Origin of the sequence: Streptomyces botrytidirepellens, from assembly GCF_003721215.1 — a bacterium.
Classification (GTDB): domain Bacteria; phylum Actinomycetota; class Actinomycetes; order Streptomycetales; family Streptomycetaceae; genus Streptomyces; species Streptomyces himastatinicus.
This window is the reverse complement of the sequence record NZ_RIBZ01000015.1, coordinates 1-50,519: the sequence shown is the minus strand read 5'-3', so window position 1 is coordinate 50,519 and position 50,519 is coordinate 1. Positions and strand designations below refer to the sequence as shown.

Below are 50,519 nucleotides of genomic sequence, written 5' to 3'. Positions count from 1 at the left end.
GTGCAGGGGGCGGAGCCCCCGCCACGGGGGCCCAGCCCCTCCGGCGCTTGAGGAGCGGGGGCCGGGGCAGAGCCCCGGTCCGGGAAGGGGCGGGGTGGGGGCTAGATCCCCGTCAGGACCAGGGGAGGGATGAGCGCGTGCGCCAGTACGCCTCCGGGGGCTCCGCCAGGTCTTCGAGCTCCGGGAGACCCAGTCCCGCCGCGCCCAGGTTCGACCACAGCTGGGCCACCGTCGCCGCGCCCGACAGGGCCACAGTCACCCACGGCTGCCGCAGGACCGCCGCCAGGGCGATGGCGTCCGGCGTGGTGCCCAGCTCCTCGGCGGCATGCCGGAGCACCTCGGCCCCGGCCAGGCGGCCATTCGCCATGGCCTCCTTGACGATCACGGCCCGCCCCGCCGCATGCGCCTCCGCCAGCGCCGCCCCGGCCGACGGCTCCAGCAGGTTGTACGTGCTCTGGACCGTACGGAACAGCGGCTCCCCATCGGCCTCGACCTCCAGCGCGGCGCGAATCGCGTCGCCCTGCGCGGGACCGCTGGTGGAAATGCCGACCGTGACGCCCTCCGCCGCGAGCCGGGCCAGTCGGGCGTGGAGGGCGGGGTCGGTGAGCGCGGGGGAATCCGGCGTCACGGAGTGGATCTGGTAGAGGGCGAGGTGGCCGCCGAGGAGGGCACGGGTCTCCTCACGCTGACGCTCGTACGTCGCGACCGAGTGGTCCTTGACCTCGTGGGCGTCGGCGTCCATCCGCCAGTCGGCCACATACGTGTAGCCCCACTTGCTGCCGACCACCACGTCCCCCGCCGCCTCCGGCCGGGCACGCAGCCAGTCGGCGAGGAACTCCTCGGCAAGCCCGTACGAGCGGGCCGCGTCCAGGTAGCGCACCCCCGCCGCGTACGCGGCGTCCAGCAGCTCGTGCGAACGGCGCCGCATCGCCTCGACGGTGCGGTCGGCCGGGAGGTCCCGGTCCCGGCCGAGGTTGATGTAGCCGGGGCGGCCGACCGCGGCCAGGCCGAGCCCGATCCGGGACACCGGCGTGGCGGCGGCGGCAGCAGCAAGGGAGCCGGACATCAGCGCTTCGCGTCCGCCCACGCCCGCTGCGCGGCGAGGTCCGTCTTGACCTCGGCCAGCTGCGCGGCCACGGCCGACGGGGCGGTCCCACCGCGCCCGCTGCGCGAGGCCAGCGCGCCCGGCACGTTCAGCACGCTGCGCACCTCGGGAGTCAGATGCGGGGAGATCTTCGCGAACTGCTCATCCGTGAGCTGGTCCAGCTCGATCCCGGTCAGCTCGCACTCCTTGACGCACGCGCCCGCGACCTCGTGCGCCACCCGGAACGGCACGCCCTGCCGGACGAGCCACTCGGCGATGTCGGTGGCCAGCGAGAACCCGGCGGGGGCCAGCTCCTCCATGCGCTCCCGGTTGACGGTCAGCGTCGCCATCATGCCGGTGAAGGCGGGGAGCAGGATCTCCAGCTGGTCGCAGGAGTCGAAGACCGGCTCCTTGTCCTCCTGGAGGTCGCGGTTGTACGCGAGCGGCAGGGCCTTCAGCGTGGCCAGCAGCCCGGTGAGGTTGCCGATGAGGCGGCCGGACTTGCCGCGGGCCAGCTCGGCGATGTCCGGGTTCTTCTTCTGCGGCATGATCGAGGAGCCGGTGGAGAAGGCGTCGTGGAGGGTCACGAAGGAGAACTCCTTCGTGTTCCAGATGATGATCTCCTCGGCGATCCGCGACAGGTCGATGCCGATCATCGCGGTGATGAAGCCGAACTCGGCGGCGAAGTCGCGGGCGGCCGTGCCGTCGAGCGAGTTGGCGGCCGAGCCGTGCTCGAAGCCCAGGTCGGCGGCGACGGCCTGCGGGTCCAGGCCCAGCGAGGACCCGGCGAGCGCGCCCGATCCGTACGGCGAGACGGCCGTCCGCTCGTCCCACTGCCGCAGCCGCTCCGCGTTCCGGGACATCGCCTGGACGTGGGCGAGGACGTGGTGGGCGAAGAGCACCGGCTGGGCGTGCTGGAGGTGGGTGCGGCCGGGCATCGCGACGTCCGGGTGGGCCTCGGCGAGCCCGACCAGGGCCTCCTGGAGGTCGGCGATCAGGCCACCGATGATCCGGGCGTGGTCGCGCAGGTACATCCGGAAGAGGGTGGCGATCTGGTCGTTACGGGACCGCCCGGCGCGCAGCTTGCCGCCGAGGTCGGGGCCGAGCCGCTCCAGCAGTCCGCGCTCCAGCGCGGTGTGCACGTCCTCGTCGGCGATGGTGCCGGTGAAGTCGCCGGAGGCGACGTCGGCCTCCAGCCGGTCGAGCCCGGCGAGCATCCGCTCCAGCTCGTCGGCGGTCAGCAGGTCGGCCGCGTGGAGCACCCGGGCGTGGGCACGGGAACCGGCGATGTCGTACGGCGCCAGGCGCCAGTCGAAGTGCACCGAGGCGCTGAGCTTCTCCAGTGCCTCGGCGGGCCCGTCGGCGAAGCGGCCGCCCCAGAGCCGGACGTCGCCGCTGTTGCCGTTGCTCACGCTGTTGCTCCTCAAGGCTGTGGGTGTGCGACCGCCTCCCCGCCGGGTGGCGGGAAGGCGGTGTGGTTACGTCTGCTACGCAGGTTACTGCTGAAGGTCCCGCTTCGCGGCGATCTTGCTGGACATCCCGAACAGCTCGATGAAGCCCTTGGACAGCGACTGGTCGAAGGTGTCGCCCGTGTCGTAGGTCGCCAGGTTGAAGTCGTACAGCGACTGCTCCGACTTCCGGCCGGTGACGACGGCCCGGCCGCCGTGGAGGGTCATCCGGATCTCGCCGGAGACGTGCTCGTTGGCCTCGGCGATGAAGCCGTCCAGGGCCCGCTTGAGCGGCGAGAACCACAGACCGTCGTAGACCAGCTCGCTCCACCGCTGCTCGACCTGCCGCTTGTAGCGGGCCAGCTCGCGCTCGACGGTGACGTTCTCCAGCTCCTGGTGGGCGGTGATCAGCGCGATGGCGCCGGGGGCCTCGTAGATCTCCCGGGACTTGATGCCGACCAGCCGGTCCTCGACCATGTCGATCCGCCCGATGCCCTGCGCCCCGGCCCGCTCGTTGAGCTGCTGGATGGCCTGGAGGACGGTCACCGGCTGGCCGTCGATGGCCACCGGGACGCCCGCCTTGAAGGTGATGATGACCTCGTCGGCGTCCCGCTGGGTGGCCGGGTTCGAGGTGTACTCGTACACGTCCTCGATCGGCGCGTTCCAGATGTCCTCCAGGAAGCCGGTCTCGACGGCCCGCCCGAAGACGTTCTGGTCGATCGAGTACGGGGACTTCTTGGTGGTCGCGATCGGCAGGCTCTTCGCCTCGCAGAAGGCGATGGCCTTGTCCCGCGTCATGGCGTAGTCCCGGACCGGGGCGATGCACTTCAGGTCGGGCGCGAGGGAGGAGATGCCCGCCTCGAACCGCACCTGGTCGTTGCCCTTGCCGGTGCAGCCGTGGGCGACGGTCGTGGCGCCGTGCTTCCGGGCGGCGGCGACGAGGTGCTTGACGATGGTGGGCCGGGAGAGCGCCGAGACCAGCGGGTAGCGGTCCATGTACAGAGCGTTCGCCTTGATCGCCGGGAGGCAGTACTCGTCGGCGAATTCGTCCTTGGCGTCCGCGACCTCCGCCTCGACCGCCCCGCAGGCGAGCGCGCGCTTACGGATGACGTCCAGGTCCTCACCGCCCTGGCCGACGTCCACGGCAACGGCGATGACCTCGGCGCCCGTCTCCTCGGCGATCCAGCCGATGGCGACGGAGGTGTCCAGGCCGCCCGAGTAGGCGAGTACGACGCGCTCGGTCACGGGTTTCTCCTTACGGTCCATGCACTGACTGGCATAAGTATGCACTGGCCCGTATGTTTCGTCAACGCCAGACCGACACGAGGCCACTGCGGGACATCGCGACGGCGCTCCGACGCCACCACCAGGGCCCGCGCGATCACTGCCAGGTGACACGCGCGCATCACCCACCGGGACGCCGACGGCCCCCACGAGTCGCTCGTGGGGGCCGTCGGCGCATTTCATCGGCAGCGATCTCACGCCAGATTTTCAGTCTCCATCAAGACGCAATTCCATTTCGTCTCGATCTTGACATTCTCGAGCCAGCCTGAGCACCCCTTGCAAAATCTCCTGCACTCCATGCTCTTCCGTTCGCGAGAATTCGGCATTGATTTCTGAAATGAATTGACCCATCTCGCGCGAACCCAACTTCAGGGTTCCGTAGGGATCCACACGACTGAGCATAGGTAGCTCGCTCGATTCACAAAGACGGGCGAACTCATCGCGAAGATCGAGGACAACGTCCACCTGCCTCACCCGGCGCCGCCTCGGACTGCTCCCGTTCTGCTCTACGCACACGAGAGCAACATCTACACCCATGGAGCCTCCTTGAGCGGGGATTCGATGTCACGTCTACACATCACTCTGGCCCCTCAGACGGGAAGGCTGTGATCAGTTTTCGATCGCGAACTATGACTCGAATGTTGTACTGATCATTCCCAGCCCCGTCCCTACCAATCGGGTTCGGGAACTTGTAGTAGTAAGCCCCGTCGCGGGTTTGTCCATCGAGCGCACGATTGATCATCTTCTGGATCTTCGGCTTGCTCGTGGTGAAGAACTTGCTCTTATTGGGGAATTCGCCACCGCGAACAACATGCCGATCCCATATGTGATCCCAGCGCCCCTTGGAGATCGATACAGGGCAGCTGGAGTTGTGCACGAGGACCGGCGTCTCGTCCGCCAGCACATAGTACGTGTGGGTGCTGCTGACCGTGAGGTCGTAGGTGCGCTGCGTCTTGGTGAAGTGGCGCGCGGCGGTGACCGTGACGGCCGTGCCCTTGGCCGTGCGGAGCTTCATGCCGGTGATGACGTCACCGGCGTCCACCCAGCGGGCCTCGCTGGTCACCCAGAACGGGTGGGTGTCGGTGGCGATGATGGACGCCGAGCCGTCAGCGGTGTTCACCGTGAGGTCGGTGAAGTCCTTGTCGTCTTCGGTGACAATCGTCGCGACGACGGGACGGGCTTCGGTTTTCCCGGTTTCGGGATCGGTTGCAAGTACGTTGTCGCCGACCTTGACGTCGTCAATGTCACGCTGCTCGCCGTCCGCCAGTTCTACCTGGGTTTCCTCGGTGAAGCTGTGGCACTTCTTGGCCGTCTTCGCTGCGTCGGCCGCGTCGTCGGCCTTCTCCTCAGCCTTTCTGGCTTTCTGCCAGATCTTGATGCCCTTCAAGCCCTTTCCGGGGCCGGGCAGATCAGCCGCGGCCCAAGCACAGCCGGAGAGTTTGAAATCTTTGCACTTCTTCCACTCCGCAGGGTCAGGCGCAAGGATTTCGACGGCTATTTTGACGATGCTGAAGAATCCCGTACCCGCCTTCTCGTCATACGGGCCCGGCACAGGCGCGGGGCCGGGGCTCGGCGCGGGGGTCGGGTAGGACGACGAGGTGGAGGCTGTGCCTCCGCCGCCGCCCCAGCCACCGCCCCAGCCGCCGTGGCGACCGCCACCACCGCCACCGCCTCCGCCGCCTCCACCGCCGCCACCGCACGGCTTGAGCGGCGGCACTCCGCAGGTGGGCCCGGCACCGCCGCCCGCACCGCAGGTGTCGAAGATTCCGCCACGGCAGAGCATCAGGCCGGTCGGGTCACTGAACGAGACAGGGTTGTTGGCCGAGTAGGCGTAGCCGTTGAGGGACTGGGGCTCTTCGGGCGCGAGGAGCGGGTCGACGCTGATGAACTGCCCGATAGCGGGGTCGTATTCGCGAGCGCCGATGTGCGTGAGACCCGTGACGGTGTCCGCCGGCTTGCCGAGGAACGCCTTGTCGTCCGGCCACGCGGTGGGCTTGGTGCCCCGGGGTGCGCCGAAGGGGGTGGTGTAGCGCTTGGTGACCCCGCGGGTGCCGGCGTCGACGGCCAGGGTGCCGGTGCCGTGGTTGTCGGCGGCCAGGAAGATCAGCTTGGTGGTGGACTGGCCCTTCGTCCCCGTCCGCTCCGCGATGGTCTGACCGGCACCGGTGTAGTAGCGGGTACCGGTCAGGGTCTTCGCTGTCCCGCGGACGCTGAGGCGGACCTCGGTGGCGCCCAGATAGAGAACCGTGTCGCCGTCGGCCGTCGTGGCCCGGCGGATGAGGAGTTCGCCGTCGGCGTCGTAGAGATAGCCGGTTCCCGTGGCCGCCTTACCGCCCTTCGCCGGTTCCGAGGACGCCGCGAGTTTGCCCTCGGTGTTCCAGACCAGTGACTGTTCGGCCTGGGTGCCCGGTCGCGTGGTGGTGTTGCCCACGGCGTCGTAGCCGTACGTGGCGGTGACGGGTGATGTGCTGCCCGGCTTGGTGGTGCGGGTCTCGGCCAGCGGGTGCGGCTGGCCCTTGTCCGTGCCGTATGTGTAGCGGGTGGTCGTATCGCCCGCCACCGCGTGCTGCGTTTCGGATTCGCGCTGATCCGAGGCGTTGTAGGAGTAGGACGTCCAGTACGGGGCGGCGCCGTCGAGGTTCGCGGTGGTACGGCCGGAGGCCGCGCAGTCCGCCGTCCTCGGCGTCCATGCCTCGGTCAGGCGGCGATGGCCGTCGTAGCCGAAGCACTGGTAGTCGGCCTTGCCGGTACCGCCGAGGTTCGTGCTGTCGAAGATCGACGTCACGTTGCCCGCGTCGTCCTGGGCGTACCTCAGATCCTGCAGCAGGTACCCATAGGTCTCATCACGGGTGAAGCCCCGGGTCAGGCGCCGGGTGCCGTCCTCGTACTCGTAGCTCGTGTAGAGCTTCTTGCTGTCCGAGGCGGGGGACGTGCCCAGTTCCAGCTGACGCAGGTCGCCGACGGGGGCGTAGACGGCGCTCAGGAGGTAGTTGGACGCGCCCGACGCGCTGAGCTGCTGGCCGGTCGCGTTGTACGTGTAGGACACCGCCTCGCCCGGCAGCCCGCCCACGGCCGGTTCTCCGGTCTTCTTGACCGTCCCGTCGAGGCCGTAGTCGGTGGAGAAGGTCAGCGTGGCGGGGACGCCCGCTTGGACCAGCGCCTCGTTGCCCGGCAGGACGAGCTGGGACTCGGTCGGCTCGTACAGGCTGTTGTAGCGCGTGACCTTACGGGTGTACGCCTTGCCGTCGGAGCCGCCTTCATAGCGTGTGGACGAGTCCTGCAGACCCTTGGCCAGGGTGTCGAAGGACCATGACGCCAGCTTGGTGGCAGCCGTTTTGGACGACTGCCACATCCCGGTCTTGCGGCCCAGCTCGTCGTACTCGTACAGCAGGGTGTTCTTGTTCGCGTCCTCGGTGGAACTGATGTGGTCGAGTTCGTCGTACCGCGTGGACATCTTGCCCTTGTCGGGGTCGTCAGCGGTGCTCAGACGCCCGAAGAGGTCATAGGTATAGGTCCACGTGGCCTTGTCCGGGCCGACGATGGTCTTCTGGTCACCGTCCGGTGTGTAGGTGAGCTTCGTGGTCGTGTACGTGGCGCCGGTCGGGCTGGTGCCCGGGTACTCCCGGCGCTCGGTGACCCGTCCCAGGACGTCGGTGACCTCGGCGGTGGCGGTTCCGCCCGCGGGGGCGGTGGTGGCGGTGGTGTCGCCGGTGTAGGTGGTCGCCGTGCTCCACCGGTCGGTGCCGCGGACCTTGGTGACGGCCTGGACCGGCCGGGCGGCGCCGTCGTACTTGGTGTCCGTCTGAAGGGGCGCCTGACCGCCGTCGGTCTGCACCGCCTCGCCCGACGGCCCGTTCTTCTCGTCCCAGATGCCGTCCTGGGAGGAGACGGCCAGCCCGCGGTCGTCGTACAGGGTCTGCGAGATGACGCGCCCGCCGACCGGAGAGGGCTTCTGCACCTGACGGGGCCGCAGCAGGCTGTCGAAGATCTCGTAGGTGGTGTTGTAGCCGGAACCGTCGCCCTTGAGCGTGCCCGTGGAGATCCACGGAAGGGACGAGTCGCCGACCTTGTAGGCGAATACGTAGTTGGCCTTCTCGTCGAGCGCTTCGGAGCGGTTGGGGAGCCACACCTTGGTAGTCCGGCCGAGGCTGTCGTACTCGGTCTGGGTGATCTTCTTGTTGGGGTCGGAGACCTTGAGCGGCGAGCCCCGCGCCGGATCGACCGTGGTGGTGGTCTTGAAGCCCTTGGCGTCGGCGGTCTCGCTGGAGGTGAGCGGACCGGCCGCCGCGGGGACGTAGGTCGTGGCGGCGGTGGTGCGGTCCAGGGCGTCCTTGACCGTCTTGGGCCGCCCCAGCGTGTCGTAGTCGGTGGTTTCGACCTTCTGCCAGACGGGGGCGTTGGCGTCGGTGTAGCCCTTCGCACGGCCGGTCCAGCGGATTTCGCCCTGGGTGGGGTTCTGGTCCGCCGACCAGGTGGTGGTGTCGTAGGCGGTGGCGGCGTCGGAGACGACGTCTCCCCGGCGCGAGCTGTCGGCGGGGAGGTCGAGATCAGTGGCCGTGACGGAGCATTTCCGCGACACGGTCTGCGTGCGGGAGATCAGTGAGTTGATGCCCGCCTTGTCGTTGCGCGCGTACCACTTGCGGGTGCACGTCTCGTCGCCGCTGACCGCGTTGTCGCCGCCGTCCTCGACCGTGACGGGCATGCCGAAATCGTCGTAAGTGGTGGTCTGGCTGCGGACCCGGTCCACCGGGGTGACGCCGCTGGTGATCCTGGCGCGGTCGTGGGTGGCCTTGGTCCTGACGTAGTACGCCTCGGTGTCCGCGTAGGACTTGTGCTGGGTGGCGGTGCGCTTGGACCACGGGTCGCTGATGGTCCCGGACACCTCGGCATCGCCGTTGTACGTCACCGACTCACGGGTGAATCCGGCGTACGCGTCGGAATCGGTGATCTCGGCGGCCTTGACTCCGGTGACGGTGGCCGTCTTCCGCTTGTCCGGGTCGACGGTCTTGCCGTCGGACTTGAGCACACGGTCGCCGTCCATGCCACGCAGGTAGACGGTCACGGTCCTGGACTGCGTGTTGCCGCCCGCCCCGGTGCGATGGACGACCTTGCCGAAGCCACGCCACTCCGACCAGGTGCGCTGCTTGGCCGGGGTGAGCGGATCCTCGTTGTAGTGCCAGGCCGCGCCTCCCTCGTAGCTGTAGGAGTGCGCGACGGCGTCGGAGCCGCCCTTGGGGTCGGTGGTGCGCACACCGGTGACCGGGTACTTCTGGAACCAGTCGAGCTGTGGGTCGGCTCCGCCGTTGGGCGACCAGTACACCGGGAAGCAGCGCTTGGTGTTCTCATCCGCCTTCGGCATGGTCCGGCCCGCGACGCAGTCGGCTTCGGCGTAGTCGACGATGGTCTGGGCGCCGGCCTCGGAGGTGATGGTCTTCACCCGCGGCTTGTCCAGCGACAGGATGTCGTCCGTCGCGCCATCCACTCGGTTCGTGAGCCAGGTGTGGGTGAACCTGACCGGGTCCAGCGCGATGTCGCTGCCGCGCTTTCCGGTGCGCTTGATCTCGTCCAGCCACAGGGACTGGTCGGACGAGTCACCGGTGTCACCCGGATCGAGATAGGTCTGCTTGAGCGCCCAGGAGTCGACGGTTTCATAGCCGGGCGTGGCCGCGGCCGCGTTCCAGAAGGAGGTGGTGATGTCCGTCAGGCGCTTGCGTGTGAAGAAGGAAGGGCCGACGTTGCCGGTGCACTTGTCGCCGTCCTTGCACACCGCGTCGAAGGGCACGTCCGGCCAGTTGTCGTGGTGATCCTCGTTCAGCGTGTCGCAGCCGCTGCCGGAGGCCATGCACCGTTCGGCGACCGTGAAGGTGACCTTGTTCGACGCCGCGGGGGTCGCGGAGAAGAGGGCATCGGCGCGCTGCCCGTACCGGATCTCCTTAAGATAGCCGCCCCGTATGTAGTCGGTGCCGGGGTCGTCCTTGCCGTTCTTGGCGTAGTTGTTGTGCTCGGCCTTGTACCAGTACGTCATGGCGCTGTCGTGGGTGTCCTCGACGTAGTCGAGGTTCCAGCGCCATGCCTGCTTCTTGTGCCGCTCGCCAAAGGAGGATCCCGAGGAGTAGCCGGGTTCTCCTTCGTCGTCGCCGAAGACCGGCACGGTCCACACCGACTCCGTGCGGTCGTCCGCGCCCGCGCCGTCCAGCTTGTTCAGCCCGAAGACGTATTTGGTGCCGTCGCCCGTGGTGACGGTCCAGTGCTCGCCGTTGTCATCGCCGTTGTCGGCCCCGGTGGAGTGCTGGACCGTCGAGGCGTCGTCGTTCCTGAGCCGCCACGTGCCGGTGGTGTCATCCTTCACCAGCTCCGTGGCCTTGCCGTTCAGCACGAGCGAGGCGTTCTCGTACTTCCAGCACAGGTCGAACTTGTCGTCCTGCCCGTCGTCGTCGCAACTGCCGTACTTGCGCTCGATGTACGACGAGGTGAGATCGAATCCCTCGCCGATCCAGGAGCCCTGGTTGTTGGTGTTCGCCGTCCGGCCGTCGACGCTGCCGGAGTCGTACGCGATGGACAGGTCGGGCGCGGGTCCGGCTGCCGCCGGAGGCAAGGTGAACGGGTAGGTCCAGGTGAAGGAACCCGAGGAGCCTCCCGCTTCCCAGGTGGACGACGAGGAGAGCGGCGTGGCCTTGTAGTCGCCACGACCGGACTTGGCGGCGGCCGCCACTGCGAGGACCTTCGCCTCACCCCCCGGCTTCGCGGCGAAGGTGAGCGGTGTGGACAGCTTCTCGTCGTGCCGTTTGTTGACGGCCCGCAGCGGGGTCTGCGTGCGGCAGGCGGCTTTCTGCGGTGTCGTCAGCACACAGGCCGGAAGTCGCACGAGGTTCAGACGGCCCGCCCAGTCGCCGCCGTACGCCGCGGCGAAGTCCGCGTAGCCGATGTCGAGTCTCGCCTGTCCGCCCTCTGCCGGGGCGACGGTCTTGAGCAGTACGCCTCTGACCCCGGCCTCGCGTGCGCTGGCCTGGTCCATGACCTGGACGCTCAGGCCATCGGCAGCGCGGGACTTCCCGCCCACCGCGGCGAGAGTGACAGGCAGACCTCCGGGACGCGCCGTGGCCGTTCCACGGCCGGAGACCGACAGACGCGCGGTCCCCGCCTTCGGCCACGTCACCTTTCTGGCCTGGTCGCGGCGGGCCGCATCGGCGGCCGCGCGGTCTGCCGCCTCGCCCTTCTTGACCAGGGCGGCGGCCTTGCGGTCCAGCTTCGGTGAGAGCGGTACGACCTTGTCCGCACGTGGTGCGTCCAGCTTGGGCCTGCCGACTGCTTCGGCTTCCGACTCGAAGACGACCGGCGACAGCAGTCCCGGCAGCAACGACAAGCCGGCCACCGCTGCGACGCGCCCCAGCCAGCGGCTGCGCCGGGATGCTGTACCTCTGCCTAAAACACCACTGCCCAAGACACCACTGCCTAAGACACCACGGGCCGACACGATCCGTTTCACTCCCCATCTCCACCGCGTGCGGTCCGAGCCGCGTCCGCTGTCCCCATTCACCGGCCGTCCAACTGGGCGGCCGGGCATCACTCGTTCTCCAGCGGGCCCGCGTCCAGGACCTGGGAGCGGATCTGTTCGGCACTCATGGCCCCCACCCAGATCCTGAGCTCTTCCACCGCGCCGGGCAGATAGTGAGACGTGCTGCCGCCCTCGGTCCCCCGGCCCAGGGAAAGCTCACCGGCGCCCTGCTGCTCCGCCGTGAAACCGGACCGATCCAGGGACGCCTGGTCGGAATCGCCGACGTATAGGTGAACCTTTCCGTACCGGGTCTCGGTCTTCTCCGGGTCGTCCGGATCGACCCACTCCCAGGGCTCCTGGGCGTCGAAGACCCCCGTCACCTGCACCCAGGTGTCCAGCTCTGCGTTTTCCTCTCCGGGGACGAAAGCGCTCTGGGTGACCTTGCCGGTGCCGGAGACGCCGGTGCGCGTGAAGCGCCATCGATAGGTGTCCTCGGCGGGCTTGGTCACCCACAGTGCCCAGGACGACTCGGCTCCCGTCCGCTGCCCGGCCACCTGCGCTTCGTAGCCGACGGGCTTGCCCGCGAGCTTGACGCTGTCGAGGCGTACGCGTACCGAGGCCGTGAAGGATCCGTTCTCATCGAGCACCGGTCCCGCCGTGGCGGCGTAGCCCGAAGCTCCGTCGAGCAGGAGCGCGTTGTCGTCCTCGTTCAGCGCCGCCCCGGAAGAGGACAGTTTCATGGCCGCGGGCGGGTACGACGTGCCTTCGGCGATCTCGGTGCCCTTCGCGGCCGAGGCGTCCCACATGGCCACCAGTTCGTTGGGCGGCGCCTCGCCTCCCAGGAAGCGTGCCTCCACGCGTATCTCGTCGGGCGTCAGCGCACGCTGCCACACCGCCGTTTCATCGATACGGCCGCGAAAGTACTCACCGTACGTGCCGCCCACCTTGGATCGGCCGAACTGCAACCCGCGGTCCGCGGTCCACGGCTCATAGCCGGAGGCCGCCTTCGACAACACCACCGGATCGCCCTGTGGCCGCCCGTCCACGAACAACTGGATGGTGTCGTTCGACTTGTCCGTATCGCCCTGGGTGTCGAACACACCGGCCAGATGTGTCCAGACCTTCAGCGGAGGGTTCTGCGCATTGGCGAAGGAGCGGATGTACGTGGGATCGGCCTTGTCCTTGTCCGTACGGTTGAAGATCCATTTCTTGTACGCGGACGAGTAGTACAGGGTGAAGCCCGATCCCTCCTCCCCTGGCTCGGTCAGCACCACCCTGTTGTCAGCGGTGTCACTGAGGTACGCCCAGGTTGAGACGGTGAAGGAATCCTGTGTGTTCACCGCAGCCGAAGAGGTGGCCGCATACCCATTGGTGGCCGACGTGTCGTTCAGCCACAACGAATAGTCGGTGTCGCCCCGGCGCCCGAAGGTCGACCAGCCCGTTCCCGCCTCGTCGTGGAGGGTGGCATCATGCCGGGTCCCCTCGGTGGCGCTGTCCACGGCCTTGGTCACGCCCGAACCCGGCGCCCCGTCCCCGAAGCGCCATCGGCCGACAGGTCCCGCGGCCGGTGCCACGGCGAAGGTGAACTCCGCGGGGGTGCCCCAGCGATTGCGCACGTCCTTGGCTTCCACGGACAGCACCTGGGTCCCGGAGAGCGGCGGCGTCACGTTCAAGGTGACGCGCGCGCCCGTGCTCTGCTTGGTGTTCGCGGCCGTCGAGGTCAGCAACCGCCACCGATAGCCGGTGATGTCCGTGTCAGCGCTGTTCGGTTTGACGGAGAAAGTGCCGGCCGTACCGGGGCCGCCTTTGCCCACGCACTGGTTCGGCAGGCACTCGGTGTAGGGCTTGCCCGCCGTGATCTGCGGTGCCTTCGGAGCGGTGGAGTCGATCTTCAGATAGCACCAGGAGGCGTAGGACGAGAACAGGTTGCCCGATCTGCCGCTGTAGGCCCAGTGTGATTGCGTCCGTGCCTTGTAGCGGTACAAGCCGCCGTCGGCACGATCCGTCGTGCGCATCTTCTCCAAGGTGCCGTCAGGGTCCCAGCCGCTGTCCGGCCGGTAGCCGCTCCACACCTTGTCCCATGACCCGTCGTCCTGTTTGCGCTCCATCCAGAACTCGGCCTGGAGCGAGCCCTTGTCCTCTCCGCTCCTCGGCTGTGTCTTCGTCTGGACGCGTGCCTGGACCATCGGGTCCCTGCGGGTGACGATCAGGGGATCCGAGGAGGAAGACTTGCAGTAGGCGGAGGTCCCGTCCCCTGGTATCACCCCCACCGATGTGGGCACGCCCGGCCGGGGAACGTACGTGACCTTCAAGGTCGCGTTGTCCTCGAACCGCTTCCACGCGGTGGCGTCGGTTTCGTCCTTCGCCCGCAGCATCAGCGTGAGCCGCGAGATCTTGCCGTCGGCGAACGACCTGACCGTGCGCGCCAGGTTCTCGTCCCCCTCGTCAGGGTTGTCGTTGAACTCGATCCACGCGTCCGGCTGCTCCGGACTACAGTTCTTGCCGCGCCCCGCGGACACGTAGCGGTCGCCCATCTGGTCGAGCTGCCGCGGCCCCGGCCAGCGCGTGCCCTCGGAGATGTTGTCCGTACGCTCCAGGTCCACCCAGTGCGGTTCGCAGTCGAACGACCAGGTCTCGTGGGCACGGAAGGTGGCGTCCAGTACGTACTTTCCGACCAGCTTCGACGGCGCGAACTCGAAGTACATCCGGTCCACATAGCCGGAACCGCAGTAGTAGCCGTTGGCAGTGCCGCACTTGCCGACCCCGAGGCTTCCGTCGAACTGCCAGAACCTGTCCCCGTCGGACGAGAGCTTCGTACGCTCCGAGGCGCCGAGGCCAACTGGCGGATCGATGTAGACGGGATAGACGGTCTTGTCTCCGCGCAGCAGCCCGAGGTCCGGTTTCACGATCACCGCACCGTCCTGCACCGTGACGGGCAGCAGAGCGCTGACATCACCGGCACCGGGCCGTGTCTGCGTGCCCGCCTCTTCCGGCACCGTCGCCGTCGGGGATCTCGGAACGTTCGGACCACGCGCGGCGACGCCCTCGCCGCCCTCGGCTCCTCCAGCCGAGTCCCACATCTGCCCCGCCGGGCCCTTGAACACCGCGTTCCCGTCGTCGTCGATCGCGCGCAGACCGCCACCCGCGCCGGGAGCCACGTCGAGCCCGGTGCCGGAGACGGACAGCTTGACCTGCTCGAGGTCGGGATTGGCGGCCGCCTGAGCCGTCCGCACCACGAGAACCTGCCGGTAGCCCTCCGCCGTGGCGGTGAGCTGGAGGTCCACTCCCTCCAGCACGTCCGGATATGTCGCGGTGGCCCCGTCCAGCCTGGGCACGGGCAGTCGCTCAGGCCATGAGAGGCGAAGCGATTTATCCGCCGTTCCCAGGCGCAGGAGGTCCTTGCCGTCGCCTCCGCCGGAGAACGCCACGTCGACCACCACGCTCCTGGGCGCGACGCTCCCGTCGGAACGGCGCTCCAGCGTGGTGTCCACGGCACGCCATGTCCCGTCATCCGCCCTGACCCGTTGCGGTACCGACGACTGTTCCAGCGTGAACGTCCCGTCCGGATTCGCGAACGTCTGCGAGTACTCGGCTCGCTGGGCCGTCACCTCCACCGGCTCGCCTGATGCGGCCGCTCGTTCCGATGCGGTCATCGCCTTCGGTACCGGCGACGCGTCCGCACGTGCGGCCGGTAACAAGACCAGCGATGCGGCGATGATCGCCCCGACAGACGTCCCCGCCACGGCGCGGCGCGACGCACTTGTCCCGCCGTCGCGCACGCGACGGCTCCACCCCAACCCCACAGTCCCCACCCCGGAGTCACAGAATCTTCGATTATGCGGCGAGTAAATCGAACATAAACGCACAGCGTCAAGGGTGATTCGTGTGCCTCGTGGTGCCCATGGGCGATTTCCGGCTACCCGCAGTCACTGGCCGGGTGTCCGGCGCGAGGGTGAGCGGGACCGAGGTGCCGCCTTACACCTCACGTGCCACGCATCAGCCGTGTCTCACGGCGTGGGCCCTGCTGATGGCGGTGTTGGTGGCCCAGCGCCGCCCCGACCGGCCGGTACCGCCCCCCGATGGCCGGTACCGCCGCGATCGGGGCGGTTGTGGCGGCTAGCTCAGATGCCGGGTGAAGAACCGGGCCGCGGCGTCCCCCGCGGACTGCGGGACGCCGGTGTGCCCGCCCATATTGGCGTTCAGCGTCTTCTCCTCGGAGCCGAAGGCGTCGAACAGGTCCAGGGCCCGCTGGCGGTCGTTCCCTTCGTCGTCCCACTGGAGCAGGACGTGCAGCGGGATGGTGACCTGCCGGGCCTCCTCGAACAGGGCGCGCGGCACGAAACTCCCGGCGAACAGAACGGCGGCCGAGATGCGCGGCTCGACCACCGCCAGCCGGACCCCGATGGCGATCACTCCCCCCGAGTACCCGACCGGGCCGCCGATCTCGGGCAGCGCAAGGAGGGCGTCCAGGGCGGCCTGCCATTCCGGGGCCGCCTTGTCGACCAGTGGGAGGACGAGCCGGTCCACGATCTCCTCGTCGACCGGCTCACCGGCCTCCAGCGCCCGGCGCAGGTCGGCGCGGGCCTGCTCGGCGGCGGGGGAACGGGGCCGGTCACCGCTTCCGGGGAGCTCGATGGTGGCCGTGGCGAAGCCCTCCGCCGCGGAGTGCCGGGCCCGGGCCACCAGTCGGGGGTACAGCTTGTGCAGTCCGCCGGGGTGGCCGAGCAGGATCAGCGGCGCCGGTGCGGACGCGGACGCGGATCCGGGCGTCCACAGGATGCCGGGGATCTCGCCGAGGGTGAATGCGCGTTCGAGGACGCCGTCGTCGAGGTGCTGCTCAGAAGTGAATCGCATGGTCGTGCCTTTCGGGAGTGCGCTTGAACAGCGCTCCCGGACGACCTGCCTATCGCCCGACCGTGACCCCGGAGGGGAGCACCCATGTCGATACGTTCACGGGTACCACCTCCTCGTTCTCTCGCACGGCCTCCGGAAAACTAGCAGTGGCCCGCCGTGGTCCGCCAACGGGTTTTTGCGGAGGCTCCGTGGCCGGATGCCACGGAGCCACTCGCCTGAAGGCCGAGGCCGTCAGGGCTGAATGTTGACCCAGAACTCGTCCCTGCCTCCCAAGAGGACGCGGTCCTTGCGATAGAACTCCTGGAGCCGATTGCCGGCGATGCGGTTCTGCTCGCCCTCGACCCAGTCCACGGAGGCGTCCAGGATGCCGTCCTCGGCGCGGGCCTGGGACAGTCCCTCCTCGGTTGACGCGAAGGGGTACTCGTCGGCCTGCATGTCGGGATATTCCTTGGGCGGCAGATCGTCGGGGCCGTTCCACTCGCCTTGGCGGTCGCGGATGGCATCCTTCATCCGCCGGTTGGCCTCGGCCACTTCCGAGTCCGAGGCGACGCGATGCAGGCCGGGGCTGGACTTGCTGCCGGTGTATTTGCCGGGGATCGACTTCGCCGAGCCGAAGTTCGGGAAGGTCTCGCGTGGCTTGTTGAGGGCGTGGTCGATGTGCTGGGCGACATGCCATTCCCCCGGGTCGCTCTTCTTGTAGGTGATGAAGGGCATCACGTCGTCATTGATGCAGGCCTTTGGTGTCCAGTTGCCGTATCCCGGAGCCAGACCGGCCGAGTCGCAGCGGACGCTGTGCTCGGGGAGGGCGAACTCGTGGTCGTCGCTCAGTCCCGGCTGTCCTTCGAGCGTGCCCTGGAACTGCCACAGGTGCTGGAGCATGTGCTCCGGACCGGACCCGGTATCGGGAGAGGTGATGTCCCAGACCGCCCAATTGGGCTGGCGGGCGGGAAGGTCTCTGGAGGGGACCCGCCAATCCGCCAGGGGCTGGGACTTGTCAGCGTCGTCGTTGCCGATGACGCCGCATTGGTTGTCGCAGGTCAGGCGCATCCGCAAGGTTCTAAGGCCATTGATCCACGGCAGGTTCGCGAGGTCCGTGTTCCAGTCGTTGACCCGGTAGAAGACCCGTACCCGGCGCGCGGCGGGGTCGGCGTAGGCGGCCGCCGTGATGTCCAGCGTGGCGTTCCCCTGTGCGGTGGGCAGTTCGACCTCGGCGGTCTGGCACCACACGCCGCGGTGGTAGACCCTGCCCTGGAGGCTTTGCGCCTCCGGGTCGGCCTCGCACTCCTCGATGAACTTAGGGTCGGGCTCGCCCGGTGGATGAGTGCCCTGTGGCGGTACGTGTGTCGTCCCCTCCGCAGCGGCGGAGGGTTGGGGCTCCGGCTGCTGTGGTGCCGCGGAAGCCGATTCGGTGGCGGAGAGACATAGCAGCACCATCGCTGCCGCTACCGCGCTGTATCTCCTGAGTCTTGCGTGAAGAGGCACTGCATTCCCCGTTGTGCTGTCGATTGCATGACAAGCCTGGCGGGGGTGCGCTGTGCGCGGGCGCACCAGCGCACGCCCGGGGGTAGGCGGTGTGAACATCCTCCGTTGCCCGGTGCGGTCGGGCAAGACGACCACCATTCGAGTCCGGGCCGGATTGATAGCGTGACGGCTATGGCGGATACGAGGGGCACGAGCTACCCGGGCATACGCCAGCTGCGGCTTTTCCTGTTACTGGCCGAGGAGTTGCACTTCGGCCGCGCGGCACGGCGCGCCTACCTGGCCCAGCCGACGTTCTCACGCCACATCCGTTCCCTGGAGCGTCAGTTGGGGGCGGAACTGGTGGACCGCACCACGCGCAGGACGGAACTCACCGACGCCGGACGGGCCCTGCTGCCCCGGATACGTGAGGTCGTGGACGCGGCCGAGCGGCTGCGTACCTCGGCGCGGCATCACGCAGCCGCCGGGCGGATGGTGATCGGCTCCTTCGAGGCCGTCACCTCCATGGACCCCGTACCCGCCATCATGGACGAACTCCACCGGCTCATACCGGACGTGGACGTTCAGGTCCTGCGGACCGGCTTCGACTCCGCGACGGCGATCCTCCGCGGCGATGTGGACGCGTCGTTCGTCTTCCTCCCCGTACCCGAGGGCATCCAGACCTGCACCCTGGCCGCCGGTGCGCGGTGCGCGGCGATGTCCAGCAGCGACCCCCTGGTGTCCGAAGGACCACTGCGGCTCTCCGACCTGTCCGATCACGAACACATCGGCTTTGGTCCGGACATCCCCGCAGTGTGGCGGGACTTCTGGTCGGTCAACCCCCGCCCCGACGGCACCGCCGTGCGCTACAGCCCCCACGCGGTGACCGACTACGAGAGCGCGCTGGTTCTGATCGCCATGGGAAAGGGGATCCAGCTCCCGCCGGAGAGCGCCCGCTGGCTCTACCCACGCTCCGGCGTCGCCTACGTCGATGTCGTCGACCTCGAGCCGTGGCGGTTGGCCCTCGCCTGGCTGCCCAAGAATCGCGACAAGCCGACCGTCGCCGCGCTCAGGCAAGCGACGCGAACCGTCCTGCGCCGACAAGCCGACTTATGGCCCTGGTCGGCGCCGGTGCGGTGGTGTCACCATGGCTGGCGAGCGGGGGAGGCTCATCTGCGGACCGAGGGGGAGTCGGTGGCGGATAGGAAGAACCAGATGATCGTGCTCGGCGTGGTCGTGGTGGGGGTCCTATGGATCAACGGCCGGGGCGATGTCGAGACGGATGGCGACGGGAAGTCACCCAACCCGCGTCAGACCGGGCGGTATCCCGTTCACTTCCAGAACGACGGCGGGAAGAAGGACACCGGGAAGAACACCAAGAAGCCGGTGCCGCGCTCCACGGTGTCCTATCCGATCAAGTTCGACCGCAAGTGAGGTCGATCTCGGCCCAGACCGTCTTGCCCGGCCTCTGCCGTTCCGCCACGCCCCAGCGCGCGGCGAGGCCCGCGACCAGCAGCAGGCCGCGGCCGGTCTCAAAGAGTCGGGCGGCGGCGTGGCCGGTGTGTCCTCGACGGGCGGCCGCCCCTCGGTACGGGTGTCCGCCACCTCGACGCGGAGAACGGTGACGGTGCGAGCGAGCCTTACTTCGAAGTCCCGGCCGGGAACGCGACCGTGGGTGANCCTCGACGCGGAGAACGGTGACGGTGCGAGCGAGCCTTACTTCGAAGTCCCGGCCGGGAACGCGACCGTGGGTGACGGCGTTGGCCGCCAGTTCGGCGACGACCGCGGCGACGAGGTCCGACACCTCGCCACGGTAAGGGAACCCCCACTCGTCCAGCTGCTGGAGCACCAGCAGCCGGGCGAGCCGGGCGCCGCGGCGGGTGGAGCTGAAGCGATGAGTGAACTGGTCAGAAGTCGTGCGTGGATGCGCTGGGATTGGCATGGCGTCACCGTTCCGGCTCGGCGTATGACCGGACCAGATCGGCTTCTCGTACGCTGCGTCACTGTACGAGTACGCGTGGTGGACTGTACGAATAACGGACCGTGACCATGGCCGAGTTGGGCCGATAGTCAGGTTCAGTACGTACGGCACCACCGGAGGTGGCCGCAGATGGCGGACAACACGGGCAGCACCAACAACGCACCGGAGTCCTCGGAGAGCCTCAAGACGTTCGGGGCGGTCGTCAAGGTCTTCCGAGAACGAGCGGGCTACACCCAGGAGCAACTGGCCCCGCTGCTCCGGTACTCGGTCCAGACCCTGGCCTCGATCGAGCAGGGTCGGCGGTTCCCGCAGCGGGAGTATGTGGAGCGGGCGGAGGAAGTGCTCGAAGCGTTCGGGGTTCTGCGGGCGGCGGCGAAGTATCTGGTGCGGAAGCCGGGGTTGGCGGCGTGGTTCAAGCAGTGGGCCGCACTGGAGGAGCAGGCGATCAGCCTGTGCTCGTACGAATGCCGGTTGATCCCGGGGCTGTTGCAGACAGCGAGGTACGCCCGGGCGGTGTTCGAGAGTGGCGTGCCGCCGCTGGCCGATGAGCAGATCGAGATCCAGCTCACCGCTCGCCAGGAACGACAGCGTCTGCTCCGGGACAGGCCGAACACTGCGTTCAGCTTCATCGTCGAGGAGGCGCTGTTCGTGCTGGAGTGCGCGGGGCTTCGCAACATCGAGCTTCAGATCATGCCGCTGGTGCAGGAGCACCACGCGGGGCTGAACGGCCCTATCCGGCTGCTGGAGACTCCGGACCACGAGTGGCTCGGCTACTCAGAAGGCCAGCGTGGCGGTTTGCTCATCTGTGACCGTAAAGACGTCAGCGTTCTTCAGATGCGCTATGCGAAACTGCGCTCACAGGCTCTTACCCCTGAGGACTCCGTGAGCCTGCTGAGGCAGATCCGAGGAGCGCTATGAGCAGCGAACTGGCCTGGTTCAAGAGCAGCTACAGCGGAAGCGACGGCGACGACTGCGTCGAGGTCGCCCTCTCCTGGCACAAGTCCACGTACAGCGGGGGCGACGGCGACAGCTGCGTCGAGGTCGCCACCTGCCCGGAGGACACCGTCCACGTCCGGGACTCCAAGGACAAGCAAGGGCCCCAGCTCGCCTTCTCCCCCACCGCATGGGCCGCGTTCGTCACCCACACGGCGAACCGCTAGCCTAACCGCCATGTCCAGTCCCGAGGCATCCAGGCTCTAGCCACCGGTCGTTCGGTGGCGCCTTCATCACCGGGCTACCGGTCTCCGCATTCTCTCCGTCTTTCACGCCGGTGTGTGGAGTCTTCATGCCTTTTGCCATCTATGTGCTCGGACTGGCGGTCTTCGCCCAAGGCACATCCGAATTCATGCTGTCCGGCCTCGGGCCGGACATCGCCAGTGATCTGAACGTATCCATCCCCGCCGCGGGCGCGCTGACGTCGGCGTTCGCGGTGGGGATGATCGTGGGGGCGCCGCTGATGGCGCTCCTCAGTATGCGGTGGCCGCAGCGTCGCGCGCTGCTGGTCTTTCTGACGGCCTTCATGGCCGTCCATGTCGTCGGCGCCGTCACCACCAGCTTTGCCGTGCTGCTGGCCACCCGGGTGCTCGGGGCGCTGGCCAATGCCGGGTTCCTGGCCGTGGGGCTCGCGGCGGCGACCGGGATGGTCGAGCCCGGTTCCAAGGGGCGGGCCACGTCCGCGCTGCTGGGCGGGGTCACGCTCGCGTGTGTCGCCGGGGTTCCGGCGGGTGCGCTGCTGGGGCAGGTCTGGGGGTGGCGTTCGGCGTTCTGGGCGGTGGCGCTCGTCTCCGTACCGGCCCTGTTCGCCATCGTGCGGTCGGTGCCGCGTACCGAAGCGGTGGAGGTGCCGAGTGCGCGCGGTGAGCTGCGGGCGCTGCGCAGCCCGCGGCTGCTGGTGACGCTGGCCCTGGGGATGCTGGTGAACGCCGCGACGTTCTGCACGTTCACCTATCTGACGCCGCTCGTCACGAACGTGAGCGGCTTCGGGGAGTCCTGGGTGCCCGCCGTGTTGGCGCTCTTCGGGCTCGGGTCGTTCGCCGGGGTGACCGTCGCCGGGCGGTGGTCCGACGCGCGGCCGATGCTGGTCCTGGTGCCGGGCGGGGCGGCGCTGCTCGTCGGCTGGCTGCTGCTGTCGGTGGGCGCGGACCGGCCCGGAGTGGCGGTCGTGCTGGTGCTCGTGCAGGGGATGCTGTCGTTCGGTGTCGGCTCCACGCTGATCACGCGGGCGCTGTACGCGGCGGCCGAAGCGCCCGCGCTGGGCGGTGCGTTCGCGACCGCCGCCCTCAATGTGGGGGCGGCGGTCGGTCCCGCTCTGGGCGGGCTCACGCTGGGCGCGGGCCTGGGCTACCGTTCGCCGGTCTGGGTGAGCGCGCTGCTGGTGGCCCTGGCGTTCGCCGTGGCGGGGCTGGCAAGCGCGGCCCCGTCCGGGGCGCTCGCTAGCCGCCGCGGACGATGAGGAACAGGAACCAGAGGATGGGCAGCAGCGCGACGTAGGCCGCCGGGCGCTGAAGCACGGACTTCCCGGGGTCGGGGCGCGTTCCGTACGGAACGGGTCCCGGCTCCGGGAGCTTGTTGAGCTTCCCGCGGACCACCAGGTTGCTGATGATCGTGTACGGGTTGAAGATGAACAGCGAGAACGGGCTCCACCAGCCCTGCCACAGCGTGTTTGTGGTCGCCTCACGGCGCATCGCCGTGCCGCACGTACGGCAGTACGGTCCCTGCCACTTCTGGAACCGCATCATGATCAGCATGCCCACATGGCTGCGGATGGTGACCTCCGCCGCCGGATACGACGCGCACACCCGGCAGGCGGGCACCTGCGGCACCCCGGCCATCGGCTGGCCGTAATCGGACGGGTGCGGGTGTTGGCAGTAGTGGGGCTGCTGCTGCGGCTGACCGTACGGAGCGTGCGGTGTGGCGTACGGATTCCCCTGGGGCGGCGCGGAGGCGTACGGGTTCCCCTGCGGCTGGGGCGGCATCGACATGACGTTCCTAACCAAGAATGACGTGGTCAGCGATCATACGAAACCGAAACCTATGAATTCCGTCGGCCTTTGAGTCATCGCCCGCTCCCGCCCGTACCCCTGTGCACCGGAGCCCATAGGAAGGGGACGGGCCGTGACGACGCTATTGAACAGCCGGGCCGGTCGACGGCTGGCCTTGCGCCAGATTCGGCCACGGCGCTCCCCCGCCGTGCCGCTGGTGCTGCTGAGCTGGGCAGGGGCGGCAGCGGTGCTGTCCCTGTGGTGGTTCAACACCCCGAACGTCACCGGCAACGCCGCCTGGCTGAACGGCGCCGGGCGGCTCAGCGGGCTGCTCGCCGGGTACGTCCTGGCGCTGGTGGTGCTCCAGATGGCGCGGGTGCCCGCGCTGGAGCGGCGGGTGGGCTCGGACCGGGTGGCGCGGTGGCACGCGATGAGCGGGCGGTACGCGCTGTGCCTGATCCTCGCTCATGTCGGCCTCATCATCGCGGGGTACGCGACCCAGGGCGGCGTCTCGTTCGTCGAGCAGACCGAGACCATGGTGCTCACCTTCCCCGACATGCTCGAGGCGACGATCGGCACGGTGACGCTCGTGGTGATCGGGCTGATCTCGGCCGGGATGGTGCGCCGCAGGCTGCCGTACGAGGTCTGGTACTACCTGCATCTGCTCACGTACGCGGCCGTCTTCCTGACGTTCTGGCACCAGCTCAGCAACGGAGCCGAGTTCGTGGGCGACATGACGGCCCAGACGGCGTGGTACGTGCTGTACGGCGCGGTCAGCGCGCTGGCGATCTGGTACCGGCTGCTGGTGCCGCTGCGGTTGAACATGCGGCACCGGATGAAGGTCGAGGCCGTCGTCCAGGAGGCGCCCGGGATCGTCTCGGTGCTGATCAAGGGGCGCAAGCTGCACCGGATCGGCGCGGAGGCGGGCCAGTTCTTCCGGTGGCGGTTCCTGGCCCCGCAGCTGCGGTGGGGTTCCCACCCGTACTCGCTGTCCGCCCCTCCCCGGCCCAATCTGCTGCGCATCACGGTGAAGGCGGTGGGCGGGCACAGCACCCGGCTCGCCGAGCTGAAGCCGGGGACCAGGGTGTGGGCCGAAGGGCCGTACGGGGCGATGACCGCGTCCCGCCGCAGCCAGGGCAAGGTGCTGATGATCGCCGGTGGGGCGGGCATCACCCCCATCCGCGCCCTGTTCGAGACGCTGCCCGGCAAGGGCGGCGACCTGACCCTGCTCTACCGCGCCCGGACCGTCGAGGACCTGGCGCTGTGGGGCGAACTGAAGCAGATCGCGACCGAGCGGGACGCCCGGCTGCTGTACGCCGTCAACGGGCCCGACGGGGCCCGGCCGGAGATCAGCGCGGAGCGGCTGCGGGCGCTGCTGCCGGACATCGACGAGCACGACGTCTATCTGTGCGGGCCCCCGGGCCTGACCGAGCACGCGTACGAGGCGCTGCACGACGCGGGGGTCCCGGACCGCCGTATCCATCATGAATCCTTCGAGCTGTGACCTGAGGTGGAGCCATGAAGAGGAAGCATCCGCTGCGCCGTATCCTGCTGGGCACCGCCGCCACCGTGGCCGGTGTCGTGGCGCTGCTCGCGCTGAAGCAGCCCGCCGGCGGCCAGAACGTCGCCGGACCGCCCGCCGGGCAGGCGCCGCCGCCCGTCGCGGCCACCGCGCCCTCGGGGGCGGCCGGGGGGCAGACCCTGACCGGTGACGTCGTCGACACGCAGTACGGGCCGGTGCAGGTCAGCGTCACCATGAGCGGCGGGAAGATCACCGCCGCGCAGGCCGTCAAGACGCCGAACTCCGGGCCGCGCAGCGAACAGATCGCCAAGGACTCCATCCCCCAGCTCAACCAGCAGGCGGTGTCCGCCGCCAAGGTCGACACCGTGTCCGGTGCGACGTACACCAGCGAGGGCTACGCCAAGTCCCTCCAGAGCGCTCTCGACAAGGCGGGTACCAAATGACGTCCTACGACGAGTACGGCGAGCCCGAGCCGCTGCGCCATGTCGAGCACGTCATGGGCACCGTCTTCTCCTTCGACCTGCGCGAGGTCCACGACGCCGACCGGCCCCGGGTGCTGGCCGCGCTGGACGGGGCCGTGGTGGGGCTCCACCGGGTGGACGAGCTGTTCTCCACGTACCGCCAGGACAGCCAGATCAGCCGTCTCGGGCGCGAGGAGCTGACGCTGTCGCAGTGCGAGCCGGAGGTACGGGACGTACTGGAGCTGTGCGAGGAGTTCACGTACCGCAGCGACGGCTGGTTCACCCCGCACTACGCCGGGGGGCGGCCCGATCCGACCGGCCTGGTCAAGGGGTGGGCCGTCGAACGCGCCGCCCGGATGCTGGCCTCGGCGGGCGCCGGTTCGGTGTGCGTCAACGGCGGCGGCGACGTGCAGGTGCACGGCGGCCCGTGGCGGGTGGGCATCGCCGACCCGATGCGGCGCGGTGAGCTGCTCGCGGTGGTCGAGGCGCACGGCGAGCTGGCCGTGGCCACCTCGGGCCCGGCCGAGCGCGGCTGCCACATCCTCGACCCGCACACCGGCCGCCCCCCGGCGGACGGCCTCGCCTCCGTCACGGTGGTCGGCACCAGCCTGACGGAGGCGGACGCCTGGGCGACGGCGGCCTGCGCGATGGGCGCCGAACGCGCCCGCCCGTGGCTTCAGCGCCAGCCTGGCGCGGAGGCGTTCGTGGTGACGGCGGAGGGGACGACGTGGCAGACGAGCGGTTTCGCGCGTTTTTCGGCTGAGCTGTGCGTGTCGTGAGAGGCCCGCTGGCCCGCTGTTCAGCGGTGGCCGCGTACGGCGTCGGCCAGGAGTCCCGCGTGGCCGTAGCTCAGGTCCTTCACGGCCGTGAGCAGCGTGAGCGTGCCGTGTCCGGCCAGCTCGCGCAGATGGTCCACGGCCTCGCGGTGCTCCGGTTCGGCCAGCTCCGCGCGGTACCGCCGGGCGAACTCCGCGTACCGCTCCGGCTCGTGCCCGTACCAGCGTCGTAGCTCGGTGGAGGGAGCTGCGGCCTTGGCCCACTCGTCCAGCCGGGCGTCGGCCTTCGCCAGGCCGCGCGGCCAGATCCGGTCCACCAGGACGCGCGTGCCGTCGTCCGGCTCCGGGGTGTCGTACACGCGGCGGACCCGGATCCCGGGGCGGTCCCGCCGACCGTTTTTGTCTGCCATGTCTCCATCGAACCATCCCTGTGGCCTCGACCTGGGCGGATAATGCGCCACATGGGAAAGGTGCATGAACGTATCGACGGCAGACTTCGCACATTCATCGAACAGCAGAAGATCTTCTTCACCGCCACCGCCCCGCTGGCCGGGGACGGGACCGTGAATCTCTCCCCCAAAGGGGTGTCCGGGTCGTTCGCCGTGCTCGACGAACTGACCGTGGCCTACCTGGACTTTTCCGGGAGCAACGCGGAGACCATCGCCCATCTGCGCGAAAACGGCCGCATCACGCTGATGTGGTGCGCCTTTGACGGGCCGCCGAACATCGTGCGGGTGCACGGGCGGGGCGAGCCGGTGTTCCGCGACGACCCGCGCTTCGCCGAGCTGGTCAAGCACTTTCCGGCTGTCGATGTGCACACGCACGGGCTGCGGGCCGTGATTGTGGTGACCGCTGAGCTGATCCGGGACACGTGTGGGTACGCGGTGCCCTTCATGGACTACCGCGAGGACCGCACGCTGCACGCCCAGCGGTTCCGGCGCGAGGACGACGAGACGAAGCTGACCGCTTACTGCGAGCGGAAGGACCATGTCGCCAGCAGCCTGGACGGGCTGCCGGGGTTGCCGCTTCCGCTGCCGCCGCTGTCGTTGTGACGGCTTCCTTGTAGCGACCACATAACGAGACGGTCTTGCGGAACGGGGCTCGCGCGGCGTTCCATCGCGCGGTGCGATCCGAATCCAAGAGCCCCGCGACGGACTCCGCAGAGTCCGGTCCCGGGCCCGCCGACCGGGCGGCCCGGCGGGCCGTCACCGTCTTTCCCCTGCTCGTCCTCGCCGCCGGAGTGGCGGGCCTGAGTACCCCCGGCACCTTCACCGGCTGGGCGCCGCAGGTGCCCTACCTGCTCGGCGTGATCATGTTCTGCATGGGGCTCACCATGACCCCGCAGGACTTCACCGGTGTGCTGAAGCGGCCCTGGGCCGTGGCGCTCGGGCTGGTCGCGCACTACGTGATCATGCCCGGGCTGGGGTGGCTCATCGCCCAGGGGCTCGGGCTGTCGCCGCAGTTGGCCGCCGGTGTCATCCTGGTCGGCTGCGCGCCGAGCGGGACGGCCTCGAATGTGGTCACGTATCTGGCGCGGGGTGATGTCGCCCTGTCCGTCTCGGTCGCCACCGTCTCCACCGTGCTCGCCCCGCTGATCACCCCGCCGCTGACGCTGCTGCTGGCCGGGGAATTCCTGCCCGTCGACGCGCAGTCGATGGTCACCGACATCCTGAAGACGGTGCTGCTGCCGGTGGTGGGCGGACTGGTCGTACGGCTGCTGGCCGGGCGTTACATCGGGCGGGTGCTGGGGGTGCTGCCGTGGCTGTCGGCCGTGACCATCGGGTTCATCGTGGCGGTGGTCGTCGCGGGCAGCGCGGACGCGATTCGGTCGGCGGCGGCGTTGGTGCTGGTGGCCGTCGTGCTGCACAACGGGCTGGGGCTGGCGCTGGGGTATGCGGCGGGGAAGGTGGCCCGGCTGGGGGCGCCCGCGAGTCGGGCGATGGCCTTCGAGGTCGGCATGCAGAACTCCGGCCTCGCGGCGTCGCTCGCCACGGCGCACTTCAGCCCGTTGGCGGCCCTTCCGGCGGCCGTCTTCTCCGTGTGGCACAACGTGTCGGGGTCGGTGGTGGCGGCGTGGATGGCACGCCGTGGGCGCCGGTCGGAGGCGGAGTAGCCCCCACCCCGCCCCTCCCCGACCCCGGGGCTCCGCCCCGGCCCCCGCTCCTCAAGCGCCGGAGGGGCTGGGTAGTCCCCGAACGCCGGAGGGCTGAGCGGTGGGACTCCGCGCCGTGGTTGCCCGTGCGTTACCGCCTCTACTGAACGGTTCCAGCGGAGCCGCCTGGAGAGACAAGCCCTGTCTCGTAGGCGAGGACGACGGCCTGGGCTCGGTCGCGCAGGGTGAGTTTGGCGAAGATCCGGGCCACATGGGTCTTCACCGTCGCCTCACTGAGTGTCAGCGTCTGCGCCAGCTCGCTGTTGGACAGACCCCGGCCCATGAGCGTCAGCACCTCACGCTCCCGCTGCGTCAGGACGGCCAGGTCGCGGTGGACGGTCGGGGTCCCGGGCCTGGGGGCTCCGGCGGAGGCGCTGGGTCGGTGTTCGCGTCCGGCACCGTTTCGTCGTTCACCCCCGGCAAAACGCTCCACCAGGCGGCGGGTGATCGAGGGTGCGAGCAGTGCGTCGCCGGTCCTGACCAGACGTACGGCGGAGGCGAGGTGTTCGGGGGTGACGTCCTTGAGGAGGAAGCCGCTGGCACCGGCGGCGAGGGCGGCATAGACGTAGCGGTCGAGGTCGAAGGTGGTCAGCATGATCACCCGGCAGTCCGGGACCTGCGCGAGTACGCGGCGGGCGGCCTCCAGACCGTCCATGCCGGGCATCCGGATGTCCATCAGCACAACGTCGGGTCGCAGCCCGCACACCGCTGCCACCGCCGCCGCCCCGTCGGCGGCCTCGCCCACCACGTCGATTCCGCGGGCGGTCAGGATCAGCCGGAAGCCGGTGCGGACGAGTTCCTGGTCGTCGGCGACGACGACGCGGGGGGCGGGTTCGGCGGGCGTCATGGCCGGTCCAGGGGGATCCGGGCGCGGACGCGGTAGCCGCCGCCGAGGCGGCGGCGGGCGTCCAGGTCGCCGCCGTAGACGGCGACCCGCTCCCGCAGCCCGAGCAACCCGCGTCCGGCTCCGTCTGCCCGGTCGGCGGCCGGGCCGCTCGGAGATGCGGAGCCGCCGGTCGTCAGGACGCTCGGCCCGCTGTTCAGTACCTCGACCCGCAGGTAGTGATCCGCGTACCGCACTGTCACCTCGGCCTTCGCCGTGTTCCCGTGTTTGAGGGCATTGGTCAGCGCCTCCTGGATGATCCGGTAGGCGGTGACATCGATTCCGCCCGGCAGCGGGCGTGGTTCCCCGGAGATGCGTACTTCTACGGGCAGTCCGGCGAAGGCGAACCGGTCGATCAGCGGGCTGAGCCTGCTCAGGCTTGGCTGTGGCGACAGATCCGTACCGCAGGGCTCGTCGTCGCCGTTCTGTGCGGGGGCGAGGAGGCCGAGCAGGTGCCGCAGCTCGGTCATCGCGTTCCGTCCGGCGCTCTCGACCGCGCTCATCGCGGCCGCGGCCTCGTCCGGCATGGTGGCCAGCACCTCGCGAGCGGCACCGGCCTGGACCACCATGAGGCTCACGTTGTGGCTGACGATGTCGTGGAGGTCCGCCGCGATCCGGGCTCGCTCGGCGTCGACCGCGGTCCGTGCCGCGCTCTCCCGCTCCCGCTCCAGCAGCCAGCCGCGCTCCTCGATGGCCGATCGGTGGCGCCGCCGCACCCGGATGAGGGCCGCGCCCAGCCAGGCGGCGGCAGCGCACACCGCCGCCAACGCGATGACCAGCCACCCCACCCCTGAACTCCACACTCCGTCAGCCTCGCAGCCCCGCCCCATGATCCGCATCATTCCCAGGGCGCAGCTCCGTACATCCCCGGGATGACGGGCCCGTACGGTTACATCCGGGGAGGGACGCCGCCCCGTCCCGCCGATCCTAGGTTCGTGCCATGACTGATGATCCCGGCAGTTCGCAGCAGGCCGTCGTACGGCTGGACGGCGTACACAAGGAATACGGCGACGCCAAGGCCCTGGACGGCATGTCCCTGGAGATCCGCGCGGGGGACGCGGTCGCTGTGATGGGGCCCTCCGGCTGCGGCAAGTCCACCCTGCTCAACATGGTCGCGGGCCTGGACCGGCCGACATCCGGCACCGTCGAGGTCCACGGCCAGGACCTCGGCAAGCTGAACGAGACCGGGCTGGCCCTGTTCCGGCGGCGGAACATCGGCATCATCTTCCAGTTCTTCAACCTCATCGACGACCTTCCGGCGCTGGACAACGTGGCGCTGGCCGCTCAGCTGACCGGGACCTCGGCCCGGCAGGCTCGCCGTCGTGCGCTGGAACTCCTCGACGAACTCGGCGTCGCCGACCGCAAGGGCACCTATCCGGCCGCGCTGAGCGGTGGGGAGCGCCAGCGGGTCGCCGTGGCCAGGGCGCTGATGAACCGTCCGGCCCTGCTGCTGGCCGACGAGCCGACCGGTGCCCTGGACAGCCGCTCGGGCGAGCAGGTGATGGACCTGCTGATCGACCTCAACCAGATCGGCCAGACCCTTTTGATCGTCACCCATGACCCGCATCTGGCCACCCGCTGCGCCAGCCGTCTGATCGAGGTGGCCGACGGCCGGGTGGCCCGCGAGAGCGCGCTGGAGCCGACCGCATGAGCGCCGTCTGGGCGGCCTCGCGCGCGGTCGTGAAGCGCCGCAAGGTCCAGACGGCCGTCATAGGACTTGTCGTGCTGTGCTCCACCACGACCATCCTGCTCACGCTGGCACTGCTGAGCGCTGCCTCGGCACCCTTCGAGCGGGCCTTCGGCCAGCAGCGCGGCGCCCATGTGGTGGCGGCCTTCGACCGGGCCAAGGTCTCGGACACCCAACTGGCGCGCACCGCCGGGCGGCCGGGTGTCCAGGCCGCCGCGGGTCCGTATCTCCAGGCCGTCGTCGACCTACCCGAACAGTGGCTGTGGGTCCCGTCCGGCCCCCTGACGGTTGTGGGCCGGTCCGACCCGGCGGGCACCGTGGACCGCATCCGTCTCCTGGAGGGCCGCTGGGCCACCAAGCCCGGTGAGATCGTCGTCAACGTCCAAGGCACCCCCGGCCCGGACAAGCTGGGTACGCAGCTCAAGGTACGCGGTGCCCCGGCACTCACCGTCGTCGGCTTCGCCACCAGCATGAGCAAGTCCGCCGGAGCCTGGGTCGCGCCCGAACAGATGGCCGCGCTGCACCCGGCCTCCGTCCAGATGCTCTACCGCTTCACACAGTCCTCCACCGACCGGCAGATCCGCGACAGCCTGTCGGAGGCCACCGCGAGGCTGCCCACGGGCTCGCTGACCACCACGCAGTCCTCCCTCACGCTCAAGCGAGCCTTCTCCGCAGGGGTCGATTCCTACCTCCCGTTCTTGACGGTCTTCGGCATCCTCGGCCTGCTGATCTCCGCCCTGATCGTCGGGAACGTGGTCAGCGGAGTGGTCGTCTCCGGGTACCGGCACATCGGGGTGCTCAAGGCGCTGGGCTTCACGCCGAACCAGGTGGTTGCGGTCTACCTCACGATGGTCTCCGTACCCGCGGTCGCCGGCTGTGTCGTCGGCACCCTGATCGGCGACGCGCTGTCGCAGCCCATCCTGCGGGACGCCTTCAGCGGAATCGAGACCGGCAGTGCCGCCATCGGCGTCAGCCCCTGGGTGTACGCCGTCTGCCTGCTGGGCATGCCTGCCCTCGCCATCCTCGCCGCGCTGGTCCCCGCGCTCCGCGCGCACCGGCTCTCCGCGTCCCGGGCGATCAGCGCGGGCAACGCACCGCGGACCGGGCGCGGGCTGCGTATCCAGCGGGGGCTCAGCGGCACCCGGCTGCCGCGCGCCGTGAGCCTGGGCCTGGGCCAGCCCTTCGCCCGCCCGGGCCGCACCCTCATGACGATGGGGGCCATCGTCCTCGGCGTCACGACCGTGACGCTGACGACCGGTCTGACCAGCACCATGGTCGCGTTCGGGAAACACGGCCAGAGCAACGGCGCCGCCTGGGTGAACGTGGAGGCGGGCAGGCCCGGGCTCGGGCAGAAAGCCCCGAAACTGAGCGACCGCCAGATCGAGGAACGGCTGCGGTCCCTTCCCGGAGCGGATCTGGTGACCGCCCGCGCACTCACCAAGGTGCGCCTGGCCGGGTACACGCAGACCGCCTTCGCGAACTTCTACCGCGGGGACACCCAGATGTACGACTCCGAGATCGTCAGGGGGCACTGGCCGCACGGACGGGGCGAGGTCGCGGCCGCGCCGGCGTTCCTGAACCAGCACGGGCTCGTGGTCGGCGACCGGATCACCCTGTATCTGAATGGCAGACAGGCACGCGTCACCGTCGTCGGTGAACTCATCGAAGGCAACCCCCAGGCCGTGGAATCCACCTGGCAGACCCTGGCCGAGCTCGCCCCGGACCTGCGGGCCGTCGAGTACACGGTCGCACTCGCCGAGGGCGCCGACGCCGAGGCGTACGCCAAAGCGGTCAAGGCATCCGGCCCGGGCCTCTATCTGCTGCCCGGCGGCTCGACGAACACCACCACCGCGACCGTCGTCAGCTTCTCGGCGGTGTTCACCGTGCTGCTGACCATCGTCGCGGCTCTGGGCGTCTTCAACACGGTTCTGCTGAACACCCGGGAACGCCGCCGCGACCTGGGCATGCTCAAGTCGATCGGCATGACGCCGCGCCAGGTCACGGTGATGACCGTGACGTCCGTGGCGGGGTTGGGCGCGGTCGGCGGGCTGCTGGGGATACCCCTCGGGATCGCCGCGCACCGGCTGCTCGTGGACCACGTGGGAGTGGTTGCGTTCCCGGAGTCCATGAAGGACGTCTGGCACGCGCCGCAGTTGGCCGTACTGGCCCTGGCGGGGGTCGTGATCGCCGTCCTCGGCGCGCTGATCCCGGCCCGCTCGGCGGCGCGGCTGACGATCGCCAAGGTGCTGCACAACGAGTAGGCCGTCCGTACCCCCGGGGCAGCGGGGGCCGGACGGGCCCCGGGCTCAGCGGGCCTTTTGGGCCAGGCGTAGGAGGTGGTCGGCCAGGGCCTGGCCGCCTGCTGGGTCGCGGCTGATGAGGAGCACCGTGTCGTCACCCGCGATCGAGCCGAGGATCACGTGCAGCTCCGCCGAGTCGATGGCCGAGGCCAGGAACTGGGCCGCGCCGGGTGGGGTGCGGAGGACGACGAGGTTGGCGGAGGCCTCGGCCGAGATGAGGAGTTCGGCCGCGAGGCGCGCCATGCGCGCCTCGCTCGCCGACTCGCCGAGCGGGGCGCGGGGGGTGCGGTCGCCGCCCTCGCTGGGGACCGCGTAGATCAGCTCACCGCCGGTGTTGCGGATCTTGACCGCGCCCAGTTCGTCCAGGTCGCGGGAGAGCGTCGCCTGGGTGACGGAGAGCCCGTCGTCGGCGAGGAGCTTCGCGAGCTGGCTCTGGGAGCGGACCGGCTGCCGGTTCAGGATGTCCACGATCCGGCGGTGGCGGGCGGTGCGGGTCTGCGGCACGGACGGTCCGTTGTGGTTCCCGTCGGCGTCGTGGGCGGTGTCGTTCGCCGCGTCGGTGTGCTGCGCCTCGGTCATCGTCTCGTCAGTCTCCGGATCATCGTTCCCCTTGGCCCTCGTGCGCGGCGTTCAGGACGGCCGTCAGGACGCCGGGCAGCTCCCGGAGCAGGGTGTCCACCTCGTCGTCGCCGACGACGAGCGGCGGCGCGAGCCGGACCACGTCCGGCCCGGTCGCGTTCACCAGGAGTCCCGCGTCCTGAGCCGCCTGCTGCACCTGCGGCGCGAGGGACTCTGTGAGCACGATACCGAGCAGCAGGCCCGCGCCACGGACGTGGCCGATCAGAGCGTGGTCGAGCGATTCGATTCCGTCACGCAACCGCTCCCCCGCCCGCTTGACGCGGTCGAGGATTCCATCGGCTTCGATGGTGTCGAGGACGGCGACGGCGGCGGCGCAGGAGACGGGGTTCCCGCCGAAGGTGGACCCGTGCTGACCTGGGGTCAGTAGGTCGGCGGCGGGGCCGAAGGCGACGGTGGCGCCGATGGGGAGGCCGCCGCCGAGGCCCTTGGCGAGGGTGACGACGTCGGGCTCGACGCCCTGTGCCTGGTGCTCGAACCAGTGTCCGGTACGGCCGATTCCGGTCTGTACCTCGTCCACCACGAGCAGCGTGCCGGTGGCCCGGGTGATCTCGCGGGCGGCGGCCAGGTAGCCCGCCGGGGGGACGATGACGCCGTTCTCGCCCTGGATGGGTTCGAGGATGACCAGCGCGGTGTCGGTGGTGACGGCCGCGCGCAGGGCCTCGACGTCGCCGTACGGCACATGGGTGACGTCACCCGGCAGCGGAAGGAAGGGTTCCTGCTTGGCGGGCTGGCCGGTCAGGGCCAGGGAGCCCATGGTGCGGCCGTGGAAGCCGCCGGTGGTGGCGACCATATGGGTACGGCCGGTCCGCCGCCCGATCTTGAAGGCGCCCTCGACCGCCTCCGCGCCGGAGTTGGAGAAGTAGACCCGCCCGGCGCGGCCGAAGAGCTGGAGCAGCCGCTCGGCGAGGGCTACCGGGGGCTCGGCGACGAAGAGGTTCGAGACGTGGCCAAGGGTGGCGACCTGGTCGGATACGGCCCGTACGACGGCGGGGTGGGCGTGGCCGAGGGAGTTGACGGCGATACCGCTGACGAAGTCGAGGTATTCCTTGCCGTCCGCGTCCCACACCGTGGCGCCCTCGCCGTGGGTGAGCGGCACGCGCGGGGTGCCGTAGTTGTCCATCATCGCGCCCTGCCAGCGCTGCGTCAGCTCCGCGTTGCTCACTGATTCTCCCCCTCGTGCTCCGCGTCCGGCACGACCATCGTGCCGATTCCCTCGTCGGTGAAGATCTCCAGCAGGATCGAGTGCTGCACCCGTCCGTCGATGACGCGCGCGGTGGTGACGCCGTTGCGCACGGCGTGCAGACAGCCCTGCATCTTGGGCACCATGCCGCTGGCCAGCTCGGGCAGCAGCTTCTCCAGCTCGCTCGCGCCGAGCTGGCTGATCACCTCGTCGCTGTGGGGCCAGTCCGCGTACAGGCCCTCGACGTCGGTGAGGACCATCAGCGTCTCGGCGTTCAGGGCGGCGGCGAGCGCGGCCGCCGCCGTGTCGGCGTTGACGTTGTAGACGTGGCCGTCGTCGGAGCTGCGCGCGATGGAGGAGACGACCGGGATGCGGCCGTCGTCCAGCAGCGCCTTGATGGCGCCGGTGTCGATGTCGGTGATCCGGCCGACCCGGCCGATGTCCACCTGTTCGCCGTCGATGTCGGCGAAGTGCTTGGTCGCGGACATCAGGTGGGCGTCCTCGCCGGTCATGCCGACGGCGAGCGGGCCGTGCTGGTTGAGCAGCCCGACCAGCTCGCGCTGCACCTGCCCGGCCAGCACCATCCGTACGACGTCCATCGCGTCGTCGGTGGTGACGCGCAGGCCCGCCTTGAACTCGCTCACCAGGCCGTGCCGGTCGAGCTGCGCGCTGATCTGCGGGCCGCCGCCGTGGACGACGACCGGGCGCAGCCCGGCGTGGCGCAGGAAGACGACGTCCTGGGCGAAGGCGGCCTTCAGCTCCTCGTCCACCATGGCGTTGCCGCCGAACTTGATGACGACGGTCTTGCCGTGGTGCCGGGTCAGCCAGGGCAGCGCCTCGATGAGGATGCGCGCCTTGGGCTGGGCGGTGTGCTTGCGGGCGGTCGGCTGGTCCGCCTTCTGGGACTGGTCCGCCTTCTGGGACGCATTCGGCTCGCTCATGATGAGTACGCGCTGTTCTCGTGGACGTAGTCGGCGGTCAGGTCGTTGGCCCAGATGACGGCGGATTCGCTGCCCGCGGCCAGATCGGCGGTGATGCGCACCTCGCGGTAGCGCATGTCGACCAGCTCGCGGTCCTCGCCGACCGAACCGTTCTTGCAGACCCACACGTCGTTGATGGCCACGTTGAGCTGGTCGGGCTCGAAGACGGCGGAGGTGGTGCCGATCGCGGACAGCACCCGGCCCCAGTTGGGGTCCTCGCCGTGGATGGCGCACTTGAGGAGGTTGTTGCGGGCGATCGAGCGGCCCACCTCCACGGCGTCGTCCTCGGTGGCCGCGCCGACGACCTCGATGCGGATGTCCTTGGAGGCGCCCTCGGCGTCCCCGATCAGCTGCCGCGCGAGGTCGGCGCAGACGGTGCGGACCGCCTCGGCGAACGCGTCCGCGGCGGGGGTGACCCCGGAGGCGCCGGAGGCCAGCAGCAGCACGGTGTCGTTGGTCGACATGCAGCCGTCGGAGTCGATGCGGTCGAAGGTGGTGCGGGTGGCGTCGCGCAGCGCGGCGTCCAGCGCGGGGGCCTCGAGGTCGGCGTCGGTGGTGAGGACGACGAGCATGGTGGCCAGGCCCGGGGCCAGCATGCCCGCGCCCTTGGCCATGCCGCCGACGGTCCACGCCCCGTCCGGGCCTTGGGCGACGGCCGTCTTGTGCACGGTGTCGGTGGTCTTGATGGCGATGGCGGCCTTCTCGCCGCCGTGCTCGCTCAGTGCGGCCGCGGCCGTCTCGAGGCCGGACAGCAGGGGGTCCATGGGCAGCCGGAGGCCGATGAGCCCGGTGGAGGCGATGGCGACCTCGCCCGCGCTGTGCCCGAGGACCTCGGCGGTCTTCTCGGCGGTCGCGTGGGTGTCCTGGAAGCCGAGCGGGCCGGTGCAGGCGTTGGCGCCGCCGGAGTTGAGGACGACGGCGGAGACCTGGCCGCCCTTCAGCACCTGCTCGGACCAGAGCACCGGGGCGGCCTTGACGCGGTTGGAGGTGAAGACGCCCGCGGCGGCCAGCCGTGGTCCGTTGTTGACGACGAGAGCGAGATCGGGGTTCCCGTTCTCCTTGATCCCTGCCGCGACGCCGGAGGCGGTGAAGCCCTTGGCTGCCGTCACACTCATGGAGCGACTCCGATCGTGGAAAGTCCCAGCTCCTCGGGGAGGCCGAGGGCGATGTTCATGCTCTGGACCGCGCCGCCCGCGGTGCCCTTGGTGAGGTTGTCGATCGCGCTGATCACGATGACCCGGCCGACCGCCTCGTCGTGGGCGACCTGGAGCAGGGCGGTGTTGGATCCGTACACGGCGGCGGTGGAGGGCCACTGGCCCTCCGGCAGCAGGTGGACAAACGGTTCGTCGCCCAGCGCCTTCTCGTACGCGGCCCGCAGCGCCCCCGCCGTCACGCCGGGCTTCGCCGGGGCGCTGCACGTGGCCAGGATGCCGCGGGACATGGGGGCGAGGGTCGGGGTGAACGAGACCGAGACCCGCTCGCCCGCGGCGGTCGACAGGTTCTGGATCATCTCCGGGGTGTGCCGGTGTCCGCCGCCCACGCCGTACGGGCTCATGGAGCCCATGACCTCGCTGCCCAGCAGATGCGGCTTGGGCGACTTGCCCGCGCCCGAGGTTCCGGTGGCGGCGACGATCACGGCCTCGGGCCCGACCAGCCCGGCCGCGTACGCCGGGAACAGCGCGAGCGAGACCGCGGTGGGGTAGCAGCCGGGCACCGCGACGCGCCGGGAGCCCTTGAGTGCGGCGCGCGCCCCGGGCAGCTCGGGCAGGCCGTACGGCCAGGTGCCGGCGTGCGGCGAGCCGTAGAACTTCTCCCAGTCGGCCGCGTCCTCCAGCCGGAAGTCCGCACCGCAGTCGATCACCAGCACCTGGTCGCCGAGCTGCTCGGCGACGGCGGCGGACTGCCCGTGCGGCAGGGCGAGGAAGACCACGTCATGCCCGGCCAGCGCCTCGGCCCCGGTCGGCGCCAGCACCCGGTCGGCCAGCGGGAGGAGGTGCGGCTGGAGGGCCGCGAGCGGCTGGCCCGCGTTGCTGTTGCCGGTCAGCGCGCCGATCTCGACCTCGGGGTGCGCGAGCAGCAGCCGCAGCAGCTCACCGCCCGCGTATCCGCTCGCTCCCGCCACCGCTGCGCGTATCGCCATTGCCATCCTCCCTTACGGATGGCATGACTATACGATCGACGGCAGCTTTATGCAAAGAAGTTTCCGGCCAGGCCCGAGGCCTGCTGCGCATCGACAACGGGGAACCGCTCGCACAGCAGTGAATGAATCGCCTTTCGTGCCCTGCCGACCGCGGGCTAGTGTTCACGCAGCGAGTGACTCACGAGGAGCGAAGACATGCCCGGTCGTCCGAGCACGCGTTGACGTTTGAGGCCGTGAGCGGCCTGTCATCGCGTGCTGCCCTTGAAGCGCGGCACAGCGAGCCTTCCTTTCCCGCTGCCTGACATCGCCGGTGCACCCGGCGTGCGCCGGTGGGCGGGTCTCGTCTTCGGTCATCCGAGGGATCCTTGTGCCGTCCTCTTCCTTCGCTTCCTCCGCTGTATCCGATTCCGGTCGGCCTGTTCCGTCAAACCTGTGGCGGGACCGCGACTTCCGCAGGCTCTGGGTGGGCCAAACGGCCTCCCAACTGGGCGAACAGACAAGTCTGGTGGTTCTGCCGCTCTTCGCCGTCCTCACACTCAACGCCGGTGCCGGCCAGTTGGGCGCCCTGCGCGCGGTGGGACAGGCGCCGATCCTGCTGCTGTCGCTCTTCGTCGGCGCATGGGTGGACAAGTGGCGGACCCGTACGGTGATGGTGCTGACGGACGCCGGTCGGGCCCTGGCCCTGGGCGCCGCAGCCGTCACCGGCCTCCTCGGCGGGCTCGGCCTGCCGACACTGCTCGGGGTCGCCTTCACCGTCGGGGCCCTGTCCGTGTTCTTCGACGTGGCATACCAGGCGTCCTTGGTACGGCTGGTGCGACGCGATCAGTTGGTGCGGGGCAACAGCGCGCTCGAGGGCAGTCGGTCCGCTGCGCAGATCGGCGGTCCCGCCCTCGGTGGTGCGTTGGTGTCGGTGCTGTCGGCGCCGATCGCCGCTGCCTCCAGTGCGGTGTTCTTCGCGCTGTCGTTCCTGTCGATCCGACGGATCGGTCGCCGCGAATCCGTCCCGGAACGCTCGGAACGTCCTCCCCGGGTCTGGCGGCGGATCCATGAGGGCCTCCGCTTCGTCGTCGGCGATACCTCACTGCGGACCGTGTGCCTCGCGTCAGCCGCCTTCCAGTTCTCCTTCGCGGCGGTGATGACCGTCTATCTGCTGTTCCTGCCACGGGACCTGCACCTGTCGGGCACCGTCGTCGGGCTGGCACTCGCGGCGACGGGGCCGGGCGCGCTCCTGGGCTCGCTGCTGGCCGCCCGCCTGCCGAGCCGCTTCGGACATGGCGCTGTGCTGGTGTCCGCGGCAGCACTCGGCGACGGCGTGTTCCTGATCGTGCCGGCACTGCACGGCTCCTCCGTGATAACGGTTCCCGCGCTCCTTACGGTCAGCTTCGTCTTCGGGACCTTCAGCCAGCTGGTGAATGTCACGATCATGGCCGTCCGGCAGACCGTCACTCCGGACGGGCTGCAAGGCCGCGCGGCCGCGACGATCAACTTCGTCGGCGGGGGGCTGGCCCCGCTCGGCTCGCTGCTCGGCGGCTTTCTCGCGGAAGCATGGGGAACACGCACCAGCCTCCTGGTGACAGCCGCAGGCATGCTGCTGTCACCGGCACTGATTGCCCTGTCCCCACTCGCCCGCCTGGGACGGACGCTTCCCGCCCCGCCGGAGACTCCGGCCCCGTCCGCGTGACGGCTTCTGTCGCCGCGATCGCGCTCGTGGCCGCCAGCGGGTGACGCCCCCTAGGACCGCGTCGCCCTCCGGCACTCGTCCCCGGAGGACTCGCTCCGGCCGACCGGCGCGCTGCGGTCGTACGGGTCGACCTCCGTGCCGGCCTCGTCCGCCCGGTGGTCCGTGCCGAAGGGCGGGGTGAAGTAGCCCGTGGGGGCGCCGCAGCCGCCGTTGGTCATGTCGTACTTGTACGAGACGATCGAGAACGTGCCCGGCTCGGTGATCACCTTGGCAGGGTCGTCCCAGCTCAGGACCAGCTCGCGCCGGACGATCGTGCGCACGATCTCGTCGTCGCCGCCCGCGTCCGCGCGGGTGACCGGGTAGACGAAGGTGACGTCGGCGGTCACCTGGAGCGCGCCGCGCTCGCCCTCCCGGTAGGTGAGCCGACCCCGGGTCTTCACGACGTCGCCGACCAGGTGGGTGCGGGAGGGCTGGAAGCGGCTGAAGAGGAGGAGGGGGTCGTTCTTCTCGCTCGGGGTACGGAATGCGGTTTTCAGAAGGTCCTGGACGTCCTTCTGGTGCGGGTTGATCAGTGCGATCGCCTTCTCGGGGCGCTCGCCCCGCAGCACCCCGCGGTCCAGGCCGGACGCGACGAGGAAGTCCCGGCTGCGGGCGAGGGCACGCTCGACCTCGGCCGCGCTCATCCAGCCGACCGCCCCGGCCTTCGGCACGGTGATCCCCGCCGCTCCGCTCGCCCAGCTCGCCGCCGGCGAACCGCGGAACGGCTCGTCCATGGTGGGGCGCTGGGCAGCCTCCGCCGGAGGTGCCTGGGCTGGGCGGGCGGTCTCGGCCGCCAGCGGCCGGGCGTCAGGGTCGTCGCCGGCGAACAGGTCCACGATCCACCCCGGCGCGAGCGCCACCACCAGCAGCACCAGCGAGGCCAGCATTCCGACCACGTACCAGCCCGTGCGCCGCTTGGGCCGCGCGGGCGTGTAGCTGCGCCAGACCTCCGGGCCGCGGTCGGGCTCCGCGCGAAGCCGCTTCGCCACGTCGCGGGCCCGCGCCGACGGCTCCTTGGGCGCGTCGGCGGCACCCGCTACCGACTCGCGCAGAAACCGCTCCCACTCCTCGTCGGATCTGGACGACCCGTCCGACTCCGTACCCGCACCCATCCCCAACCCCCTGGCGCTCAGCAGACCGCGCCCACTCCCCTGGGACGCGTCCGCATCATGGCACAGAGCACTGACAGCGAGGCCGAGTGGACCTCTACGGCGTCCCGGAGAGCCTGCTCATCACGTCGTTCATCTGCTGCGGGGTCAACGGGCCGACGGGAAGCGGTCTTTGTGCGGCCTGCGTGCGCAGCCCGTCGAGCAGGAACGCGACGCCGCGGCGCCAGGCGTCGGGCGCGGTGTCCGCGGCCGCGCGGGTGAGCAGGGTGTTGGTGCCGAAGACGAACAGGAGGTCCGCGCCGGTGAAGTCCGGGCGGAGAGCACCGGCCTGCTGGGCGCGCTCGATGATCCGTGTGGAGGCGTCGTGCACCCGGTCGCAGAGGGCCATCAGGCGCTCGGCGCCCGGATAGCGCCCGCTGACCACGTCGGCGAGCGCGGGATCGGTGGCCTGGAGTTCGCAGACGGTCTCGATGTAGTACGCGAACCCTTCCCAGGCGTCTTCGAGGGACAGGGCGTGCTCGGCGGCTTCGTCGAGGCGGTCCGCGGCCAGGTCGGCCACCACCTCGTCGATGAGGGCCTCGCGGGTGCCGAAGAGGTTGTAGAGGGTGCCGTGGCTCACTCCGGCCCGGCGGGCGATTTCCTTCAGGGGCACCTGGAGGCCGCGCTCCTGGAACAGCTCGGCGGCGGCTGCCCGCAGCTTCTCCGCGTTTCGTTGCGCGTCGGCCCGCATCCGGCTCACTCCTCCTGGTCATGGCTGGCGGCCCACATGGGCGCATCCGGCACCCCCGGCAGCCGTATCTTGACCCTAGGGTCAAGGTACACGGGGAGGACGCTTCACCGCGCCCTGACGGCGCTCAGCTCCGGCGCACAGGACAACGCGTTTGCGAAAACACCGGGCGGGGCCCGACCCCCGCGCGGGCCCCGTCCGGCATGCCGTGGGAACGACCGTCACGCTAGGGAATTCCTTTGGCCACCGCCATGTCCCGCGTGCACAACCGGGCCGGGTGACGCCCCATCCGTGCACGGTGCGGGCGTACGGGCCGGGGCCGGTGCACAACGGGGGACGCGGGAGCGGGCTCCCGTGCACAGGTGGCCCGGGGGCTCATGACTGCCGGGCGCTCGGCAGTTCGGGGCGGCCGGTGCTCACGTGGAGGGCGAACGCCAGCGCGCGCACCCCGCCCAGCACCTGCTCGCCCTCCTCCAGCTCCTCCAGCACCTCCTGGCCGTCCCCGTCGACCACGAGGTCGCGTTGGATCAGCGGCGCGGCGGCCCGCAGATGGCCGCGCACGGTGACCGGCGACAGGTTCAGCGCGGCGGCCGTCCGTTCCACCTGGGTGTCGTTCTCCAGCCAGGCGCGGAGCGTGCGCGGAAGGTCGCGGCGGTCGCTCTTCAGCGGCTTCAGGAAGGACTCCGCCCACACCCGCACCTCCGGGGCGGACACCATGGCGGCGAAGTCGGCCGCGGGTTCGGCCGAGGTCTCGTCGTGCCCGTAGGTGATGACGATCTTCAGCGCCATCGACACCATCACCTTGTCCAGCACCCGGTTCCGGTCGAGGCCGAGCAGGTCGAAGCCCTGTCTGATGCGGTGGGCGACCGTGTTGCGGTGGATCCCGAGGACGCGTCCGGCCGCCTTGTGCTGCACCTCCAGGCCGAGGTCCAGGGTGCGCAGCAGGCGGTCGCGGCGGCCCGTGGGCAGCGTCAGCAGCGGGTGCAGGACGGTCGCGGCCCAGCGGCGTGCCGTATCCGGGTCCAGCAGCTCCACGAGACCGGCCCGCTCCTCGGACAGCGCCATCCGGTCGGGCAGCTGCCGGGCCGTCACCAGGGCGGTGAGCGCCTCCGCGTAGGCGTCGGCGACGTTGCCGAGCTTGTGCACGCGGCTGCCGCCCACCCGGTGGTCCGGCTGCCCGGCGACGACCTGCCGCAGGGCGCTCCGCACGCTGAGCGGGCCATCGTCGGGGTCGGGGTCGTGCAGGGGGTCCACCACGATCAGGTGGTTGTACGCCGGGCAGCGCACCAGCATCGCCCGCCCGCCGAGGGCCGTCTCCCCGTGGCGGGCGGCGGGCTCCCGGTCCGCCGCGCCGCAGTCGACCACGTACACCCGGATGTGCTCGGTCGCCAGCAGGCCCGGCGCGAGTCCGACCATCACGCGCTGGGCGGCCAGCTCGTCGCCGACCATGAGGAGCTGCAACGCGCCCAGCCGCACCCCCTGCTCGGCCGAGGCGACCGCCCGGTCCTGCCGCCCTGCCTGGTCGATCAGGCTCAGGACGCGGGCCGCGTGGTGCATCAGCTCGGCGGCGATGTCGTCGAACGGGCGGCGTGAGCCCACCGACAGCACGGCGCCGCCGCCGGGGCCGGTGGAGCCGAGCGGCAGGAAGCGGGTGTGGAGCGCGTCGTCGGCCGGTGCGGCGGGCAGCCGCGGCGTCACGGTCCGCCGGGCGAGCAGGGGCGCGAGCGCACCGGACGCGGTCTCCGGCGACGCGGCCAGGACGCCCCGCTGCTCGTCGCTGACCAGCACCTCGGCGTCCAGCGCAGCGGCCAGCCAGTCGGCGATCCGCTGCGTGGCGTCCGGACCGGCGTCCGCGAGCCGGGCGGGCAGCCGGTTCAGCAGGGCGGTCAGCTGGTCGGCGTGCCACTCGGCGTACCGGTGGCGGTAGGCGTGCAGCCGCGGGATGAGCTGGTGCCACGCCTCCAGGGACCGGGTGGTGGTCAGCAGCGGTACGCCCAGCCGGGCGGCCCAGCTGCGGACCGCGACCGGGGTGGCCTGCGGGCCGTGCCGGTCGACGGCGAAGGCGAGGCCCGCGGCCCGCTGCCGGGCGAGGGTGCGCAGCAGCCGCTCCAGCGCGGCGTGCCCGTCCTGCCCGGTGGAGCCTCCCGGGAGACGTATCACCACCAGGGCGTCGCCCACGTCGCCGAGCGCGTCGCCGCTCCAGGTGGTGCCCGGGACGATGCGTACGGAGTCCACCGTGCGGTCGGCGGGGCGGTGCTCCCCGGCGAAGCGGAGAGAGAAGTCCGGTTCACCGCAGATGGTGCCCAGCGTCAGCATCGTGTCCCTTTCTGTACTGCCCCCGTACAGGCCCCCGATCGTAGGGCCGGGGCGGCTCAGCCCGGTCGCTCGCCGGAGTAGAGGGCCGTGGTCTCGGCAGCGACGCGGGTCAGCTCCTCGCGCAACTCCTCCGGCGAGAGCACCTCCACGTCGGCGCCGAAGGCGAGCAGGGGCCGGGCCGCGCCCAGGGAGCGGAAGCGCAGACGGAACTCCATCCGCTCCGGGCCGGAGTCCGCTCCGGGGTCCGCTCCGGGCGGCGGCGGTGCGGTCAGATCGGCGTGGTAGATGCTCAGAAAGCGGCGCAGGGACGCCCGCCGGACCGCCACCACCACGTCCACCCCGGTGGGGAGGTCGTCGATCCGGCGGCGCAGGGTGTCCCACACATCGGCCAGTTCCGCCCCCTCCCGCCGCCGTACGGGTTCGTCGGCGACCGACGCCGCCAGGATGCGGTCCGCCCGGAACAGCTGGGGCTGGGCGCGGTGATCGGCCACCAGGTACCAGACGCCCGCCTTGTCGACCAGGCCGTACGGGTCGACGGTGTACGACGCCTCGCGGTCGTCGCGGCCGTGCCGGTAGCGCAGCCGCAGCCGCCGGTCGGTGAAGACGGCGTCCTGGAGCACCCCCAGGTCGGCCGCCGCCCGGGGCCCGCTGCGCCAGCGGACCGGGTCCACCAGGATGCGCCGCCGGGTCAGCGCGGCGGCGTCGCGGTGCGGTGGCGGCAGGGCGGCCATGACCTTGCGCAGAGCCGAGCCGATGGCCCGGCCGAGCCCCAGATCGGCGTGGGCCCGTTCGGTGACCAGCACGAACAGCGCCCGCGCCTCGTCGGCGGTCAGTCCCGTCACATCGGTGCGGTAGCCGGGCAGCAGGGCGATGCCGCCGTTGCGCCCGCGCTCGGCGTAGACGGGCACCCCGGCCGAGGAGAGGGCGTCGACGTCGCGGAAGATCGTGCGGACGGACACCTCCAGGCGCTCGGCCAGCTCGGTGGCGGGCACCCGTCCGCGGGTCTGCAACAGCAGCAGGATCGACAGCATCCGGTCGGATTTCATGGTCCGAGGATCGCCGAAAAACATGACGGCGGATGTCATGTATTGACGGGAAGGTGGGCGCGCAGGCCGAGGCAGGCCCGCGTTCAGCACACTTCTTGGAGACCTTCGATGTCCGCTGACACCACCACCGCCGCCCCGGTGCGGCCGGAGACCGCCGGGAAATCACCCGGGGGATCACCCGGGGGCCGCCATCTCGGCCTGGCCCTGTTCGTCATCGCCGCGGCGCAGCTGATGGTGGTCCTCGACGCCACGATCACCAACATCGCCCTGCCCAGCATCCAGACCGATCTGACGGTGTCCGACGGCAACCTGGCGTGGATCGTCAACGCGTACGCTCTGGCCTTCGGCGGGCTGCTGCTGCTCGGCGGCCGGGCCGGGGACCTGTTCGGGCGGCGGCGGATGTTCCGTACCGGGATCGCCGTCTTCACGGTGGCATCGGTGCTGGGCGGGCTGGCCCCGGGCGAGGGGCTGCTGATCGGCGCCCGGGTGCTCCAGGGGGTGGGCGCCGCGATGGCGGCGCCCAGCGCGCTGGCCCTGATCACCACGACGTTCCCGGCGGGCAGGGCGCGCAACACGGCGATGGGCGTGTACGCGGCCATGGGCGGGGTCGGCGCCACGGTCGGGTTGCTGCTGGGCGGCACGCTCACCGATGTCCTGGACTGGCGCTGGGTGTTCTTCGTCAACATCCCGATCGGGCTGGCCGTCCTCGCCGGAACCCGGACCCTGGTCGAGGCCGACCGCAACCCCGGACGGCTGGACGTCCCCGGCGCGATCACCGGCACGGGCGGTCTGATCGCCCTGGTCTACGGCATCACCCGCGGCGGCGACCACGGCTGGACCGATGGCCTCACCCTCGGCTCGTTCGCCGCGGCGGCCGTGCTGCTGGTGACGTTCCTGCTGGTCCAGGCGCGGGCCGGGCACCCGATGCTGCCGCTGCGGCTGTTCCGGGACCGCAACCGGTGGGGCGCTTACGCCACGATGCTGTGCATCGGCGCGGGCATGTTCGCCACCTTCTACTTCCTCACCCTCTACATGCAGCTGATCCTGGGCTACACCCCGGTGCGGACCGGCTTCGCGTACCTCCCCTTCAGCTTCGGCATGGCGATGGCCGCGGGCGTCAGTTCCAAGCTGGTCGCCCACCTCGCCCCGCGGCTGATAGCCGGGCCGGGCCTGGCGGTCGCGGCGGCGGGCATGGTCTGGTTCTCCACCCTGGAGCCGGACTCGTCGTACACGGGCCATCTGATGCCCGCGATGTTCGTCACCGCGCTGGGTCTCGGCATGGGCTTCGTCCCGATGACGCTGGGCGCGGTCAGCGGGGTGCGGCACGAGGACACCGGCATCGCCTCCGCGCTGCTGAACACCGCGCAGCAGGTCGGCGGCGCCCTCGGGCTGGCGGTCATGTCGACCCTCTCCACCTCGGCGGCGACCGACCGGCTGCCCGGGGCGGCCGCGGCCCTCTACCGGGGGCTGGCCACGAAGGACGCCGCCCTGGTGGCGAGGGCTGGTGAGGCGCTGACCCACGGCTACACCCGGGCGTTCGCCGCAGCGGCCGTCATGTTCCTGGCCGGTCTCGCGGTCACCGCGATCGCCATCAACGCCCGGAAGCAGCAGCCCACCGAGGACGCGGGCGCCGTGCACATGGGCTGACGGCGCCCCATGGGCTCCACCCGTGGTCCCGCTCGCCGTGCTCCCCGGAAAAATTCCCCGAAGAATTTTCCGGGGAGCTGTCGATCCCGGCGTCTCCCGTTCGACGCAAGGGTGAGCGGCGGGGAACGGCCCCGCCCCGGCGACCGAGGAGTCACCATGCCGCGCTTTCTGACCCTGATCCGCATCGACGAGAAGAACGCCCCCGCCGAGGGCCCCAGCCCGGAGCTGATGGAGCGCATGGGCGTGCTGCTGGAGGAGATCACCAAGGCGGGCGTCATGCTCGACACGGCCGGGCTCAAGCCCACCTCCGAGGGCACCCGGGTCACCTGGTCCGGCGGCAAGATCGGCTACACCGACGGGCCGTTCACCGAGAGCAAGGAGGTCATCGGCGGCTACTCCCTCATCCAGGCCAAGGACAAGGCCGAGGCGCTGGAGTGGACCAAGCGGTTCCTGGAGACCCACGAGGACTACTGGACCATCACCGCCGAGGTCCGCGAGATCGAAGAGGGCTGACCCGGATCACGAACTGATCCGGTTCCGCTTGCCGCCGTGTGGTGCGGCTGCTCTGATGGGTGGCCGTGACGGCAGCAAACGCGACCGAAGCGACCCAAACGGTCGAAGCGGTCTTCAGGATCGAATCCGCGCGCATCATCGCAGGTGTCACCCGCATCGTCCGGGACGTCGGCATCGCGGAGGAACTCGCGCAGGATGCCCTGATCGCCGCGCTGGAGCAGTGGCCGGAGTCGGGCGTCCCGGACAAGCCGGGAGCCTGGCTCATGGCCACCGCCAAGCACCGCGCGATCGACCTCGTACGCCGCAAGGAGACGTACGCGCGCAAGCTCGCCGAGGTCGGGCGGGCCCTGGAGGACGTACCGCCGCCCGATCCGGTGGACCCCGACGACATTGATGACGACCTGCTGCGGCTCATCTTCACCGCCTGCCATCCGGTGCTGTCCCCGGAGGCCCGGATCGCCCTGACCCTGCGGCTGCTGGGCGGGCTGACCACGGAGGAGATCGCCCGCGCGTTCCTGGCCTCGGACGCGGCCGTCGCCCAGCGGATCGTCCGCGCGAAACGGTCGCTGGCCAAGGCCCGCGTCCCCTTCGAGGTGCCGTACGGCGAGGACCGGGCGGCTCGGCTCTCCTCGGTCCTGGAGGTCATCTACCTGATCTTCAACGAGGGCTACTCCGCGACGGCCGGGGACGATCTGGTGCGCCCGGCCCTCTGCGAGGACGCCCTGCGGCTGGCCCGGGTGCTGGCGGGGCTCATGCCCAAGGAGCCCGAGGTGCACGGGCTGGCCGCGCTCCTGGAGTTCCAGGGCTCCCGCATCCCCGCCCGCACCGGGCCGGACCGCGCGCCGGTGCTGCTCGCCGACCAGAACCGGGCCAAGTGGAACCGGTTGCTGATCCACCGAGGCGTCGAGGCCCTGCACCGCGCGGGCCACGGCCCGTACGCCCTCCAGGCCGCGATCGCCGCGTGCCACGCACGGGCGGTGCGCTACGAGGACACCGACTGGACGACCATCGCCGCCCTCTACGACCGGCTGGCCGGGCTGACCCCGTCCCCGGTGGTGGAGCTGAACCGGGCGGTCGCCGTCTCGATGGCGGAGGGCCCCGCCGCCGGTCTGGAACTGGTCGACGCCCTGGTGGCGGACCCCGCGCTGCGCGACTACCACCTGCTGCCGAGCGTCCGCGGCGATCTGCTGGAGCGCCTGGGGCGGCGGGACGAGGCCCGCGCGGAGTTCGAACGCGCCGCCTCCCTGACCCGCAACGCCCCCGAGCGCCGGCTGCTGCGCGCGAGGGCCGAGCGGGTCTGAGCATCCGTCCGCGCCCACGGACGAGAACCGATTACGATGCGGGCCCTGATCACCAGCGGGGGAGGCATCGTGACGACTGACGGCAACGCGACCGACGACGACCTGCGGCATCTGCGCCGCTGTGTGGAGCTGGCGACCGAGGCCCTGGATGCGGGCGACGAACCCTTCGGCTCGGTGCTGGTCGCCGCCGACGGGACCGTCCTCGCCGAGGACCACAACCGGGTGGCGGGCGGCGACCACACCCGCCACCCGGAGTTCGCGCTGGCCCGCTGGGCGGCCACGCGGCTGACCCCCGCGGAGCGGGCCGCGGCCACCGTCTACACCTCGGGCGAACACTGCCCGATGTGCGCGGCCGCGCACGGCTGGGTCGGGCTCGGCCGCATCGTGTACGCCAGCTCGTCGGAACAGCTGTCGGGCTGGCTCGCCGACCTCGGTGTGCCCGCGCCGCCGGTACGGACCCTGCCGATCCGCGAGGTCGTGCCCGGCGCGGTGGTGGAGGGCCCGTACCCCGCCCTCGCCGAGGAGGTCCGTACGCTGCACCACCGCTTCCACGGCGCGGGCTGATCCCGGTCAGGGGACCGCGGTCAGCGGATGAGGTGCACGGTGAGACCGGTGTCCGTGGCGTTGATGAGGGTGGCGTGGACGTAACCGTGCGCCGTGCGGTAGCGGCCCGTGCCTCCGGTGATCGCGACGGTGATGTCACCCGGGCCGGCGGCGGTGACGGAGACGATCCCCTGGATGGTGATCTGGCCGTCCGCGAGGACGAGCGTGCCCACGCACTGCTGGTCGAAGGAGTCCGCGACCGGTCCGACCCGGGTCAGCGTGCACACCTCGCCGAACGTGCCCACCGTGGCAGCGCCCTGGAGCAGGTCCCCGCTGAGAACGAACTCGTCCCCCTGGCTGGGCCCGGGCGTGCCGACATCGACGAAGCTGAACTGTGTCTGCCGCAGGACCAGTTCGAAGACCTGCTCCCGCCCGATGGGGTACGGCAGGTAGATGCCGCCGGGTAGGGGGTCGGCGGCGGCGGACACCGGGGCGGCGCAGACGAGGGCGATGGCCAGCACGGCGGCACGGCCGAAATGCGAGAAGCGGCGCATGATGACGAGTCCTGTCGGGTCGTAGTGGCTCCTGGCGTCAGCCTTGCGTGACGCGCGGGCCGCTGCGACCGCAGATGATCATCCAGGTGAACGCCGCCTGCTCAGCACGCCGCCTCGCCCTCCACCCGCAGTCGCCACTGTCCGGCGCGGCCGGTGAGGGTGACGGTGGACAGGGGGGTCACGTCGACGTTCCAGTAGCAGTGGGGCGGCGCCTTGATGGCGTACATCAGGGCGGCGCGTATCACCCCGGGGTCGGCCACCGCGAGCATCTTGGCGTGCTCCTCGACCGGCCGGGTGTCCAGCCAAACGCCGACCCGGGTGATGAACGCCAGCAGCGATTCGCCGCCGTGCGGCGCCGAGCGGGGGTCGGCGAGCCACACGTCGACCGCGCGCGGCTCGCGCGCCATCACATCGGTGAGGGTGCGGCCGCCCCAGCGGCCCATGTCCCAGTCGCGCAGGGCGAGTTGGACCAGCGGGGTGAAGCCGAGCGCAAGGCCGGTCTCCCGGCTGCGCGGCGACGGCGAACAGTAGCGCAGCTCCGCCGCGGCCAGCGGCAGCAGGCCGGGCGCGGCGCGCTCGGCAGCGCGGCGGCCCGCCGGATCCAGCGGCCGGTCGTCGCCGAAGCGTTCCCCGAGCCGCGAGGAAGTCGAGGCGGCGGCGACCAGCGTCAGCCGAAACGTCATTCGCGCATCGTACGGTTCGCCGGGCCCCCGGGGAGGGCTCCTGCACGAGATCCGGGGGCCACCGGGCCCTACGTCAGCACCTCGTCGCACGCGGTACGCAACCGCCGCGCGCCCTCGGCGAGCTCGCCGGTGCCCGCGACCGACGCGAAGCTCAGCCGGACGTGCGGGGCGGGCGGCTCCGCGCTGAAGTACGGGCGGCCGGGGGCCACGGCCACCCCGGCGCGCAGCGCGGCGGAGGCGAGCGCGGCCTCGTCGGTGCCGTGCGGCAGGCGCAGCCACAGGTGGTAGCCGCCGGGTGGCACATGGGGCGGAGGCAGCTCGGGAAGCTCCCGCCGCACCGCCGTGACCAGCGCCTCGCGGCGGGTGCGCAGCTCGGCGGCGACGGTCCGCAGATGGCGCGGCCAGGAGGGCGCGCCGACCAGTTCCAGCGCGGTTTCCTGGAGCGGGCGCGGGACGAAGAAGCTGTCCACGACCTGGATCGCGCGCAGCCGCTCCAGCGCCGGGCCGCGGGCGGCGAGCGCGCCGACCCGGAGGCTGGGCGAGGTGACCTTGGTGAGGGAGCGGACGTGGACCACCACCCCGTCGGGGTCGTCCGCGGCGAGGGCCGCGGGCAGCGGGGGCGCGTCCTCGTGGACGAGGTGGCGCGCGAAGTCGTCCTCGATCACGAACGCGCCCGCCTCGCGCGCGATCCGGATCACCTCGCGGCGCCGTTCGGCGGAGAGCACCGCGCCGGTCGGGTTCTGGAACAGCGGCTGGCAGACGACGACGCGGGCGCCGCCCGCCCGCAGCGCCTCGGCGAGCAGATCGGTGCGGATGCCGTCGGCGTCGGCCGGGACGGGGACCGGGCGCAGCCCGGAGGCGCGGGCGGCGGCGAGCATGCCGGGGTACGTGGGCGATTCGACCAGGACGGGCGCGCCGGGCGGGGCGAGGGCGCGCAGCGCGCAGGTCAGCGCGGACTGGCCGCCCGCGGTGACCAGGACGTCGGCGGCGGCGACGGCACCGCCGCGGCCGCCGATCTCGTGGGCGAACCAGGCGCGCAGCTCGGGCAGGCCCTC

The 50,519-nt window shown here is 70.6% G+C and carries 41 protein-coding genes; 16 read left to right on the top strand and 25 right to left on the bottom strand.

Annotation, left to right across the window (positions count from 1 at the left end; genetic code table 11):
• Positions 1-112: 112 nt before the first annotated feature.
• The 8 genes from EEJ42_RS00710 to EEJ42_RS00680 all read right to left on the bottom strand — a co-directional run bounded on the left by EEJ42_RS00710 (position 113) and on the right by EEJ42_RS00680 (position 17,599).
• The gene (locus EEJ42_RS00710; protein ID WP_123098099.1) at positions 113-1,066 is read right to left on the bottom strand and encodes an aldo/keto reductase; all 954 of its coding nucleotides are present in this window, start codon (positions 1,064-1,066) and stop codon (positions 113-115) included.
• Entirely contained in the window at positions 1,066-2,496 is a 1,431-nt protein-coding gene (gene argH, locus EEJ42_RS00705) for an argininosuccinate lyase (protein ID WP_123098090.1), read from the bottom strand. Before argH ends, EEJ42_RS00710 begins: the two co-directional genes overlap by 1 nt.
• An 84-nt stretch (positions 2,497-2,580) precedes the next feature.
• Positions 2,581-3,777 carry an argininosuccinate synthase gene (locus EEJ42_RS00700; protein ID WP_123098089.1) on the bottom strand — a complete coding sequence of 399 codons (1,197 nt, stop codon included), beginning with the start codon at positions 3,775-3,777 and terminating at the stop codon, positions 2,581-2,583.
• Positions 3,778-4,023: 246 nt separating this feature from the next.
• Entirely contained in the window at positions 4,024-4,206 is a 183-nt protein-coding gene (locus EEJ42_RS50125; RefSeq protein ID WP_184502869.1) for a hypothetical protein, read from the bottom strand.
• A gap of 187 nt (positions 4,207-4,393) precedes the next feature.
• Entirely contained in the window at positions 4,394-10,831 is a 6,438-nt protein-coding gene (locus EEJ42_RS00695) for a polymorphic toxin-type HINT domain-containing protein (RefSeq protein WP_342778222.1), read from the bottom strand.
• A 548-nt stretch (positions 10,832-11,379) separates the two neighbouring features.
• Entirely contained in the window at positions 11,380-14,964 is a 3,585-nt protein-coding gene (locus EEJ42_RS00690; protein WP_123098087.1) for a laminin G domain-containing protein, read from the bottom strand.
• 463 nt (positions 14,965-15,427) lie between these two features.
• Positions 15,428-16,165: a dienelactone hydrolase family protein gene (locus tag EEJ42_RS00685; protein WP_123098086.1), complete on the bottom strand. Its 738-nt coding sequence runs from the start codon at positions 16,163-16,165 to the stop codon at positions 15,428-15,430.
• A gap of 231 nt (positions 16,166-16,396) precedes the next feature.
• Entirely contained in the window at positions 16,397-17,599 is a 1,203-nt protein-coding gene (locus EEJ42_RS00680; protein WP_184502868.1) for a NucA/NucB deoxyribonuclease domain-containing protein, read from the bottom strand.
• Between the two features lie 219 nt (positions 17,600-17,818).
• On the opposite strand from EEJ42_RS00680, the gene EEJ42_RS00675 reads away from it, so the two are divergent.
• Complete coding sequence (locus tag EEJ42_RS00675; protein ID WP_184502867.1) at positions 17,819-19,057, top strand: LysR family transcriptional regulator; 1,239 nt, start codon at positions 17,819-17,821, stop codon at positions 19,055-19,057.
• On the opposite strand, the gene EEJ42_RS52160 is transcribed toward EEJ42_RS00675, so the two are convergent.
• A complete protein-coding gene (locus EEJ42_RS52160; RefSeq protein WP_123098084.1) occupies positions 19,038-19,565 on the bottom strand; it encodes an ATP-binding protein in 528 nt (175 codons plus the stop codon). The two genes, EEJ42_RS00675 and EEJ42_RS52160, sit on opposite strands and share 20 nt — an antisense overlap.
• 168 nt (positions 19,566-19,733) lie before the next feature.
• Here EEJ42_RS52160 and EEJ42_RS00665 point away from each other — a divergent pair, with 168 nt between their 5' ends.
• The 3 genes from EEJ42_RS00665 to EEJ42_RS00655 all read left to right on the top strand — a co-directional run bounded on the left by EEJ42_RS00665 (position 19,734) and on the right by EEJ42_RS00655 (position 22,056).
• Positions 19,734-20,522: a helix-turn-helix domain-containing protein gene (locus EEJ42_RS00665; RefSeq protein WP_123098083.1), complete on the top strand. Its 789-nt coding sequence runs from the start codon at positions 19,734-19,736 to the stop codon at positions 20,520-20,522.
• Positions 20,519-20,764, top strand: coding sequence for a DUF397 domain-containing protein (locus EEJ42_RS00660; RefSeq protein ID WP_123098082.1), 246 nt, complete (start codon positions 20,519-20,521; stop codon positions 20,762-20,764). Before EEJ42_RS00665 ends, EEJ42_RS00660 begins: the two co-directional genes overlap by 4 nt.
• A gap of 125 nt (positions 20,765-20,889) precedes the next feature.
• Positions 20,890-22,056, top strand: coding sequence for a Cmx/CmrA family chloramphenicol efflux MFS transporter (locus EEJ42_RS00655; protein ID WP_123098081.1), 1,167 nt, complete (start codon positions 20,890-20,892; stop codon positions 22,054-22,056).
• Here EEJ42_RS00655 and EEJ42_RS00650 read toward each other — a convergent pair.
• Positions 22,037-22,585 carry a hypothetical protein gene (locus EEJ42_RS00650; RefSeq protein WP_246095936.1) on the bottom strand — a complete coding sequence of 183 codons (549 nt, stop codon included), beginning with the start codon at positions 22,583-22,585 and terminating at the stop codon, positions 22,037-22,039. The genes EEJ42_RS00655 and EEJ42_RS00650 overlap by 20 nt on opposite strands.
• A gap of 133 nt (positions 22,586-22,718) precedes the next feature.
• On the opposite strand from EEJ42_RS00650, the gene EEJ42_RS00645 reads away from it, so the two are divergent.
• From EEJ42_RS00645 to EEJ42_RS00635, 3 genes are read left to right on the top strand one after another with little or no spacing between them, the layout of a single operon-like run.
• Entirely contained in the window at positions 22,719-24,089 is a 1,371-nt protein-coding gene (locus EEJ42_RS00645) for a ferredoxin reductase family protein (protein WP_123098080.1), read from the top strand.
• 14 nt (positions 24,090-24,103) lie between these two features.
• Positions 24,104-24,550, top strand: a complete 447-nt coding sequence (locus EEJ42_RS00640) for an FMN-binding protein (RefSeq protein ID WP_123098079.1) — start codon at positions 24,104-24,106, stop codon at positions 24,548-24,550.
• Positions 24,547-25,347, top strand: coding sequence for an FAD:protein FMN transferase (locus tag EEJ42_RS00635; protein ID WP_246095935.1), 801 nt, complete (start codon positions 24,547-24,549; stop codon positions 25,345-25,347). Before EEJ42_RS00640 ends, EEJ42_RS00635 begins: the two co-directional genes overlap by 4 nt.
• A gap of 20 nt (positions 25,348-25,367) precedes the next feature.
• Here EEJ42_RS00635 and EEJ42_RS00630 read toward each other — a convergent pair whose 3' ends face one another.
• A complete protein-coding gene (locus EEJ42_RS00630) occupies positions 25,368-25,754 on the bottom strand; it encodes a DUF488 domain-containing protein (RefSeq protein WP_123098078.1) in 387 nt (128 codons plus the stop codon).
• Between the two features lie 51 nt (positions 25,755-25,805).
• On the opposite strand from EEJ42_RS00630, the gene EEJ42_RS00625 reads away from it, so the two are divergent.
• On the top strand, positions 25,806-26,396 hold the full coding sequence (locus EEJ42_RS00625; RefSeq protein ID WP_123098077.1) for a pyridoxamine 5'-phosphate oxidase family protein: 591 nt from the start codon (positions 25,806-25,808) through the stop codon (positions 26,394-26,396).
• 71 nt (positions 26,397-26,467) lie between these two features.
• Entirely contained in the window at positions 26,468-27,457 is a 990-nt protein-coding gene (locus EEJ42_RS00620) for a bile acid:sodium symporter family protein (RefSeq protein WP_123098076.1), read from the top strand.
• Between the two features lie 139 nt (positions 27,458-27,596).
• On the opposite strand, the gene EEJ42_RS00615 is transcribed toward EEJ42_RS00620, so the two are convergent.
• Positions 27,597-28,343 carry a response regulator gene (locus EEJ42_RS00615; protein WP_123098075.1) on the bottom strand — a complete coding sequence of 249 codons (747 nt, stop codon included), beginning with the start codon at positions 28,341-28,343 and terminating at the stop codon, positions 27,597-27,599.
• Positions 28,340-29,167: a sensor histidine kinase gene (locus tag EEJ42_RS00610; RefSeq protein ID WP_246095934.1), complete on the bottom strand. Its 828-nt coding sequence runs from the start codon at positions 29,165-29,167 to the stop codon at positions 28,340-28,342. The genes EEJ42_RS00615 and EEJ42_RS00610 overlap by 4 nt, the downstream gene beginning before the upstream one ends.
• Positions 29,168-29,319: 152 nt before the next feature.
• Between EEJ42_RS00610 and EEJ42_RS00605 the strand changes: the two genes are divergently transcribed.
• Both EEJ42_RS00605 and EEJ42_RS00600 read left to right on the top strand, forming a co-directional pair.
• Positions 29,320-30,030, top strand: a complete 711-nt coding sequence (locus EEJ42_RS00605) for an ABC transporter ATP-binding protein (protein WP_123098074.1) — start codon at positions 29,320-29,322, stop codon at positions 30,028-30,030.
• On the top strand, positions 30,027-32,327 hold the full coding sequence (locus tag EEJ42_RS00600) for an FtsX-like permease family protein (RefSeq protein WP_123098073.1): 2,301 nt from the start codon (positions 30,027-30,029) through the stop codon (positions 32,325-32,327). Before EEJ42_RS00605 ends, EEJ42_RS00600 begins: the two co-directional genes overlap by 4 nt.
• Before the next feature lie 45 nt (positions 32,328-32,372).
• Here EEJ42_RS00600 and EEJ42_RS00595 read toward each other — a convergent pair whose 3' ends face one another.
• The 5 genes from EEJ42_RS00595 to argC are packed head-to-tail and all read right to left on the bottom strand — an operon-like array spanning position 32,373 to position 37,305.
• Positions 32,373-32,945, bottom strand: a complete 573-nt coding sequence (locus tag EEJ42_RS00595; RefSeq protein ID WP_009713772.1) for an arginine repressor — start codon at positions 32,943-32,945, stop codon at positions 32,373-32,375.
• A gap of 19 nt (positions 32,946-32,964) precedes the next feature.
• Positions 32,965-34,167: an acetylornithine transaminase gene (locus tag EEJ42_RS00590; RefSeq protein ID WP_123098072.1), complete on the bottom strand. Its 1,203-nt coding sequence runs from the start codon at positions 34,165-34,167 to the stop codon at positions 32,965-32,967.
• Positions 34,164-35,126, bottom strand: a complete 963-nt coding sequence (gene argB, locus EEJ42_RS00585; protein ID WP_246095933.1) for an acetylglutamate kinase — start codon at positions 35,124-35,126, stop codon at positions 34,164-34,166. The genes EEJ42_RS00590 and argB overlap by 4 nt, the downstream gene beginning before the upstream one ends.
• Positions 35,123-36,280: a bifunctional glutamate N-acetyltransferase/amino-acid acetyltransferase ArgJ gene (gene argJ / locus EEJ42_RS00580; RefSeq protein WP_123098071.1), complete on the bottom strand. Its 1,158-nt coding sequence runs from the start codon at positions 36,278-36,280 to the stop codon at positions 35,123-35,125. The genes argB and argJ overlap by 4 nt, the downstream gene beginning before the upstream one ends.
• Positions 36,277-37,305, bottom strand: coding sequence for an N-acetyl-gamma-glutamyl-phosphate reductase (argC, locus tag EEJ42_RS00575; protein ID WP_123098070.1), 1,029 nt, complete (start codon positions 37,303-37,305; stop codon positions 36,277-36,279). The genes argJ and argC overlap by 4 nt, the downstream gene beginning before the upstream one ends.
• A gap of 367 nt (positions 37,306-37,672) precedes the next feature.
• On the opposite strand from argC, the gene EEJ42_RS00570 reads away from it, so the two are divergent.
• A complete protein-coding gene (locus EEJ42_RS00570; protein WP_342778221.1) occupies positions 37,673-38,986 on the top strand; it encodes an MFS transporter in 1,314 nt (437 codons plus the stop codon).
• 50 nt (positions 38,987-39,036) lie between these two features.
• Here EEJ42_RS00570 and EEJ42_RS00565 read toward each other — a convergent pair whose 3' ends face one another.
• The 4 genes from EEJ42_RS00565 to EEJ42_RS00550 form a co-directional block, all read right to left on the bottom strand.
• A complete protein-coding gene (locus EEJ42_RS00565) occupies positions 39,037-40,137 on the bottom strand; it encodes a hypothetical protein (RefSeq protein ID WP_123098069.1) in 1,101 nt (366 codons plus the stop codon).
• A gap of 94 nt (positions 40,138-40,231) precedes the next feature.
• The gene (locus EEJ42_RS00560; protein WP_123098068.1) at positions 40,232-40,864 is read right to left on the bottom strand and encodes a TetR/AcrR family transcriptional regulator; all 633 of its coding nucleotides are present in this window, start codon (positions 40,862-40,864) and stop codon (positions 40,232-40,234) included.
• 372 nt (positions 40,865-41,236) lie between these two features.
• Positions 41,237-43,177, bottom strand: a complete 1,941-nt coding sequence (locus EEJ42_RS00555) for a helix-turn-helix domain-containing protein (RefSeq protein ID WP_123098067.1) — start codon at positions 43,175-43,177, stop codon at positions 41,237-41,239.
• Positions 43,178-43,233: 56 nt separating this feature from the next.
• Complete coding sequence (locus EEJ42_RS00550; protein ID WP_123098066.1) at positions 43,234-44,223, bottom strand: helix-turn-helix transcriptional regulator; 990 nt, start codon at positions 44,221-44,223, stop codon at positions 43,234-43,236.
• Positions 44,224-44,331: 108 nt separating this feature from the next.
• On the opposite strand from EEJ42_RS00550, the gene EEJ42_RS00545 reads away from it, so the two are divergent.
• The 4 genes from EEJ42_RS00545 (at position 44,332) to EEJ42_RS00530 (ending at position 48,248) form a co-directional block, all read left to right on the top strand.
• Entirely contained in the window at positions 44,332-45,870 is a 1,539-nt protein-coding gene (locus EEJ42_RS00545; protein ID WP_123098065.1) for an MFS transporter, read from the top strand.
• 156 nt (positions 45,871-46,026) lie between these two features.
• A complete protein-coding gene (locus EEJ42_RS00540) occupies positions 46,027-46,383 on the top strand; it encodes a YciI family protein (protein ID WP_123098064.1) in 357 nt (118 codons plus the stop codon).
• 65 nt (positions 46,384-46,448) lie between these two features.
• A complete protein-coding gene (locus tag EEJ42_RS00535) occupies positions 46,449-47,684 on the top strand; it encodes an RNA polymerase sigma factor (protein ID WP_123098092.1) in 1,236 nt (411 codons plus the stop codon).
• A gap of 69 nt (positions 47,685-47,753) precedes the next feature.
• Entirely contained in the window at positions 47,754-48,248 is a 495-nt protein-coding gene (locus EEJ42_RS00530) for a nucleoside deaminase (RefSeq protein WP_221179296.1), read from the top strand.
• 20 nt (positions 48,249-48,268) lie between these two features.
• Here the strand turns inward: EEJ42_RS00530 and EEJ42_RS00525 are convergent, their stop codons facing one another.
• The 3 genes from EEJ42_RS00525 to EEJ42_RS00515 form a co-directional block, all read right to left on the bottom strand.
• A complete protein-coding gene (locus EEJ42_RS00525) occupies positions 48,269-48,781 on the bottom strand; it encodes an allene oxide cyclase barrel-like domain-containing protein (protein WP_123098063.1) in 513 nt (170 codons plus the stop codon).
• A gap of 101 nt (positions 48,782-48,882) precedes the next feature.
• Positions 48,883-49,464, bottom strand: a complete 582-nt coding sequence (locus EEJ42_RS00520; protein ID WP_123098062.1) for a histidine phosphatase family protein — start codon at positions 49,462-49,464, stop codon at positions 48,883-48,885.
• Between the two features lie 68 nt (positions 49,465-49,532).
• A partial coding sequence (locus EEJ42_RS00515) for an aminotransferase-like domain-containing protein (protein ID WP_148081797.1) occupies positions 49,533-50,519 on the bottom strand: 987 nt, incomplete at its 5' end.

Bases quoted from the DNA above. Each gene is read 5' to 3' on its own strand.
- EEJ42_RS00685 (WP_123098086.1), bottom strand. From the start codon at position 16,165: ATGCGATTCACTTCTGAGCAGCACCTCGACGACGGCGTCCTCGAACGC.
- EEJ42_RS00640 (WP_123098079.1), top strand. From the start codon at position 24,104: ATGAAGAGGAAGCATCCGCTGCGCCGTATCCTGCTGGGCACCGCCGCC.
- EEJ42_RS00555 (WP_123098067.1), bottom strand. From the start codon at position 43,177: ATGCTGACGCTGGGCACCATCTGCGGTGAACCGGACTTCTCTCTCCGC.
- argC (WP_123098070.1), bottom strand. From the start codon at position 37,305: ATGGCGATACGCGCAGCGGTGGCGGGAGCGAGCGGATACGCGGGCGGT.
- EEJ42_RS00545 (WP_123098065.1), top strand. From the start codon at position 44,332: ATGTCCGCTGACACCACCACCGCCGCCCCGGTGCGGCCGGAGACCGCC.
- EEJ42_RS00675 (WP_184502867.1), top strand. From the start codon at position 17,819: ATGGCGGATACGAGGGGCACGAGCTACCCGGGCATACGCCAGCTGCGG.
- EEJ42_RS00565 (WP_123098069.1), bottom strand. From the start codon at position 40,137: ATGGGTGCGGGTACGGAGTCGGACGGGTCGTCCAGATCCGACGAGGAG.
- argJ (WP_123098071.1), bottom strand. From the start codon at position 36,280: ATGAGTGTGACGGCAGCCAAGGGCTTCACCGCCTCCGGCGTCGCGGCA.
- EEJ42_RS00650 (WP_246095936.1), bottom strand. From the start codon at position 22,585: ATGTCGATGCCGCCCCAGCCGCAGGGGAACCCGTACGCCTCCGCGCCG.
- EEJ42_RS00635 (WP_246095935.1), top strand. From the start codon at position 24,547: ATGACGTCCTACGACGAGTACGGCGAGCCCGAGCCGCTGCGCCATGTC.
- EEJ42_RS00655 (WP_123098081.1), top strand. From the start codon at position 20,890: ATGCCTTTTGCCATCTATGTGCTCGGACTGGCGGTCTTCGCCCAAGGC.
- EEJ42_RS00525 (WP_123098063.1), bottom strand. From the start codon at position 48,781: ATGCGCCGCTTCTCGCATTTCGGCCGTGCCGCCGTGCTGGCCATCGCC.
- EEJ42_RS00605 (WP_123098074.1), top strand. From the start codon at position 29,320: ATGACTGATGATCCCGGCAGTTCGCAGCAGGCCGTCGTACGGCTGGAC.
- EEJ42_RS00690 (WP_123098087.1), bottom strand. From the start codon at position 14,964: ATGACCGCATCGGAACGAGCGGCCGCATCAGGCGAGCCGGTGGAGGTG.
- EEJ42_RS00540 (WP_123098064.1), top strand. From the start codon at position 46,027: ATGCCGCGCTTTCTGACCCTGATCCGCATCGACGAGAAGAACGCCCCC.
- EEJ42_RS00665 (WP_123098083.1), top strand. From the start codon at position 19,734: ATGGCGGACAACACGGGCAGCACCAACAACGCACCGGAGTCCTCGGAG.
- EEJ42_RS00560 (WP_123098068.1), bottom strand. From the start codon at position 40,864: ATGCGGGCCGACGCGCAACGAAACGCGGAGAAGCTGCGGGCAGCCGCC.
- EEJ42_RS00615 (WP_123098075.1), bottom strand. From the start codon at position 28,343: ATGACGCCCGCCGAACCCGCCCCCCGCGTCGTCGTCGCCGACGACCAG.
- EEJ42_RS00630 (WP_123098078.1), bottom strand. From the start codon at position 25,754: ATGGCAGACAAAAACGGTCGGCGGGACCGCCCCGGGATCCGGGTCCGC.
- EEJ42_RS00660 (WP_123098082.1), top strand. From the start codon at position 20,519: ATGAGCAGCGAACTGGCCTGGTTCAAGAGCAGCTACAGCGGAAGCGAC.
- EEJ42_RS00695 (WP_342778222.1), bottom strand. From the start codon at position 10,831: ATGGACCAGGCCAGCGCACGCGAGGCCGGGGTCAGAGGCGTACTGCTC.
- EEJ42_RS00595 (WP_009713772.1), bottom strand. From the start codon at position 32,945: ATGACCGAGGCGCAGCACACCGACGCGGCGAACGACACCGCCCACGAC.
- EEJ42_RS00625 (WP_123098077.1), top strand. From the start codon at position 25,806: ATGGGAAAGGTGCATGAACGTATCGACGGCAGACTTCGCACATTCATC.
- EEJ42_RS00550 (WP_123098066.1), bottom strand. From the start codon at position 44,223: ATGAAATCCGACCGGATGCTGTCGATCCTGCTGCTGTTGCAGACCCGC.
- EEJ42_RS00520 (WP_123098062.1), bottom strand. From the start codon at position 49,464: ATGACGTTTCGGCTGACGCTGGTCGCCGCCGCCTCGACTTCCTCGCGG.
- EEJ42_RS00710 (WP_123098099.1), bottom strand. From the start codon at position 1,066: ATGTCCGGCTCCCTTGCTGCTGCCGCCGCCGCCACGCCGGTGTCCCGG.
- EEJ42_RS00600 (WP_123098073.1), top strand. From the start codon at position 30,027: ATGAGCGCCGTCTGGGCGGCCTCGCGCGCGGTCGTGAAGCGCCGCAAG.
- argB (WP_246095933.1), bottom strand. From the start codon at position 35,126: ATGAGCGAGCCGAATGCGTCCCAGAAGGCGGACCAGTCCCAGAAGGCG.
- EEJ42_RS00680 (WP_184502868.1), bottom strand. From the start codon at position 17,599: ATGGTGCTGCTATGTCTCTCCGCCACCGAATCGGCTTCCGCGGCACCA.